Origin of the sequence: Geminocystis herdmanii PCC 6308 (assembly GCF_000332235.1) — a bacterium.
Lineage (GTDB): Bacteria > Cyanobacteriota > Cyanobacteriia > Cyanobacteriales > Cyanobacteriaceae > Geminocystis > Geminocystis herdmanii.
Genome location: NZ_CM001775.1, coordinates 3,025,519 through 3,083,189, shown reverse-complemented (window position 1 = coordinate 3,083,189; position 57,671 = coordinate 3,025,519). Strand labels below are relative to the sequence as shown.

Annotated in this window: 61 protein-coding genes and 2 pseudogenes (2 of these 63 only partly in view); 34 read left to right on the top strand and 29 right to left on the bottom strand. The window is 33.4% G+C overall.

The genetic code is table 11. The annotated features are described in order from the left end of the window. From ltrA to SYN6308_RS15485, 4 genes and pseudogenes are all read left to right on the top strand, one after another. Nucleotides 1-1,725 carry the 3' portion of a group II intron reverse transcriptase/maturase gene (gene ltrA / locus SYN6308_RS15500; protein WP_017295365.1) on the top strand. Its footprint begins 81 nt before the window's first position, so the window shows 1,725 of its 1,806 coding nt (coding positions 82-1,806); its start codon lies beyond the left edge, outside the window; its stop codon occupies nt 1,723-1,725. Nucleotides 1,726-1,740: 15 nt separating this feature from the next. Next, a complete protein-coding gene (locus tag SYN6308_RS24975) occupies nt 1,741-1,881 on the top strand; it encodes a hypothetical protein (protein WP_017295364.1) in 141 nt (46 codons plus the stop codon). Between the two features lie 153 nt (nt 1,882-2,034). After that, a pseudogene (locus tag SYN6308_RS15490) lies at nt 2,035-2,871 on the top strand (methyltransferase domain-containing protein); the annotation flags it as partial. Between the two features lie 604 nt (nt 2,872-3,475). Then, on the top strand, nt 3,476-5,251 hold the full coding sequence (locus SYN6308_RS15485) for an iron uptake porin (RefSeq protein WP_017295362.1): 1,776 nt from the start codon (nt 3,476-3,478) through the stop codon (nt 5,249-5,251). Nucleotides 5,252-5,399: 148 nt separating this feature from the next. Here the strand turns inward: SYN6308_RS15485 and SYN6308_RS15480 are convergent, their stop codons facing one another. From SYN6308_RS15480 to SYN6308_RS22700, 6 genes are all read right to left on the bottom strand, one after another. Continuing rightward, nucleotides 5,400-6,806, bottom strand: coding sequence for an efflux RND transporter periplasmic adaptor subunit (locus SYN6308_RS15480; protein WP_017295361.1), 1,407 nt, complete (start codon nt 6,804-6,806; stop codon nt 5,400-5,402). Nucleotides 6,807-7,104: 298 nt separating this feature from the next. Next, a complete protein-coding gene (locus SYN6308_RS15475; RefSeq protein ID WP_017295360.1) occupies nt 7,105-7,695 on the bottom strand; it encodes a GUN4 domain-containing protein in 591 nt (196 codons plus the stop codon). 52 nt (nt 7,696-7,747) lie between these two features. Beyond that, a complete protein-coding gene (gene leuD, locus SYN6308_RS15470) occupies nt 7,748-8,335 on the bottom strand; it encodes a 3-isopropylmalate dehydratase small subunit (RefSeq protein WP_017295359.1) in 588 nt (195 codons plus the stop codon). 133 nt (nt 8,336-8,468) lie between these two features. Next, on the bottom strand, nt 8,469-8,591 hold the full coding sequence (locus SYN6308_RS25830; RefSeq protein WP_017295357.1) for a hypothetical protein: 123 nt from the start codon (nt 8,589-8,591) through the stop codon (nt 8,469-8,471). After that, nucleotides 8,588-9,655 (bottom strand): anthranilate phosphoribosyltransferase family protein, encoded by a 1,068-nt coding sequence (locus tag SYN6308_RS15455; RefSeq protein ID WP_017295356.1) that lies wholly within the window; start codon nt 9,653-9,655, stop codon nt 8,588-8,590. The genes SYN6308_RS25830 and SYN6308_RS15455 overlap by 4 nt, the downstream gene beginning before the upstream one ends. Before the next feature lie 409 nt (nt 9,656-10,064). After that, nucleotides 10,065-11,417, bottom strand: coding sequence for a cobyrinate a,c-diamide synthase (locus SYN6308_RS22700; protein ID WP_017295354.1), 1,353 nt, complete (start codon nt 11,415-11,417; stop codon nt 10,065-10,067). Between the two features lie 205 nt (nt 11,418-11,622). Here SYN6308_RS22700 and SYN6308_RS15440 point away from each other — a divergent pair, with 205 nt between their 5' ends. The 4 genes from SYN6308_RS15440 to SYN6308_RS15425 all read left to right on the top strand — a co-directional run bounded on the left by SYN6308_RS15440 (nt 11,623) and on the right by SYN6308_RS15425 (nt 16,366). Beyond that, nucleotides 11,623-12,060 carry a Fur family transcriptional regulator gene (locus tag SYN6308_RS15440; protein WP_017295353.1) on the top strand — a complete coding sequence of 146 codons (438 nt, stop codon included), beginning with the start codon at nt 11,623-11,625 and terminating at the stop codon, nt 12,058-12,060. 45 nt (nt 12,061-12,105) lie between these two features. Next, nucleotides 12,106-13,788 carry a DUF3685 domain-containing protein gene (locus SYN6308_RS15435; protein WP_017295352.1) on the top strand — a complete coding sequence of 561 codons (1,683 nt, stop codon included), beginning with the start codon at nt 12,106-12,108 and terminating at the stop codon, nt 13,786-13,788. A 111-nt stretch (nt 13,789-13,899) separates the two neighbouring features. Further along, nucleotides 13,900-15,054, top strand: coding sequence for a molybdate transporter family protein (locus SYN6308_RS15430; RefSeq protein WP_017295351.1), 1,155 nt, complete (start codon nt 13,900-13,902; stop codon nt 15,052-15,054). 79 nt (nt 15,055-15,133) lie between these two features. Continuing rightward, entirely contained in the window at nt 15,134-16,366 is a 1,233-nt protein-coding gene (locus tag SYN6308_RS15425; protein ID WP_017295350.1) for an NAD(P)/FAD-dependent oxidoreductase, read from the top strand. Between the two features lie 408 nt (nt 16,367-16,774). Here SYN6308_RS15425 and SYN6308_RS15420 read toward each other — a convergent pair whose 3' ends face one another. The 3 genes from SYN6308_RS15420 to SYN6308_RS15410 all read right to left on the bottom strand — a co-directional run bounded on the left by SYN6308_RS15420 (nt 16,775) and on the right by SYN6308_RS15410 (nt 19,615). Then, nucleotides 16,775-17,809, bottom strand: coding sequence for a ribonucleotide-diphosphate reductase subunit beta (locus SYN6308_RS15420; protein ID WP_017295349.1), 1,035 nt, complete (start codon nt 17,807-17,809; stop codon nt 16,775-16,777). A 389-nt stretch (nt 17,810-18,198) separates the two neighbouring features. Continuing rightward, nucleotides 18,199-18,621 (bottom strand): plastocyanin/azurin family copper-binding protein, encoded by a 423-nt coding sequence (locus SYN6308_RS15415; RefSeq protein ID WP_017295348.1) that lies wholly within the window; start codon nt 18,619-18,621, stop codon nt 18,199-18,201. A 121-nt stretch (nt 18,622-18,742) separates the two neighbouring features. Then, a complete protein-coding gene (locus tag SYN6308_RS15410; RefSeq protein ID WP_017295347.1) occupies nt 18,743-19,615 on the bottom strand; it encodes an S-methyl-5'-thioadenosine phosphorylase in 873 nt (290 codons plus the stop codon). Between the two features lie 241 nt (nt 19,616-19,856). Between SYN6308_RS15410 and arsB the strand changes: the two genes are divergently transcribed. Then, nucleotides 19,857-20,993 (top strand): ACR3 family arsenite efflux transporter, encoded by a 1,137-nt coding sequence (gene arsB, locus SYN6308_RS15405; protein ID WP_017295346.1) that lies wholly within the window; start codon nt 19,857-19,859, stop codon nt 20,991-20,993. Between the two features lie 85 nt (nt 20,994-21,078). On the opposite strand, the gene SYN6308_RS15400 is transcribed toward arsB, so the two are convergent. Further along, complete coding sequence (locus SYN6308_RS15400; protein WP_017295345.1) at nt 21,079-21,963, bottom strand: DUF2887 domain-containing protein; 885 nt, start codon at nt 21,961-21,963, stop codon at nt 21,079-21,081. Between the two features lie 172 nt (nt 21,964-22,135). After that, entirely contained in the window at nt 22,136-23,329 is a 1,194-nt protein-coding gene (gene lhgO, locus SYN6308_RS15395; RefSeq protein WP_017295344.1) for an L-2-hydroxyglutarate oxidase, read from the bottom strand. 172 nt (nt 23,330-23,501) lie between these two features. On the opposite strand from lhgO, the gene SYN6308_RS22695 reads away from it, so the two are divergent. Continuing rightward, entirely contained in the window at nt 23,502-23,690 is a 189-nt protein-coding gene (locus SYN6308_RS22695; RefSeq protein WP_017295343.1) for a hypothetical protein, read from the top strand. Here the strand turns inward: SYN6308_RS22695 and SYN6308_RS15385 are convergent. The 4 genes from SYN6308_RS15385 to SYN6308_RS15370 form a co-directional block, all read right to left on the bottom strand. After that, on the bottom strand, nt 23,678-26,173 hold the full coding sequence (locus tag SYN6308_RS15385; RefSeq protein WP_017295342.1) for an endonuclease MutS2: 2,496 nt from the start codon (nt 26,171-26,173) through the stop codon (nt 23,678-23,680). The genes SYN6308_RS22695 and SYN6308_RS15385 overlap by 13 nt on opposite strands. A gap of 133 nt (nt 26,174-26,306) precedes the next feature. Then, nucleotides 26,307-26,663, bottom strand: coding sequence for a DUF1815 family protein (locus SYN6308_RS15380; protein WP_017295341.1), 357 nt, complete (start codon nt 26,661-26,663; stop codon nt 26,307-26,309). A gap of 334 nt (nt 26,664-26,997) precedes the next feature. Beyond that, on the bottom strand, nt 26,998-28,149 hold the full coding sequence (gene bioF / locus SYN6308_RS22690) for an 8-amino-7-oxononanoate synthase (RefSeq protein WP_017295340.1): 1,152 nt from the start codon (nt 28,147-28,149) through the stop codon (nt 26,998-27,000). 48 nt (nt 28,150-28,197) lie between these two features. Next, nucleotides 28,198-28,641 carry a Fur family transcriptional regulator gene (locus tag SYN6308_RS15370; RefSeq protein ID WP_017295339.1) on the bottom strand — a complete coding sequence of 148 codons (444 nt, stop codon included), beginning with the start codon at nt 28,639-28,641 and terminating at the stop codon, nt 28,198-28,200. Nucleotides 28,642-28,801: 160 nt separating this feature from the next. On the opposite strand from SYN6308_RS15370, the gene SYN6308_RS15365 reads away from it, so the two are divergent. From SYN6308_RS15365 to SYN6308_RS15355, 3 genes are all read left to right on the top strand, one after another. After that, nucleotides 28,802-29,371 carry a peroxiredoxin gene (locus SYN6308_RS15365; RefSeq protein WP_017295338.1) on the top strand — a complete coding sequence of 190 codons (570 nt, stop codon included), beginning with the start codon at nt 28,802-28,804 and terminating at the stop codon, nt 29,369-29,371. Between the two features lie 177 nt (nt 29,372-29,548). Beyond that, nucleotides 29,549-30,280, top strand: coding sequence for a hypothetical protein (locus tag SYN6308_RS15360; protein ID WP_017295337.1), 732 nt, complete (start codon nt 29,549-29,551; stop codon nt 30,278-30,280). Between the two features lie 25 nt (nt 30,281-30,305). Next, nucleotides 30,306-30,686, top strand: a complete 381-nt coding sequence (locus tag SYN6308_RS15355; RefSeq protein ID WP_017295336.1) for a DUF4346 domain-containing protein — start codon at nt 30,306-30,308, stop codon at nt 30,684-30,686. 95 nt (nt 30,687-30,781) lie between these two features. Here the strand turns inward: SYN6308_RS15355 and SYN6308_RS15350 are convergent, their stop codons facing one another. Next, nucleotides 30,782-31,675, bottom strand: a complete 894-nt coding sequence (locus SYN6308_RS15350) for a hypothetical protein (RefSeq protein ID WP_017295335.1) — start codon at nt 31,673-31,675, stop codon at nt 30,782-30,784. A gap of 29 nt (nt 31,676-31,704) precedes the next feature. Then, entirely contained in the window at nt 31,705-32,304 is a 600-nt protein-coding gene (locus SYN6308_RS15345) for a DUF1517 domain-containing protein (RefSeq protein WP_026102109.1), read from the bottom strand. 348 nt (nt 32,305-32,652) lie between these two features. On the opposite strand from SYN6308_RS15345, the gene SYN6308_RS24970 reads away from it, so the two are divergent. Then, nucleotides 32,653-32,799: a hypothetical protein gene (locus tag SYN6308_RS24970; protein WP_017295333.1), complete on the top strand. Its 147-nt coding sequence runs from the start codon at nt 32,653-32,655 to the stop codon at nt 32,797-32,799. 264 nt (nt 32,800-33,063) lie between these two features. On the opposite strand, the pseudogene SYN6308_RS23990 reads toward SYN6308_RS24970, so the two are convergent. Then, nucleotides 33,064-33,186 (bottom strand): annotated as a pseudogene (locus tag SYN6308_RS23990) (transposase); the annotation flags it as partial. Nucleotides 33,187-33,291: 105 nt separating this feature from the next. On the opposite strand from SYN6308_RS23990, the gene SYN6308_RS15335 reads away from it, so the two are divergent. From SYN6308_RS15335 to SYN6308_RS15290, 9 genes are all read left to right on the top strand, one after another. Beyond that, the gene (locus SYN6308_RS15335) at nt 33,292-33,558 is read left to right on the top strand and encodes a type II toxin-antitoxin system Phd/YefM family antitoxin (protein ID WP_017295332.1); all 267 of its coding nucleotides are present in this window, start codon (nt 33,292-33,294) and stop codon (nt 33,556-33,558) included. Nucleotides 33,559-33,594: 36 nt separating this feature from the next. Continuing rightward, a complete protein-coding gene (locus tag SYN6308_RS22685; RefSeq protein WP_017295331.1) occupies nt 33,595-33,819 on the top strand; it encodes a Txe/YoeB family addiction module toxin in 225 nt (74 codons plus the stop codon). 160 nt (nt 33,820-33,979) lie between these two features. Beyond that, nucleotides 33,980-34,129: a hypothetical protein gene (locus SYN6308_RS24965; RefSeq protein ID WP_017295330.1), complete on the top strand. Its 150-nt coding sequence runs from the start codon at nt 33,980-33,982 to the stop codon at nt 34,127-34,129. A 208-nt stretch (nt 34,130-34,337) separates the two neighbouring features. Then, on the top strand, nt 34,338-35,024 hold the full coding sequence (locus SYN6308_RS15320) for a VWA domain-containing protein (RefSeq protein WP_017295329.1): 687 nt from the start codon (nt 34,338-34,340) through the stop codon (nt 35,022-35,024). Between the two features lie 30 nt (nt 35,025-35,054). Then, the gene (locus SYN6308_RS22680) at nt 35,055-36,239 is read left to right on the top strand and encodes a protein phosphatase 2C domain-containing protein (protein WP_017295328.1); all 1,185 of its coding nucleotides are present in this window, start codon (nt 35,055-35,057) and stop codon (nt 36,237-36,239) included. 11 nt (nt 36,240-36,250) lie between these two features. Further along, on the top strand, nt 36,251-37,972 hold the full coding sequence (locus SYN6308_RS23985) for a protein kinase domain-containing protein (protein WP_017295327.1): 1,722 nt from the start codon (nt 36,251-36,253) through the stop codon (nt 37,970-37,972). 152 nt (nt 37,973-38,124) lie between these two features. Further along, nucleotides 38,125-39,270: a restriction endonuclease gene (locus SYN6308_RS22665; protein WP_306301639.1), complete on the top strand. Its 1,146-nt coding sequence runs from the start codon at nt 38,125-38,127 to the stop codon at nt 39,268-39,270. Next, a complete protein-coding gene (locus SYN6308_RS15295) occupies nt 39,270-40,778 on the top strand; it encodes an LlaJI family restriction endonuclease (protein WP_017295326.1) in 1,509 nt (502 codons plus the stop codon). Before SYN6308_RS22665 ends, SYN6308_RS15295 begins: the two co-directional genes overlap by 1 nt. After that, the gene (locus tag SYN6308_RS15290; protein ID WP_017295325.1) at nt 40,775-41,254 is read left to right on the top strand and encodes a hypothetical protein; all 480 of its coding nucleotides are present in this window, start codon (nt 40,775-40,777) and stop codon (nt 41,252-41,254) included. Before SYN6308_RS15295 ends, SYN6308_RS15290 begins: the two co-directional genes overlap by 4 nt. On the opposite strand, the gene SYN6308_RS15285 is transcribed toward SYN6308_RS15290, so the two are convergent. Next, nucleotides 41,251-41,493 (bottom strand): hypothetical protein, encoded by a 243-nt coding sequence (locus SYN6308_RS15285; RefSeq protein WP_017295324.1) that lies wholly within the window; start codon nt 41,491-41,493, stop codon nt 41,251-41,253. The genes SYN6308_RS15290 and SYN6308_RS15285 overlap by 4 nt on opposite strands. A 199-nt stretch (nt 41,494-41,692) precedes the next feature. Beyond that, nucleotides 41,693-41,995, bottom strand: coding sequence for a putative toxin-antitoxin system toxin component, PIN family (locus SYN6308_RS15280; protein WP_017295323.1), 303 nt, complete (start codon nt 41,993-41,995; stop codon nt 41,693-41,695). A 355-nt stretch (nt 41,996-42,350) separates the two neighbouring features. Between SYN6308_RS15280 and SYN6308_RS15270 the strand changes: the two genes are divergently transcribed. The 5 genes from SYN6308_RS15270 to SYN6308_RS15250 all read left to right on the top strand — a co-directional run bounded on the left by SYN6308_RS15270 (nt 42,351) and on the right by SYN6308_RS15250 (nt 47,952). Next, nucleotides 42,351-42,980: a hypothetical protein gene (locus SYN6308_RS15270; RefSeq protein ID WP_017295320.1), complete on the top strand. Its 630-nt coding sequence runs from the start codon at nt 42,351-42,353 to the stop codon at nt 42,978-42,980. A 52-nt stretch (nt 42,981-43,032) separates the two neighbouring features. Next, entirely contained in the window at nt 43,033-43,542 is a 510-nt protein-coding gene (locus SYN6308_RS15265) for a hypothetical protein (protein ID WP_017295319.1), read from the top strand. 377 nt (nt 43,543-43,919) lie between these two features. Then, nucleotides 43,920-45,029 carry a reverse transcriptase domain-containing protein gene (locus SYN6308_RS15260; RefSeq protein WP_017295318.1) on the top strand — a complete coding sequence of 370 codons (1,110 nt, stop codon included), beginning with the start codon at nt 43,920-43,922 and terminating at the stop codon, nt 45,027-45,029. Between the two features lie 41 nt (nt 45,030-45,070). Beyond that, nucleotides 45,071-45,850 (top strand): hypothetical protein, encoded by a 780-nt coding sequence (locus tag SYN6308_RS15255; RefSeq protein ID WP_017295317.1) that lies wholly within the window; start codon nt 45,071-45,073, stop codon nt 45,848-45,850. 29 nt (nt 45,851-45,879) lie between these two features. Continuing rightward, on the top strand, nt 45,880-47,952 hold the full coding sequence (locus SYN6308_RS15250; RefSeq protein ID WP_017295316.1) for an AAA family ATPase: 2,073 nt from the start codon (nt 45,880-45,882) through the stop codon (nt 47,950-47,952). A gap of 46 nt (nt 47,953-47,998) precedes the next feature. Here SYN6308_RS15250 and SYN6308_RS15245 read toward each other — a convergent pair whose 3' ends face one another. The 3 genes from SYN6308_RS15245 to SYN6308_RS15235 all read right to left on the bottom strand — a co-directional run bounded on the left by SYN6308_RS15245 (nt 47,999) and on the right by SYN6308_RS15235 (nt 48,831). Beyond that, the gene (locus SYN6308_RS15245) at nt 47,999-48,220 is read right to left on the bottom strand and encodes a type II toxin-antitoxin system HicB family antitoxin (RefSeq protein WP_017295315.1); all 222 of its coding nucleotides are present in this window, start codon (nt 48,218-48,220) and stop codon (nt 47,999-48,001) included. 3 nt (nt 48,221-48,223) lie between these two features. Beyond that, nucleotides 48,224-48,478, bottom strand: coding sequence for a type II toxin-antitoxin system HicA family toxin (locus tag SYN6308_RS15240; protein WP_017295314.1), 255 nt, complete (start codon nt 48,476-48,478; stop codon nt 48,224-48,226). 95 nt (nt 48,479-48,573) lie between these two features. Beyond that, on the bottom strand, nt 48,574-48,831 hold the full coding sequence (locus SYN6308_RS15235; RefSeq protein WP_017295313.1) for a DUF2281 domain-containing protein: 258 nt from the start codon (nt 48,829-48,831) through the stop codon (nt 48,574-48,576). A gap of 293 nt (nt 48,832-49,124) precedes the next feature. Here SYN6308_RS15235 and SYN6308_RS15225 point away from each other — a divergent pair, with 293 nt between their 5' ends. Next, complete coding sequence (locus tag SYN6308_RS15225) at nt 49,125-49,748, top strand: TVP38/TMEM64 family protein (protein ID WP_017295311.1); 624 nt, start codon at nt 49,125-49,127, stop codon at nt 49,746-49,748. 242 nt (nt 49,749-49,990) lie between these two features. Then, entirely contained in the window at nt 49,991-50,728 is a 738-nt protein-coding gene (gene aqpZ, locus SYN6308_RS15220) for an aquaporin Z (RefSeq protein WP_017295310.1), read from the top strand. Nucleotides 50,729-50,836: 108 nt separating this feature from the next. Here aqpZ and SYN6308_RS15215 read toward each other — a convergent pair whose 3' ends face one another. Further along, nucleotides 50,837-51,511, bottom strand: coding sequence for a hypothetical protein (locus SYN6308_RS15215; protein ID WP_017295309.1), 675 nt, complete (start codon nt 51,509-51,511; stop codon nt 50,837-50,839). 150 nt (nt 51,512-51,661) lie between these two features. Then, the gene (locus SYN6308_RS15210) at nt 51,662-52,084 is read right to left on the bottom strand and encodes a hypothetical protein (protein WP_017295308.1); all 423 of its coding nucleotides are present in this window, start codon (nt 52,082-52,084) and stop codon (nt 51,662-51,664) included. A 164-nt stretch (nt 52,085-52,248) separates the two neighbouring features. Here SYN6308_RS15210 and aspS point away from each other — a divergent pair, with 164 nt between their 5' ends. Next, nucleotides 52,249-54,033, top strand: a complete 1,785-nt coding sequence (gene aspS, locus SYN6308_RS15205; RefSeq protein WP_017295307.1) for an aspartate--tRNA ligase — start codon at nt 52,249-52,251, stop codon at nt 54,031-54,033. A gap of 80 nt (nt 54,034-54,113) precedes the next feature. Here the strand turns inward: aspS and SYN6308_RS15200 are convergent, their stop codons facing one another. Then, nucleotides 54,114-54,461, bottom strand: coding sequence for a YkgJ family cysteine cluster protein (locus SYN6308_RS15200; RefSeq protein WP_017295306.1), 348 nt, complete (start codon nt 54,459-54,461; stop codon nt 54,114-54,116). Between the two features lie 337 nt (nt 54,462-54,798). On the opposite strand from SYN6308_RS15200, the gene psb30 reads away from it, so the two are divergent. Beyond that, on the top strand, nt 54,799-54,930 hold the full coding sequence (psb30, locus tag SYN6308_RS15195; RefSeq protein WP_017295305.1) for a photosystem II reaction center protein Ycf12/Psb30: 132 nt from the start codon (nt 54,799-54,801) through the stop codon (nt 54,928-54,930). A gap of 87 nt (nt 54,931-55,017) precedes the next feature. Here the strand turns inward: psb30 and SYN6308_RS15190 are convergent, their stop codons facing one another. The 3 genes from SYN6308_RS15190 to psaM form a co-directional block, all read right to left on the bottom strand. Beyond that, nucleotides 55,018-55,635: a GUN4 domain-containing protein gene (locus SYN6308_RS15190; RefSeq protein ID WP_017295304.1), complete on the bottom strand. Its 618-nt coding sequence runs from the start codon at nt 55,633-55,635 to the stop codon at nt 55,018-55,020. 40 nt (nt 55,636-55,675) lie between these two features. Then, entirely contained in the window at nt 55,676-56,179 is a 504-nt protein-coding gene (locus tag SYN6308_RS22655) for a shikimate kinase (protein ID WP_144051451.1), read from the bottom strand. A 168-nt stretch (nt 56,180-56,347) separates the two neighbouring features. Further along, nucleotides 56,348-56,443: a photosystem I reaction center subunit XII gene (psaM, locus tag SYN6308_RS15180; RefSeq protein WP_015219798.1), complete on the bottom strand. Its 96-nt coding sequence runs from the start codon at nt 56,441-56,443 to the stop codon at nt 56,348-56,350. Between the two features lie 303 nt (nt 56,444-56,746). Between psaM and SYN6308_RS15175 the strand changes: the two genes are divergently transcribed. Then, nucleotides 56,747-57,265, top strand: coding sequence for a ComEA family DNA-binding protein (locus SYN6308_RS15175; RefSeq protein ID WP_017295302.1), 519 nt, complete (start codon nt 56,747-56,749; stop codon nt 57,263-57,265). Nucleotides 57,266-57,479: 214 nt separating this feature from the next. Continuing rightward, nucleotides 57,480-57,671, top strand: the 5' portion of a protein-coding gene (gene argB / locus SYN6308_RS15170; protein WP_017295301.1) for an acetylglutamate kinase. The gene runs 696 nt beyond the window's last position; 192 of the gene's 888 nt are visible here — the first part of the coding sequence; its start codon is at nt 57,480-57,482; its stop codon lies beyond the right edge, outside the window.

The window sequence follows — 57,671 nt, the reverse complement described above, 5'->3', positions numbered from 1 at the left end:
GTATTTAGACTACAAAAGAGAATCTATAGAGCGAGTCAAAATGGTAATGTCAAATTGGTTCACAGCTTACAAAGATTACTCATAAAATCCTATTACGGAAAACTTCTCGCAACCAGAAAGGTAACTCAGGATAATCAAGGCAAGAAAACAGCAGGAGTGGACGGAGTTAAATCTTTGACCCCAAAGCAACGCCTAGAGATTACAGGTCAATTAAAACTAAGAGGTAAATGCAAACCCACAAGAAGGGTAAACATACCCAAACCTAATGGAGAAACAAGACCACTGGGAATCCCTTGTATGGAAGATAGAATAAAACAATGTATGGTCAAATTAGCACTAGAACCCCAATGGGAAGCAAAATTTGAACCGAACAGTTATGGATTTCGACCAGCTAGGTCATGCCACGATGCAATTGGACAAATATTCAACGCAATTTACCAAGTGCCGAAATATGTACTGGATGCTGATATTTCTAAATGCTTCGACAAAATAGACCACGATAAATTACTTGCAAAACTCGAAACATACCCACAATTAAGACGTGAAATCAAATCATGGCTAGAGAGTGGGTACATGGACGGTAAACAATTATACCCAACCAACGAAGGCACACCACAAGGAGGAGTGGTATCACCGTTATTAGCAAATATAGCCCTTCATGGAATGGAATTAGAACTTAAAAAGTTTGCAGGTACATGGAAAGGCACGAAAAGAGACAACAAGGATTCTCTCACAATAGTTAGATATGCGGACGACTTTGTCATCCTTCACAAAGATATTGAAAGAATCATCCAATGCAAGGGAATTATCGAAAACTGGTTGAAAGATTTAGGACTCGAACTAAAACCAAGTAAAACCCGTATCTCTCATACACTCAATCGGTATGAAGGAAACACTGGCTTTGACTTCCTAGGATTTAATATCCGTCAATATGAAGTTGGACGAACACACACGGGAAATAACTCTAAGGGTGTGCCACTTGGATATAAAACCATGATAAAACCATCGAAGGATAAAATCAAATCTCATATCAAAAAGATTGGGAAGACTATAGATAAACACAAAGCAAGTCCACAAATAGCCTTAATTAGAGAACTCAATCCTATCATCAGGGGTTGGGCGAACTATTATAGTTCAGTGTGCAGTAAAGAGATTTACTCTAAATGTGACTCCATGGTGTATCAACAACTTAAGAGATGGGCAGAAAGAAGACACCCAAACAAATCCAAAACATGGGTTGCCAAAAAATATTGGCACACATGGGAATTAAGAACATGGGTGTTTTCTACCAGAGATGAAGAGGGAATGAGACTCCTAAACCATAGCGAAACGGAAATTAAAAGACACATCAAAGTCAAGGGAGAAAAATCGCCTTTTGACGGAGACTGGATTTATTGGACAACCCGTATAGGAAAACACCCCGAAGTATCAACAAGAATGGCAACATTACTCAAGAGACAGAAAGGGAAGTGTAATCACTGTGGACTCAACTTTAAAAATGAGGATTTGCTAGAAATCGACCACATTATCCCAAAATCGAAAGGTGGGAAGGATATGTACAACAATCTACAAATACTTCATAGACATTGCCACGATGATAAGACTGCTAGAGATGGTAGTTTGAATCGTACCCATGACAAGGGGTTTATCGGAGAGGAGCGGAATGAAGCGAAAGTTTCACGTTCCGTTCTGAAGACGAGTCAGAATCGTGAGGTTCTGGCTTAGTTTAACTCAATTAGTGTGGCTATCATTAAATCGGGAGTAGCGGAAGTGAGAGGATTGACAACGGCAGGTATTAACTCTCGCTGGGGAGAAGCAAGACGCTCAAAATCTGATAAAGCCTGTTGGGTAGGAGATGATTTTACTATCTGTGCCTATTAACTTACAATTAATTTGTAGGTTGGGTTAGCGAAAGCGTAACCCAACAAAAATTGTATCTAAATTTATTTATAACTGATTTAATGAACCTAATATTAGACATTAACACTATAGAATAAAATTAAAATTGCCATCGTATTCAAGAGTTAAATTATCATGAGTTATGACATTGAAAAATCGGTTTTAGAAAGATATGAAATGGGTGCAAAACAACATCAACCTAGTTTATGCTGTCCTACGGAATATGATAGTAAGTTTTTAGAGATTATTCCCGATGAAATTATTGCTAAAGATTATGGGTGTGGTGATCCAACTCGTTATGTTAATGAGGGTGAAATTGTTATTGATTTAGGCTCTGGTGCAGGAAAAAATTGTTATATTATTGCTCAAAAAGTTGGTGAAAGTGGGCAAGTAATCGGCATAGATTTTAACGATGAAATGCTCAATTTAGCTCGTAAATATCAACAGGAAATTAATGATCAATTAGGTTATGGTAATACTAAATTTATTAAGGGTAAAATTCAAGATTTAAAGTTACCCTTAGATAAGTTAGAGTCATGGTTAAGAGAGAATCCTATTCATAATTTAACAGATTTAAGAGCTTTTGAAACGGAGTGCGATCGACTCAGAAAAGAAGCAACTTTAATTAAGGATAGTTCGATCGATGTGGTAGTGTCAAATTGTGTATTAAATTTAGTCAAACCAGAGGATAAAAAACAACTGTTTGATGAAATTTATCGAGTGTTAAAAAATGAGGGAAAAGCGGTTATTTCTGATATAGTGTGCGATCGAGATTTACCCTTAGAAATGATTAATGATCCAGAATTATGGAGTGGTTGTATATCAGGTGCATTTAGAGAAGATTTATTTGTGAAAATGTTTGAAAATGCAGGGTTTCAAGAAGTAGAAATAATCGATCGTCAAGAGACACCTTGGCAAGTAATTAATGACATCGAATTTCGATCGTTAACCGTTAAAGCCTACAAACAAAAACCAGAAAATAATAACTCCTGCTGTCCACCTAAATCCTGTTGTTAATAGTTTTAGATAGTTAAAATATCTTTTTTTTCTCAACAGTTGTCATTCCCAATTTTATAAGCTAGGATGTTTTTAGTAAATTAATTAAAAGCCGTTCAGGAAGAACAGGAGGTGATGCCCATGACAGATAGTAGTAGTAAGAGAGTGGGTTTTCTGGAGAAGCAAACTCGGCTGTGGGCTGAAGCTGTCTAATCAGGAAAAATGATTAAGCTGGGTTAAAAACAGTTTAAAAATATGACTGATTATTCCTTTCAGCAGTCAGAAGTTTGAAAGAACTATAAAACCCACATTTTCATTAAATCAAATACCCTTTTTCCGAATGATGGAGAGAGGGTATTTGTCTAAATTTTGATATTGTTCGGACATTGATTTTAAGTCAATATGCCAAAGTGCCTATGATAAGGCATCGTTAAAGAAAAGTTAAGAGTTCTTAACAAAGTTTTTAGATTTATTAGTGATTAATTTATATTTTCGTGCTAATATAAAACTATGAAACTGTTAAAGCGTTATTTTCTAACAAAAACCCGTAGCAGTAAATTATGTGTGAGGAACTAAAACTATGAAAAAGAATTTTTGGAAATCAGTTAAAGTAACCCCTTTATTAGTGGGTGCTAGTTTGTTAGCTACTACTCAAGTACAAGCCAACGAAATTGCTCAAGGTAGTACAGAAGTCGATGTGCAAATCATCAATCAATTAGATAGCTACAGTGCCGAAGGCGGTACTTCTTCTAAAGATCAAGTTACCAGCGTTTCTCAACTCAGAGACGTATCTCCTACCGATTGGGCTTTTGAAGCTCTCCGTAGCTTAGTAGAACGTTATGGTTGTATTGTTGGTTATCCCGATCGTACCTTCAGAGGAAATCGTGCTTTAAGTCGTTACGAATTTGCCGCTGGTTTAAACGCTTGTATGCAACAAATGGAGCGTTTGATTGCCGCCAGTGAATCAGTAATGAAAGAAGACATCGAAAAACTAAAACGCTTAATGGCGGAATTTGAATCTGAACTAGCCGCTTTGGGTGCAAGAGTTGACAACTTAGAAGGCAGAGTGGCTTTCTTAGAAGATCACCAATTCTCCACCACTACCAAGTTGAAAGGGGAAGTCATCATGGCTTTAACTCAAAACTTTGAAGATGGAAACCAAGCTATTTTAGCTGATCGTGTTCGTTTAGCCTTAAATACCAGTTTCACTGGAGAAGATACCTTAATTACTCGTTTATCCGCAGGTAACGCTGGTGCATTTAATGTGAATGGAAGCAATAAATTCCGTACTGGTGGCTTACCTGTTCAAAACAGAAATTTTTCTGGACCTAGTGCAGTGTTAAATCAAACCTTTAATCTCTACCCAGGTGCAGATAATGATGTACAAGTGGACTGGTTAGCTTACTATGCTCCCATTAAATTAGGAGAAAATGCCGAAGTTAAAACCTATTTAGCGGCTTGGGGCGGTATCCACAGTGACTATGCTCCAACTCTCAATCCTTTCTTTGAAGACTACGACGGTGGTAATGGTGCTTTAAGTCCTTTCGCTTCTGAAAGTCCTATCTATCGTATCGGTGGTGGTTCTGGGGTTGCCTTCAGCTATCGCTTAGGGTTCTTAGAAGGTTTATTAGGTCCTAGTACTGCAACTATTGGTTATTTAGCAGGTGGTTCTCCTAACTCTCCTGCTCAAGGTGAAGGGGTGTTCAACGGTGACTACTCAGTGTTGGGTCAAGTTAACTTCAACATGAGTGATACCTTTGCTTTAGGCTTCACCTATGTTAGTGGTTTCCACAAAGCCGATAGTCCAGTATTCGGTGGTGGTGCTGGAAGTGGTTTTGGTATCGTAGGTACTCAATTAGCTAACCAAAGCAATAGTCAATTAGATAATTTCTTGGGTAGTCGTTTTGGTGCGGGTACTACTGTTGATCAAAAGGATAAAATTAGTAATTCTTACGGTTCTCAAGTTGCATGGCGTTTAAGTGATGCTGTAAGTTTAAGTGCTTTCTTCAACTATACTAGCCTAACCAGAATTGGTCGTGGCAGTGATGATATTTGGAGTTATGGTGGTGGTGTTGCTTTCCCTGACTTATTCAAAGAAGGTAGCGTTTTAGGTATCTTTGCTGGTGTTCAGCCTTATAATGCTAACTCTACTTACTTTGTCACTGATCCTAATGGTAACTCTCGTCGAGTTCGTATTAGTACTGATAGTGTTCCCCTTCATGTGGAAGCATTCTACAAGTATCAGTTAACTGACAATATTTCTGTTACTCCCGGTGTTATCTGGGTGACAAATACCAATCAAGGAAGTAATCAAGATGGTATCATCGGTACTTTAAGAACTACGTTCACTTTCTAATTTAAATTAACTAGCTTTATCTAGTGCTTGAATCTCTACTTGTTAACTCAGGTAGAGATTTTTTGATGAGGATAGGTATTATGTCTAAATCGTTGATTTTAATAGTCTTCTGAGCAATGACTAAATTCCATGGATGATTTAACGTTGATTAATTTTTACTGGAGGTTAATTCGGCTTCCGTAATGGGGGTATTATTTCTTAAGTCTAAAATACGAGAAGTGACTATTCGATCGCCCGGATTAACTCCTGAAAGTACTTGATACTCTTGCCCTTGAATACCGCCGATGGTGATGGGAATTTGTTTGGCGGTGAGGGCATCGGAATCTCCTTTTTGTGCCACAAAGACAAATTTTTGTCCCCCTAAGCTACTAACTACATTGGTGGGAATTAAAATACCGGGCTTGGTATCCCAAATTAAACGAGCGCGAACATATTTTTCATCTTTGAAACTACCATCATTTTCAAAGCTGATTTTCACGGTGATAGATTGATTATTTTGTTCTGTCAAAGGAGAAATAAAGCTGATACTACCTGAGACAACGGGAGTATTTTTGTCTCCTAAAATTTGCACGGGGAGACCAATTTTTAAGCGGGGTAGATTCTCAATGGGTACGTTAACGTTAAGAAGAAATTTATCGTTATTGGTAATAGTTGTTAAAGTTTCTCCTTGACTGAGATAGTCTCCCACTTTTTTCTTGTTAAAATCTCCCACAATACCTGTAACGGGGGCTGTTATGCGGTTAAAAATCAAGTTTTGTTCAATACTACCTTTGTTTCCTCTGGATTGATCAATATCTGCCCTTGCTCGATCGACATTAGATTTTGCTCCTTGTATTCTTTCTTGGGATACTTTTAAGTTACTTAGGGCGGAGTTAAGGGATTCTTTGGTGGTTTGAACTTGCGATCGAGCGGCTTGAGAGGCTTCTTCTCTGGCGGTTACAGTGGCTTTGGCACTGTTTAAATCTCTGGTTTTGTCGTCTAAATCTTGGGTAGGTAATACCCCAGAATTGACTAAGAATTTAGAGCGATCGAAGTTGACTTTTGCTAATTCTAAATCAGCAGTGGCTCTTTGTAAATCCGCTAGAGTGGACTTTAAGTTAGCTTCGGCACGACTAACATCCGCCCTTAATCCTGCGACTTGGGAAGAAGTGGCATCTTTTTCTCCTTCTCTTTGTTTTAATTCCGATTGAGCTTGATTGTAGGCGGCGATTTGACTTTGGACATTGGCGGAAGCGGCAAATACGTCTTCTTCTTGTTGGGTAGGCTCTAATTCGGCAATTAATTGCCCTTGGGTAACTAATTCGCCCTCCTGTACGAGAATACTTTGAATTCTACCGTTAATTTCTGGGGCTAGATTAACTCTTGTCACGGCTTCTAATGTGCCGACATATTCGCTACTATTAATGAGTTGTCCGCTTTCTAGGGTGGTTAAACTGACAGGAATGGGTTGGGGTGTGGGAGCTTCAGTTTTTTCTTGACTACATCCCGATATGGTGAGGGCAAAAATGGACATGGTAGCAAGAATATTTTGGGGAATAGATGATTTTTTTTTCATAGGAGTAAAAATATTATAGTTCGATCGAATTTTAAATTGTTCAAAATGCTTATTAATGTGATTCTAGCTTACACATAAAAAAATGTTGAATAGTTAATCAATTTCAGTAAAGGTAAGATCAAGTTTAAGGAAGGCAATTTTTAATTGAGTCACCATATTCTTGCCCCTGTTTTTGACTTGGCTTTAATTATAAGTGTTTTTTGAGAAAGATAAGAGATAAGAGATTGAGGATGGGGAAAATATTTTTTATTCTCAATTCTCAATTCTCAATTCTCAATTCTCAATTCTCAATTCTCAATTATCTTTGATAGGTAACTAAATTACATTCAACCATTCTTCCCGCCAATGTAGAATAAAGCAATCTACCTCCTGTAATGGAATATTCAGGGCGAGGGTTAGGAAAGTGTCCGATAGGTGCATTAATCGAATAGTTAAGATTCTCGATGAAGATAATCCAATCTCCGTCTTTTCTCCAGCCGATGCGATCGCCAAAACGATTAAAAGCATCATCACTCACCAGTCTTGCTGGGCGATTGCCTGTATCCACATAAATAGGGAATTGGACACTAAAACCGAATCTACCATTAGAGTTTTCTTTCCAGAGAGTATCAATGGTTTTTAAATCGCTACAGGAGAGATTTTGTAAGTCAGAAGGAGGAATCCAACCTACAGAAGTTCTACCGGTGGCTTGTAAGATAATACGTCTAGTTTCATCATTGGCTCTACGCCAATTTTGTTCATTCAAAAATCTGGTAAGGTTGGTAAAATCGATCGAACTTTCGGAAGATACTTGAGTTTTCGTGGTTGTTTGTGCCTGAGTAGGATTAAGGGCAATATTATTAAAAGAAAAAGTGAGAATAAGGGCAACAAATAGAGATTGAAGTTTCATATTTAGAGAATAATGAGGAATGAGAAATTATAGGAATGAGAAATTATTAATGTTACCAAGTAAGATAGGGTAATTTTGTCGATGTTGCTTTGATTTGCTCAATATTTTTAGTCAATAAACCACAAGTATCCCATTTTCCTGTGGTTAACATACTTTTTGCACCGCTATCCATTTTGACAACACTACTATAATGTCCGCATTGAATTTTTAAATTTTCTAAGTCTAATGTCATGGAAATATCGGGATTTTCCTGTAATAAGTTTTGGATACTTTTAATATTTCCTGATGAAGTGGTAACACAAGGAATACCCATAGTTAAGCAATTTCCGAAAAATATTTCCGCAAAACTTTCTCCTATAATGGCTTCTATTCCCCATTTAGCAATGGCTTGGGGTGCGTGTTCCCTACTTGAGCCACATCCGAAATTAGCATTAACTACTAAAATTTTTGCTTTTTGATATGGGGGTAAATCGAAGGGATGTTTTCCTTGTAAGGCGATACGATCGTCTGCGAACACTTGTTCTCCTAGTCCATCAAAGGTGACACAACGCAAAAAACGGGCGGGAATAATTCGATCGGTGTCAATGTCGTTACCGACTAAGGGAATACCAGTACCTGAAATAATAGTTCTTTGACTCATAATCTATAATATATAGTGAATAAATCAAATTATAGAGGAATTAGGAATTAGGAATTAGGAATTAGGGTGTTAATTTTCAATTCTTCATTCTCCATTCTCCATTCTTCATTCTCCATTCTCCATTCTCCATTCTTCATTCTCCATTCTCCATTCTCCATTCTTCATTCTCCATTCTCCATTCTCCATTCTTCATTCTCCATTCTCCATTCTCCATTCTCCATTCTTCATTCTCCATTCTCCATTCTCCATTCTTCATTCTTCATTCTCAATTCTCCATTTTCCATTCTCCATTCTCTCTAGTTGTGTTTGTAATTTTCCTTCTTTAATCAAACTCTCGACAAGAGTTAAACCTTGTTCGATCGAGCTTGTAACACCACAACGCCAGAGATAAAAACCACCGTTTAAAATAGTACTCATAGTTAAGGGCGTATTTTCACCAGCGATCGTTCTTTTTAATTGGTTAAAATATTCTTGATGATCTGACAATGAAGGATCTTTACCTTTTAAATCATAGTGCAAAGGATTAACTTTTAGATACTCAAATCCTTCCTCAGATTTTGGAGAATCAATGACAATAATATTAGTTTGATCTAATTTTAAATCGGGGCTACCCTCTAAACCTTTGATGAGGGTAAATTTTGTTATTCCTCGTAACAACAAAGCCTCCCGAATCATTTTTTCTGTGGGGGGATGCACATAACCGGCAATGAGGTGACTATGCCCTTCGTAGGGTTGCCAAATTAATTCTAAAGTAGCAATGGGGGGGCGTTTACCGATTTCCTCTCGATATTGTACTAATTTATGGGCTAGGGGAAAATGTTGGGGTAAATAAAGAAAACCGAAATGGGTATCATTCAATAATTTCTCTACTTGAGACAAGGATAATTGAGTTAAATCTATACCTAATTCTCTCCAAATTTCTGCTAGGGTTAAGCCGTATTTGGTGGGCATTTTTGTACCCCCGTGCATTAACACGGGAAGCTCGATCGAGCTTAAAATAAGAGCAGTAAGAGGGGAAATAGGTGCAAATCTTGTTCTACCATCGTAGGGAATACCGAAAATTGTGAGAGGATAGGAAGAATTATTGATATTCGATAAAGTTACCCCTAACTTAGTATAACTATCCAACATTCCTGCCAATTCTTCTCCCGTGGGGCGCTTAATGCGATGGGCGATTAAAAAAGCACCGATTTGCGCTGGAGTTGCCTCCCCATTTAACATCATTTCTAAAGCTAAACTGGCTTGTAAACGAGTTAAGTTTTTGTGAGTATGCGCTCCACTACCAATTTTTTTTAATAATTCTCTAAATTCACTACTCATGTTTAATTAACTTATGATTAATAATGCCTGTTGTCCAAAATATTCGATCGAAATAATATGCAAAAATAAAGTTTTGTCAATCCAAAATTAAGAATTTTTAGATGATTTTATCATCATATTTGAAAATTATACTCAAGCTCAATATTTTAATGATCAAATTGAGGACATAATTTTTTCTTTTGAATTTGTTTTGTTAAATTAGTCACATCCTCATAAAAAATAGACTATATAAATTAAACCGTTGAATGAGTCAAAATTATCATCTAGCAATCAAATTTATTTTATTGTTAATAGCCAATGTTAATTTAAGACAATCTATTTGTACAAAAAAATATCAAAGTTTTAATAATAGCTTTATTATTTTCAATAACTGTATTAAATTAGAATTTATTTACATTTTATCAGCTGTTTAAATTATTTGTTTTTTTAAAATATTGACAATTAAAGAAATATAATTAGCAAAATGTAAATGTAAATAAGAAGCATAAACATTTTTCATTTTCCATCCTTGATAGGAGATTATTTGTTGTGTATAATAATCTTTTATTTCGAGTATAGGAGATATAGGAATAGAAGAATTTTTTGCTCGATGAAATTCATGACCTTTGAGAGTAAAATTATCTATTAAAATGTTATAATTCGTCAAAATATTGGCTTCTCGATAGCCTAATGTTAATTTTTTATCCATAGTAGCAGTATTAGGCAAAACCCCGATCATTTCCCATGATTTACCATTAAAATCAATTATTTTTTCGGATAAATACATCATACCTCCGCATTCTGCATAGGTAAAAATTCCTTTATTTATCGCTTGTTTTAAAGAATTTTTCATGGAATAATTTTGAGCTAATTCATCGGCAAAAACTTCTGGAAATCCCCCTCCTAGGTATATTCCATGAATATCATCGGGAATCTTCTCATCATTAAGAGGACTAAAAAAGACTAATTCTATTCCTAAATTTTCTAAAATATCAAGGTTATCTTGATAATAAAAATTAAAGGCTTTATCATAGGCGATCGCAACTCTTAATTTAAGATTATTATGAGAGATAAAATAAGAGGCATTATAATTATTTACTAAATCTGTGTTTTCAAGATATGGTGTTAATAATTCCCAATTAAAATTATGTTGAGCAAGAGTTGCTAATTGTTGAAAAATCTCTTGATGATTAGTAATTTCTCCAGTGGGAATTAAGCCTAAATGACGGGAAGGCAATTCAATATTTTGCGATCGAAACCACACTCCAAAAACGGGAATTTGACATAATTTAACCCCTTCTTTTAACAAAGATAAATGCTTTTCACTACCGACTTTATTTAAGATAACACCGACAATTTTTACATCTTTATCGAGGTTAACATATCCAGAAATAATAGCAGAAATAGAGGTACTTAATTTACTGCAATCCACAATTAAAATAACAGGAATTTGCAATAATTTAGCAATATGAGCAGTACTACCATAAGCGAAATAATCTGTATTTGGCACACCATCATATAACCCCATTACCCCTTCAATAATGTTAATTTGTGCTTGGTGATGATAAAAGCTCGATCGAACGTAGTCTTCAGAGGTTAAAATGGGATCAAGATTACGACAGGGTAAACCTGTAATAGCTGTATGAAACATAGGATCAATATAATCTGGTCCTACTTTAAAAGATTGTACTGATTTCCCTTGAGATTTCAAATAGGATAACAAAGCTAAAGTAATGGTAGTTTTGCCAACTCCGCTTCTTTCCCCCGCAATAATTAATGACATTTTTCAGATAGTGCATAAGTTTTTATTTGATCAAATGCGATCGAAGTCTGTTAGACATCGACTATATTTTCGGTAAATAGTTTTAGGCATTAAAATTTAATTTTTGGTGAAGCCTATTCTTAATTTCTTTTTTGGCATTACTTAAGTTAAAGTGGTAATGAGTTTATTTTATTTTCCAAGATTTTACAAGGAGTTGAACAGAAAAATGGAACAATCAGGAGCAAGGAAAAGGAAAATTCGCTCCTTAAAAAATGCCCTCAATCGCTGTCAGGAATTAGGGATGCGACTTTCTCGACAAAGAAGATTTATTCTTGAGTTATTATGGTCACAACAAGAACATTTATCAGCTAAAGAGATTTACGATCGATTAAGTCAACAGGGTAAAGATATTGGTCATACCTCAGTATATCAGAATTTAGAAGCGCTGTCTAGTCATGGTATTATTGAATGTGTCGATCGACATGAAGGAAGATTATATGGTAATTTTTGCGAAGATCATAGTCATGTTAATATCTTAGACACCAATCAAATTATGGATATTAAAGTAGAATTACCAGCGGAATTAATTGAAAAAATAGAAGCAAAAACAGGGGTAAAAGTTGATCATTATCGTATTGATTTTTACGGATATAAAAATCGTTAGAATGTATAAATAATCAGGATTTAAAATAGTAATTTTTTTTGGAAAATGTCTGTAAATAATGCGACTAAAGATGAAATAAGTATAGTTTTATTAGATAATGATCCCATTTTTACTTTGGGATTAAAAGAGGTATTAAAAACACCAGAATATCAAGATATAAACATAATTGCCACAGGTAAAATATCTGAATTGATTACTCTTTTATCGAGCTATCAACCTCGTCTATGGTTAATCTCTTTAGATATTAATAAATATCCTGATAAAGTGAAAGAATTTTTAAACTATCTTCCCCAATTAAATCGACAATCTCCTGATCTCTCGATCGTGCTATTATTATCATCAGGATTTATGCCAGATGTGAGTAATATTTCTATTATCAAAGGATTTTGTTATAAAGATGCAGACATTGAAGAATTAATTAAAACTCTCCGAATGTGCGTAGAAGGAGAAAACTATTTTAATTTTACTAATGCTAATATTAAATCCCAAAAAATTAATAATTGGTTTGCTAAACAGTGTAAAATTGGCTTAAAAGAAATTCAACAAGAAATCAAAAAAATCGAAGACTATCTGCAGGGGAGAAAACTATCAATTAGTGATACTTTATATTGGCAAGGAAGAAAAAGAGAATTAAAATTAACCAAGTGGTTAATTAGTCAAATGATGCCTAATAGTTACGAATATTTTGTTAATTACTCTCTCAATGATAATTCTTCTCAGCCATCACCATCTGTTACTAATGAAAATAATAATCTTATCTCTGGAGGATATTCTAAGGGGGAGATAGTTTTAAGTGATACCCCAAAAAATACCTATGATTTAACCTTAGCAAAAATTAAGGCTTCAGTAAAAAACTCTACAGGTAATTTACTAGAAATTGACATTCTCCAAGAATCAAAAAAACAGGAATTATTGATCATTATTTTAGAAGAATGGGTTAATCAACTAAATGAGTTAGCAAATATTAATATCGCCTTTGAAGAATTGCCTGACAAAATTAACATTTTTATCAAAGATATTTGGCAAAATTCAGCGATTAAATTTTTAAGTAGATATTATCAACCAATTAATAATAATGCCTATGATTTAGTGGATTTAATCTTAAAGGAATCAACTACTATTCAACAAAAAACATTGATTAAGATACCTTTTGTTTTAGATATAATTGATTATCAAATAAATAAAAAATCTTTAATTATTGATAGTCAAATTTATGATTATAATAGTGAATCTGGAAAACAATTAGAAGAAATTATTTGGCAAAATATTATTATCAATATAGCCAATTCTGTGATGGCATTTACTCTTAATCGTTTTTATGATGATGTGAGTATTAAACAGACTTTATTTAATATTGAGTTAAAATCCTCAAGAAAAGTGGCAATGTTTAGAAATAATTTAGTCTGGAAATATCGTCAACAACACTATTGGGAAATTCCACAAAATATTTTTGAGGATAAGTTTATCATGTTAAAGTTAAGCTATCAAGGGATCGATCGTTGTGTCATTACTCATCCCCGTCATGAAGAATTAAATAGCATTAAAGGTTTGCCTTGGTTTGTCACAATTTTAATTGAATTAAGAGATAGTCTTTCTAAGGGGATAAAATCTTTAGAAAATACCATAGGAAAGGCATTAATTTATGTACTTACAGAAATAATTGGTAAGGGAATTGGTTTAATAGGCAAAGGAATTTTACAAGGTATTGGTAAGAGAATTAAAAATTAAAAAAAAGGTTTTAGGTATTAGGCAGTTAGGTGTTAGGTTTTATTCTTTATTTCTGATTAATTTATCATCTCTACTGTAGAAAAACCCCTAAATCATTACTTATTTTTTTAGATGAAAGAAACATATAATATCAAATTTAATAAAAAGGAATTAGCTGGAAGTTTTGGTGATATTGGCACAGATTTACCGTTAATTGTCGGCATGATTTCGGCGGTTAATCTTCATAGTGGCAGTGTTTTTATTATGTTTGGAATTATGCAAATTTTTTCGGGCTTAATTTATGGTTTACCGATGCCTTTACAACCCCTTAAAGCCATGGCGGTTTTAGTTATTAGTGAAAAAATATCCCCGAATATTCTTTTTGGAGGCGGTCTTTCGATCGCACTCATCATGATATTATTAACCGTGACGGGGAGTCTTCATTGGCTAGGAAAATTGATTCCGTTATGTGTAGTTAGGGGTATTCAATGCGGTTTGGGCTTATCTCTTGCTTCCCTTGCATTAAAAAATTACATCACGGCGGATGGAATACAAGGATATATTTTAGCTTTAGTGGCACTAGGGATAATGGTGATAATACCCAAGAATAGTCTTATTCCTGCGGGGTTACTGGTGATTGGTATGGGGATAATATATAGTTTCTTTTTTGATTTACAAATAGTGGAGATTATTGATAACATCGGTTTTAGTCTTCCTCAACCTCATCAACCGACTATCTCTGATATAGCAACAGGGTTTGTCATTCTGGCTTTACCTCAATTACCTCTTTCCTTATCTAACTCCGTTATTGCGACTCATCAAACGGTGAAAGACCTTTTTCCCAATTCTGAGGTATCCTTAAAAAAGATCGGTTTTACTTATACGATCGCAAATATGATTATGCCGTTTTTTAGTGGGATTCCCGTTTGTCATGGATGCGGAGGATTAGCAGGTCATTATAGCTTAGGAGGGCGCACTGGTGGCTCAGTAATTATTTATGGATTAATGTACTTAATTATTGGTTTATTTTTCAGTGCAGTATTTACCCAAGTCGTTGCAGTTTTTCCCTTACCAATTTTAGGCATAGTTTTACTATTTGAAGCTCTCACTTTATTACTTTTCATGGCGGATCAAAGTGCCTCGCAACAAAATTTAATGATTGCTTTTTTAGTTGCTGTAATTGCCTTTTCTGTGCCTCAAGGATACTTAGTTGGTTTAGTTATCGGTACATTAATCTACTATGGCAAAAAAAGTTTGAATGAAGAAGCGGTGATAAAGAAATATTAACAAAATCTCTCAAGTAAATAATAATCATCTTAAACTAATTATAATTATTAAAAAGTGTTAAGTTAAATTCGATCGAAATATGAGTAATAATCAATCATTTCAAGTATTAATTATTGGCGGAGGTGCGGCAGGAATTACGGTGGCTGCCCAACTGAAAGAGCAAAATTCTAAGCTGAAAATGGCTATAATTGAACCATCGGAAAACCATTATTATCAACCAGCATGGACATTAGTAGGGGGTGGAGAGTATCTTTTAGAAGATACCGTCAAACATCAACAAAATTTGATTCCCTACGGAGTAACATGGATTAAGGATTATGCCGATGAAATTGATGCTGATAATAACCAAGTCACCACAAAAACGGGTACGGTTTATAACTATGAATATTTAGTGGTTTGCCCCGGTATTACCATCGATTGGGATAAAATCAAGGGTTTAAGGGAGTCTTTAGGTAAAGATGGTGTCACCACTAACTATACAAAAGAAACTGCTCCTTATACATGGGAACTAATCCAAAATTTCAAAGGTGGTACTGCTTTATTTACCTTTCCGGCTGGGGCGATAAAATGTCCGGGCGCACCTCAAAAGATTATGTATTTAGCGGAAGAAGCCTTCACTCGTCAGGGAGTTAGGGAAAAAACCAAAGTAGTTTATGGTAACGCTACGGGTAAAATGTTCGGTGTACCTGCCTATTGTACTCCTTTAGAGAAAATTGTCGATCGAAAAAATATCGATGTCAAATATAATCATAACCTCATCGAGATTAAAGGAGACACCAAAGAAGCCGTATTTACTTCGGGTGATGGCAATACTGTAACTATCAAATATGATATGTTGCACGTTTCTCCACCCATGACTACCTATGATTTTATCAAACAAAGTTCGATCGCCAACGAACAAGGTTGGGTGGATGTAGATCAATATACTTGTCAGCACAAAAAATATAGTAACGTCTTTGGCTTAGGGGATTCTTCTAGTTTACCCACCTCCAAAACCGCCGCCGCCATTCGCAAAGAAGCGCCAGTAGTAGTAGCCAACATTTTAGCTTTGATGAATAAAAAGACACCCCAAGATAAGTATAACGGTTATGCTTGTTGCCCTTTAATCACGGGTTATGGAAAAACCATCATGGCAGAATTTGACTATGATAAAAAACCCTTACCCAGTTTTCCTCTCGATCCTACCATAGAAAGAGAAAGTATGTGGTTTGTGAAAAAATATATCTTACCTTGGTTATACTGGAATAGAATGTTGAAAGGTAAAGCATTTGAGCCTGATAGTTGGAGATTTTTGCTACCCAAAAACAATTAAATGTAGGGTGGGCATTGCCCACCACCCCACTAGAAATAATAGACATCTCCAAAAAAGATGTTTAATTTGTTCGTAGTGAGGGTTTTAACCCTTCTTTTCTTAATTTATGGAGAAGTTTAATGTTAATCAATAACCCACTGTGAAATAAGCTAAGGCGCATTTAACTTACCGTTTTTATTAAGTCTTAAAAATGACTTCATCGCTTACCTGTTGCCTACCTCCATCAGTAAACTTAAATGCAAACTAGCTTACATGAATCTGTTAGCAATCAATTTGTTATAGAAAAATTGACAAAATCAACAATTTGTGCATGGACAATGATTTCACTTTCTTAAAATTTAAAACTTCGATCGCATTTCATGGAATAAGGGTTAAAACCCTTACTACAAACTTATATCTCATTTATTATTAAATTTCTTCCCAGCCTGACACCCCTGAAGACATCATATAACTGGTGACACTGGCTTCAAAAAAGTTGGCTTTGGTGTTACCTTCTTTTTTGGTGTCAGAAAATTTTTCGAGGTGAGTATAAGGACTTTTGCTATACTGAGGGTCAGTGTAAAGAGGATCAAGTCCGATGGCTCTTAAACGAATATTAGCCAAATATTTCGTATAACGTTCTGTGCTAGATTTTGTAATACCTAAAATGTTGTCCCCTACAATGTGGTTAGTCCATTTACACTCATGTTCTACTGCAGTATCGAACATTTCATAAATTTGATCTAAAGAATAGCTAAAAGTCTCCATGGCTTCGGGGATAAGTTTTTGATACAGTCTGACATGACTTAATTCATCCCGATTAATCATTTTAAAGATGTCTGCTGAGCCCGGCATCAACATTCTAGCAGCTAAATTATAGAAATAAATAAACCCATTATAGAAGTATAAACCTTCTAATAAATAGTCACTTAAAAGGGCAATAAAATAATTTTCTTTAGTGGGATTATCGATATATTTTTGATAGAATCCTGCGATAAATTCACACCTAGCGGATAACACTTTATCGGTGCGCCAAAAATCATAAACTTGATCTCTTTTATCACTAGGAATAATTGTCTCAATCATATACTGATAGGCGTGGTTGTGCATTCCTTCTTGAGAAATTTGCTCTGCCATACAAAGACTAATTTCTGGGGCAGTAATGGCACTTTTTAGGTGAGGAATATTGCAAGTTTGTACGGAGTCTAAAAAGGTTAAATAAGATAAAATTCCCTCGAAGGCACGGCGCTCATCGTTGGTTAAATTCCAATAATCTGTTACGTCTTGGGTGATGTCTAGTTTCTGAGGAATCCAAAAATTTTCGCGCATTTGTTGGTATAATCCGATCGCCCATGAATAACGAACATCGTTGAGTTGCATTAAGTTTGTTGTATTACCAAACCATATTGTTCTGTTCTCAATTCGATCGTCTCCCGCAGGGTTGAAAATGGGAGTTAGGGGCATTTTTTGATGGATGTCGTTTAATATTGCTACCATGATATTTATTATATAATTGATGATTTCATGACAAGTGAACAAGTTTTGATCACCAAAGGTGGAGCTTTGCGATCGATAAGATAAATAAAATATATTTGTTCATTATCATTAAGAAATATTAACACATTTTCAGCTTTTTTAAAAAGTAATTAGTTGATACTTTTTTACTATTAAAAAAAATCTAATAGACATCCACCATAATTTTGGTAGATACATAAATTTTTAAGTCTCTACGATAGTTTGAGTTATCGAAAATTTAATTTTTTCCAGAAGTCTAATAAATGAGTATTTTAAACCTAAAATCTAAAACCTAAAACCTAACACCTATCCTCATCAAAAGACTTTTTCAGCAACGCCTAATTAATCGTAATTGTGCCTTTCATTCCTGCTTCTTTGTGTCCTTTAATGGAGCAATAAAGTTCGTAAACTCCTTGTTTTTCAGGGATAAAAACCCATTCAGCTAAACCTTCGGGCTTTAATTCTAATTCATGAATTGCCCCTTTAATTTCCACTTTTCCAGCTTGTACTTTTTGAGTCCAACTTGCGTCGGCAAAATCTTTTGCTGTAAAATAATGTTTTTCTGGACTAGGATTATCTAAAACTAATTTATATTTTTTCCCTGCGGAAAATTTTAATTCATTGGGGCTAAATATTAGTTGCCCTTGCTCATTTCCTAAGCTAACATTGATAATTTCAAAGTCTGTATTTGCTTTGACAGGAGAAACAAAATTACAGAAAAAAATAACAGTTAAAGACAGAATAATTAATAATTTTTTCATAATTTTTTTTATTAGAATTTTGGATAATCAAGATTTAGGAGATTGCTTCAGATTGCTTCTTACCTCGCAACGCAAAGCGCCCCCTCAGCATAATTAGACAAAATATTTATAAATCAAGATTTTAAAGATATTTTTTCAGAATGGCGTTAAGTTTCTCTTTCGTCTCAGGGGAAACTTTATCTAAGGGAGTGAGAATCGCTGTTTGTAAGGCGGAATGCGCATCACTGACAAAAGGATTTTCGGCAATGAGTTTAACGGTTTCTCTAATCACTTTTTGGGCATTAATAGCGTTTTGATGCAGATTATGGATAACGGTTTCCACTGTAACATGATCATGCTCAGGATTCCAACAATCGTAATCGGTTACTAAGGCAAGAGTAGCGTAGGCAATTTCGGCTTCTCTGGCAAGTTTAGCTTCCGTTAAGTTTGTCATACCAATAATGCTTCCTCCCCAACTGCGATATAAATTTGATTCGGCAATGGTGGAAAATGCGGGTCCTTCCATACAAATATAAGTACCGCCTTGGTGTAAGCTAACATCAGGAAGGTTTAAATTTTTCATGGCTTGGGCGATGGTATTCCCTAATTTACCACAAACAGGATGACCAAAGGCGACATGAGCAACGATGCCTTCTCCGAAAAAGGTGGCTTGACGGTTTTTAGTTCGATCGATAAACTGATCAGGTATAACAAAATCTAAGGGTTTAATTTCTTTTTGTAATGAGCCGACTGCTGAAGCGGAGAGGATATACTTAACTCCTAGCTGTTTTAAGGCGTAAATATTGGCTTGAAAAGGTAATTCTGCGGGTAAAAGATGGTGATTTCTGCCATGACGGGGTAAAAAAACAACTCTGGTATTATCTAAAGTTCCTGTAATGAGACGATCGGACGGTAAACCGAAGGGAGTGCCGATGGTTAATTCTTCAATGTCTTGTAAGGCTTCCATTTTATATAACCCACTACCGCCAATAATCCCGATTGTAATTGCTTCCATCTTTTTTTTAATACTGATACTTAAAGTTTTGACTCCTTCCTATTTTAAATTTTTCTGAGACTTTTCGATCGTACTTATCTAGTTACTTTATAATTACATTGATTAATCCCTTAAAAAATAGCTATATCAAATCAAGTTTTATTGTTTTAAAGAAATAAGATAGAATGATCTATATAGCTTATATAGCTATTAATTGCTAAAAAATCTTTTATGTAAAAACAATTTTTATTGATTAGTATATATGGATAGTCAAATAAATTCCTCAACGGTAAAAGCAGGAAGTAGCTTGAGTTTCTTCGAGAAATATTTAACGGTATGGGTTATCGTTTGTATTGTGTTAGGGATCGGTTTCGGTCGTATATTCCCCTCGATCGCGCAAACCCTTGATGCCATGAGTATATATAATGTTTCTATACCGATCGCTATTTGTTTATTTTTCATGATGTATCCTATCATGGTAAAAATTGACTTTTCTCAGGCGGTAAAAGCGATACAAACTCCTAAGCCTGTGATGTTAACCCTCGTGGTGAATTGGTTAATTAAACCTTTTACCATGGTGATTTTTGCTCAATTTTTTCTCGGTTGGCTATTTGCGCCCTTACTCACTGAAACAGAAATGATTAGGGGTGAAGTCGTCACCCTTGCCCAATCTTACATCGCAGGTTGTATTTTATTGGGCATAGCTCCTTGTACTGCAATGGTGTTGATGTGGGGTTATCTTTCCTATGGTAATCAAGCTCATACTTTAGTCATGGTAGCAGTTAATTCTTTGGCAATGTTGTTTTTATACGCACCTTTAGGTAAGTGGTTATTATCCGCAAATAATTTAATTGTACCTTGGGAAACGATCGTACTTTCTGTGTTAATTTATGTGGGATTACCTTTAATTTGTGCTGTCTTTAGTCGTTATTGGATTTTTAGATATAAAGGGAGAAAATGGTTTGAAACTCAGTTTTTACAATACCTTTCCCCTATTGCTATTTCAGCTTTATTATTAACATTAATTCTTTTATTTGCCTTTAAAGGAGAACTAATTATTAACAATCCTTTGCATATTTTATTAATCGCAATTCCCTTATTTATTCAAACTAACTTTATCTTTTTTATCACCTATTTTATCGCTTTAAAAATGAATTTATCCTATGAAGATTCTGCCCCTGCTGGGTTAATTGGTGCTAGTAATCATTTTGAAGTTGCGATCGCAACGGCGGTGATGTTATTCGGTTTAAATTCTGGGGCGGCATTAGCTACAGTAGTGGGAGTTTTGATCGAAGTACCAGTTATGTTAATGTTAGTGGAGATATGTAAAAAAACTGCACCTTGGTTTAAAAGAGAGCCTGATAAAGCTACTTTACTTGATCCTCGATTAATTCATTGATGAAGAATTAGAAATTAAAGTGCCTTCTAAATTTTAGGTATGTAACTCAAACAAGATTATAAAGAAACTAATTTCTCGTCTAATCTTAATTTTCAGAGTGATTACTTAACCAGTTTTCTAAGTCGGAGATACCGTTAAAATCTAGTAATGCTTCTCCAAGAGATTCTAACTGAGGAATGGAGAGCGATCGAACTTTTGTTTGTAACTCATTACTCAGATTACCACAACGCCGAGTTAACAGACGAATAGCCATATTGGCTTCTCCTTTTGTCATACCAAGAGTTTCTCCTTCCGTACGTCCAAGTTGTATTCCTTCCGTACGTCCAATTTCTAATACTTGTTGATAAAAACGAGTCTGGGTGATGTCAGCTTCTCTTAAGTTAATCATTTTTTGTATCTGTTGTATGGTTAGTTTTGGAAATTTATTTACCAGTATAGCCTCTACTAAATCTAATTTGACGTTAAATTCCTCTTTGTTTTTGACACTTGCTAAGATTTGATTTGCTTGGGATACTACTTGATTTTCTGGAGTAACAATTAATTTTAATAAGGCTAAATTAACGCTTAAATTTTCTTCTGTTAATAAGTCTGATAAAAATAGTCTTTGTACTTTACCATTCAGTAAATCTTGATAAGGTATTTCACAGCCTAAATCTTGATGTCTATCGTTTAAAATCAATAATCCTCGCCAATTTCTTTTCACTTTATACTGATGAATATAGATGAATATTCCTCCAAAATAACGACTATAAAATTCGCTATCTTTCTGCATTTGTGCTTCTAGAAATACTAGGGGAAATTTTTCATTTTCTACTAGAGGAGTTAATAATCCATCCAGACGAAACTCTTTTTCTTTGACCACTGGGGCACTATAATCAAACTCACAATCTTCGGGAATTTCGGGGATTAATTCGGAAATTAGACTGGGTTGATTCAAAAAAATACGGTAAAATAACTTATCTGTCTTCATCTAATGACAATTATTTTTCTTGATACTATCACAGTTTGATCGAGCACTAAGCCTTTTTTCTTTGTCAAACTCAGATTTAGCTTAATAATTATAGGAAAATTTCACGCAAAGACGCAAAGATATAAGGACGCAAAGTTTTATGATAAGTGATTATCCTCACTTTTTCTAATTTCTAACTTCCCTTTCCTATCTCATTACAAATGGCTTTCCCAATTTCGAGGGAAGCAGTTGCCGCCGGGGAGGGGGCATTACACACATGAAGCGCGTTTTTCGTGGGCAAAAGGAAAAAGTCTTCTACTAATTTACCATCATTTCTCAGCGCTTGCGCTCTGACTCCTGCAGGAGAAGCAATAATATCATCCTCTTGCACTTCGGGGATAAGAGCTTGTAAACTACGAACAAAGGCTTTTTTACTGATCGATCGAACTATCTCCTCTATACCTTCAGCATAGTATTTACTGACCAATTTCCACAACCCCTGATAAGTAGCAATTTCCCAAAATTCTTTTAAATCAAAATCTGTTTTTTTGTAGCCCTCTCGTTTTAAACTTAACACAGCATTAGGACCAGCGTGAATGTTACCATCAATTAATCTAGTAAAATGTACTCCCAAAAATGGAAAATCTGGGTTAGGTACAGGGTAGATTAAATGTTTCACCAAATAGCGTTTTTCGGGCTTTAATTCGTAATATTCGCCTCTGAAGGGGATAATTTTCATTTCGGGATTTATGCCTCCTAATTTGGCGATTCGATCGCTATATAAACCAGCACAATTAATCAAAAATTTGGTATTAATTTCCCCTTGATTTGTGATTAAAATTTGCTCTTTTTCAGAGGATTTAATCTCAACTACTTTAGTATTAAATTTTATCTCTCCCCCTTTCTCCCTAAAGATTTCAGCGTATTTTTGAGCTACTTGCTTATAATCAACGATTCCAGCTGTAGGCACTCGAATCGCAGACAAACAAGTTAAATAAGGCTCAATTTCCTTCGCTTGGGCTAAAGATACTTTTTCTACAGCAATACCATTAGCTAATCCCCGTTGATATAAATTTTCTAACAACGGCAATTCTTTTTCTTGACAGGCAACAATCAACTTACCGCACACATCATGATTAATATTATGGTGTTGACAAAATTTCACCATTTCAGCGTTACCTTTTCTCGTTAAAATCGCTTTATAACTACCCGGTTTATAGTAAATTCCTGAGTGTATCACCCCACTATTATGCCCCGTTTGATGGGATGCGCAGTGACTTTCTTTTTCGACTAAAATAATTTTTTTCTCAGGGTATTTTTCTTGTAGAGCGATCGATGTACTTAAACCCACAATACCACCGCCTACAATAGCGTAATCATAAATCATAGTAAATAATTGAGAATTGAGAATTGAGAATTGAGAATTAAGAATGAGGAATAATTAATGGATAATTTATCATGTTTTTATCACTAATCGATCGAAAGTATCAAGCATAAAACTAATCTCAATATATTAAGTAAAAACTTAGTACCATAATAAATAAATTACCGGAGGAAAAATGAGTCAGATAATTGAAGTTAACATAGCAGATGTGTTGATGAGACTTGAAACAAAAATTGATCATCTTTCAGAGGATGTTAACGAATTAAAAGTTAGTGTCGCTAAACTAGACGAGAAAATTATTGGATTAGATAAACGATTAAGTAATTTAGAGTTTATTTTCCGTCCGTTTCACTACTTTAAATAAACTACGGTAACTCCAGCACCGCCATCATTTTGTTTTGCTAGTTCAAAATTACTGACTTGAGGATGACTTTTCAAAAATTCATGGACACCCGATCGAAGACTTCCTGTTCCCTTTCCGTGTACAATCCATAATGAGCCTATATCCGTGGCATTGGCAATGGCTTTTTCTAACAAAGGTTCGGCTAAATGTACCCTTTTTCCTCGAATATCAACGGTATTTTGAGAAGTTCGCACATTCACGGGCTTAGACTCTGTTTTAGGCTGATTTACTGTTTTAGACTGTTGTTTATTAACCGTTACTTTAGTTTTCTCAGGAGTAGAGGTGACTTTCTCAAAGCGTTTGCCGTCTAAAGATTCAATATCCGTGAAGGGAATTACCATCTTCATGATACCGAAACGAGCGCTTAATTGTTCTGTGTCATCATCCACTGTTAACACTTCTGCCGTTTGCCCAATACTCAAAATACGCACTCTTTCACCAACCTTGGGCTTATAGCTAGATTTTACTTTCAAAGGGGTTAAAAATCGATCGCCGATCTTGTTCAACACTTCTGTCGCTTGGTGGGCAGATTGTGCCGTAGGTTCATTTTTTTTCTGCAATCCCTTGATAACTTGGGCAATTTGACTTTTAGCGTCTAATAAGAGCTTTTGGACTTCTTGCTCTTGCTGTAGCTTCAAATCTCTCTCTCTAGCTTGTAAAGAGGAGGCTTTTGCTTCTACCTGTTGATAAAATAACTCGGTTTTCGCTAGTAACTCTTGAGCTTGTTTATGTTTATTTTCCTGCTCTCTGCGTTGATTTTCAAGGGCGGAAATTAAATCATTGACGTCATGGGAAAATCCTCCTACCAACTCCTGCGCCTCCGTCACAATATCTACGGGTAATCCTAATCTTTGCGCAATGGTAATGGCGTTCGATCGACCCGGAATACCCCATAATAATCTATAGGTAGGCTGTAAACTCACCTCATCAAATTCTACTGAAGCATTTTCAAAACGGGAGTCGTTATATTTTAAACTCTTTAACTCCCCATAGTGGGTAGTAGCGATGGTTAATAAATTATGTTCTGCTAAGTATTTTAAGATAGCGATCGCAATAGCTGTACCCTCACTAGGGTCTGTACCTGCTCCCACTTCGTCTAGTAACACAAGGGAATTTGATCCCCCCGACTGCGTCTCCCCCATTACAAGGGAATTTGATCCCCCCGACTGCGTCTCCCCCCTTACTAAGGGGGGTTGGGGGGGATCATTTAAAGCCTCGACAATACGAATAATACGGCGAATATGCCCAGAAAAAGTCGATAAACTTTGTTCTAAGGATTGTTCATCGCCAATATCCGCTAAAATACTCTTAAACCAAGGAATTTGAGCAGGATACTTGGCAGGAATAAATAACCCTACTTTTGCCATTAAGGCAATGATACCAATGGTTTTCAGGGTGACGGTTTTTCCTCCTGTGTTTGGTCCTGTAATTGCTACTACTCTAGTTTCAGGGTTGACTAAAACATCAACAGGGATAACTTCTTTTCCTTCCTCATGTTTTTGTTGCCATATCAATAGGGGATGTCGTAACTGTCTTAAACTAATGCTTTCCCCGTCTTGAAAATCCACAAATTCGGGAGGATGCCCATTTAACCAAATACTATAACGAGACTTAGCCGTAGCTAAATCTAATGCGGTGGCGATCGCCAATAATTGCTCTAAATCCTGCCAAACTTCCCCTACTTTCTCCGTTAACTGTCTTAATATCCTTTCTTCTTCTCTTTTCTCTTGATTTCGGCTCGTTTGTAGCTTATTCCCCAAGTCCACGATCGATCTCGGCTCTAAATACAAGGTTGAGCCACTGGTACTGGTATCATGGACTATACCTTGAATTTGTCCGCTATGACTAGCTTTAATAGGTAGCACAAACCGATCGCCCCTTTGAGTGACGACGGGTTCTTGTAATGCGTTATTATTTCTTTGGATAATACCTTGTAAAGTCTGTTGAATATTACTTCTTAAACCTTTAATTTTTTGTCGAATTTCACCTAGTAAAGGACTCGCTCTTTCTGTGATCTCGGCTCGATCGTCTATACAATAGTGAATTTCTTGCTCTAATTCGGGGAAAGTTCTTAAATCGTTAACTAATTCTTGTAAAGTTGGTGCATTTTCTTGATCCTCAATTACTCGCCGTAATTTACGGACTCCTGATAAAGTTGTGGCTAAATTTAACAACTCCTCACCACTTAAAATACCGCCTATTTTTGCCCTTTCAAGGCTATCCCCTATATCATGAATACCATTAAATGACCAATTGGCATTAATATCCATTTCCAGTTGACAAACTTCCTTTGTTTGTTCTAATAGATATTCAGTTTCGGTTACAGTATTCGGTATAGCTAAATTTTGCGATGCCAACGCACCTAATTTAGTTGCGGAAAAAGTGGAGAGATGTTGACATAACCTCTGCCATTCTAGTAAGCGGAAAGTTTCTTGTTCGATCAAAGCTATTACAATTGACAATGGATAATTGACAATGGACAATCAATTTATGATAGAAAAAAAGCTATCTTAATTCTTCTTCACATCATAGAAAAATGTCTAAAAAATGTCTTTAATTATCAATGATAGCTCAAAATTAGTGAACTAACAGACTTTGATCATAATTAGGAGCTTTGCTGTCAACGGATTTAATTTGATATTTGACTAAGTTAGCCAATTCTTCTAACTGACTGATGGCTTCTGCACCTTCTAACTTCATCAACTCTCGATCGTCTTGCATTTCTGTCCAAGTAATGCCATAATCTGACACTAAAAAACGAATCAAGTGATTGTCGCCTAAACTCACCATAAAAGAGGCGCTATTTAGTTGAGTACCGCAGGTGTAACAAGAGGCAATATAACCTCTTTTCTCTAATACTATAGCTAAGGCTTGAAGATTCATCACCAAATCCTTAACAAATTCTCGATACTCTTGTGCTAATCGAATAAACATTTATGCCTCCTTACTGTGATAACACCATTTTTAATCTTCAATAATCTTAATATTTTTTTAAGATTTCTTTTTTAGATTATATGGTATATTTTCAAAAAAAATGCAAAATCAGTCTAGATCTATCCTAATTTGCTCTTATATCAGCATATCTCATCTTTGAAAATAGTGAACAATTCATTAATTTAGACTGACGATCGTTTAAGAAAGTTCCCTATTTATAGTTCACTCAGGTAAAATAGATTGTGGACTTTGAAATTAATAAAATTTTCTCAGTACGATGTTGCCTCTTGCCTTTCTTCATGTAAATATACAATTAATTTGCCTACTTACTTAACTATGCCATCGCAATCGAATTTTTAAGAGTTGTAAAATGTATTGGTTGATGGGTTGCCATGACAGAAAAACGAAGGCGACTGGTGGACACTGTAGGCGGTCTGATGGCGGGGACAAAAAAGCCATTCTCCCGTAGTTTTAAGCTCATTTTTAGGGCTGATTCTGCATTTTTTGACTTTAAACACAAAATCGCTGATTCTGTGGGGAAAAAGCTCAAATTTAAAGAAATGAATACTTGTTTTAAGAAAGTCATATTTTCCCATAAGTTCGATCGTCTTTCTGAGTCATGTTTAATAATTTCAATACCTTTTAATGCCGCCGCCGTATCTGCAGGAGATAAGGCTGTGGTATAAATCCATGTAGGGCAACGATTCCGCAAAAAATCGATTAAAACCGCACTACCTGCCACATAACCGCCTAAACTGCCGATAGCTTTGCTTAACGTGCCAATTTGAATAATATTATCGTTTTTTACCCCAAAATGTTCTAAACATCCCGCCCCAGTTTTACCCATAACTCCTGTAGCGTGGGCTTCATCTATTAGTAACCAACAATCATATTTATTAGCAATTTGCCTCAATTCAGGTAAAGGGCATAAGTCACCATCCATACTAAAAACGCTGTCAGTAATAATTAAACAATGACGATAATGCTCACGATTTTGCTCTAATTTGTGAATTAAATCTAAACAATTATTATGGTTATATTCTATTACTTGACTTTGACTTAATTTTGCTCCATTTTTTAAACTAGAGTGATTATATTCATCTCCTAAAATTAAATCTTTTTTGCTCATTAGTGCTGAAATTGTGCCTATATTAGCAGTATATCCTGAACTAAATATGAGGGCTTTTTCTGTGTTTTTCCACAGGGCGATCGAACTCTCTAAATCTTCATGTAATAAACGATGTCCACTCAATAACCTTGAGCCAGTACTTCCTGTCCCATACTTGTAAATAGCTTCGATGGAAGCCTCCATTAAACGAGCATCTGAAGCTAAAGCCAGATAATCATTACTCGCAAAATTAACTAACTTTTCCCCTTCCAATTCAATTACCGCCCCTGATAACCCCGTAATGGTTTTTTCTTGACGATACCAATTCGCTCTTTTTATGGTGTTTAAAGATTTTGAGAGATATTCAGACAGAGACATAATTAGGGTTGGATAAAAAAGTTTTCTGATGAAGATAGGTGTTAGGTTTTAGGTATTAGGTTTTAGGTGGCTCGTATTACAAGATATTCGATCGCACCTACCTTCCACAATCACTTCATATTTTGCCACTTTTAAGCCCGATCGAACTCCATTTAAAGTAAGATTAGAAAAAGCATCCCAAGGAATATCCTCAATTTTGCCACAACATTGACAACGAAAATGATGATGGGGTGAAATATTCGCATCATAACGACAAACCCCCTCCTCCAATAAAACCTGTCGCACTAATCCTACCTCTTGCAAAGTTTGTAAAGAAAGATATATCGTGGCTTGAGATAAAGTCGGCACATCTTGATTTAAGTCAGACAAAATTTGTTCCGCTGTAGGGTGATCTGTCCTATTAAGTAAATTGGTATAGACAGCAAATCGCTGAGGGGTAACTCTTAAACCCTTTGATTTTAAAGTTTGAATAATACTATTTTTATCGTACATTTTTAAAAGTTTTAATCGAATACTCTTTAATCTAGCATAACAAAATAAAACAATTCTTGTTATTGACAAATTCTTAAATAAGAGTTATTCTTAAATGTAAGGCAAAACTTGCCCTTAAAAATCAAGTAACTATAAGTAAAATTACTTTTGGAGTATAAAAATGGCTGTAATCGAAAAAGTACCAAGCGTTGTATTTAAAACCCGTGTGCGTGACGAATCCATCCAACCCAATCCTTACCGTTGGGAAGACAAAACCACCGAGGAAATTTTTGGCGGTAAAAAAGTAGTTGTATTCTCCTTACCCGGTGCATTTACCCCTACTTGCTCTTCTAATCACCTTCCCCGTTACGAAGAATTATACGAAGAATTTAAAGCCCTCGGTGTGGATGAAATCATCTGTGTCTCTGTAAATGATGCTTTTGTTATGTTCAAATGGGGTAAAGAAATTGGTGCTCAAAACGTCTTTTTATTACCCGATGGTAACGGTGAATTTACTCGTAAAATGGGTATGTTAGTTGACAAAGCTAACTTAGGATTTGGTCCTCGCTCTTGGCGCTATTCTATGGTAGTTAATGATATGTCGATCGAAAAAATCTTTGTTGAGCCCGGATTCTCTGACAATTGCCCTACTGATCCTTTTGAAGTATCTGATGCTGATACCATATTAGCTTACCTCAAAGGCGAAACCCCTGCGGGAGTTTCTGCACCTCGTAAAGAGTTTATTGGTTAATAAATAATATTCTCCGAAAATAAAAACATTAAACGAGTTTTTAGCCCCTTTTTAGGGGTTTTTTTACACAAAAAATTAGAGGTAAAATATCTACTATTTTCTCATAGTTGAATAGCATTTTTTATTACATTAACTTTAAATTTATCTTTAACAATCTTTACAACTCTTAAATATTACATGAAATTATTATATTTATCTAAAGATAAAGTGTTAGGAAGTTTTGTGACTGCTTTAATTGCTGATAATTTAAGCTCTAATCTTCACCAAGAAAAAATAATTTTTAGTGAAAATAATCATTTTATAAATCTACTAAATAATATTTATAACCTAAATTCTATTTTACAATATAACAGCTCGATCGAGCTTTTTCCATTGATGATTTATAGTTATGAAAATAGAGAAACTTTAGAGATTATTAACCAACTTAAAAAAGAACAAAAAGCTATCGAAATTTTAATTATTATAGTTAATCTTATCCTTGTCGATCGAATCAATTTTGATGAACCTATACAGCAAATAATTGAACATTTAGAAACTAAAGATATATCTATTATTAATAACCTTAATCAGCTCGATCGAATTCTAAAAAATCAAGAAACTTTGACGATCGTTAATGAAATATTTAACACCGAATTTGACATAGAATTACAAGAAATTTATCAAGCCTTATACATCTTTTTTAGTAATCCCTATCACCTAGAAAATTCCTTACAAAGAAGTCAATATTTTGTCAAAAAAACTCAAGAAACCATAATTTTATCAGGGTATTTATTAGGCTTATATCACGGTTATTCTAAGTTACCTTATCAATGGCATAATATCCTTAACCTTAACCCAGAAAACACTGAAATCGAGATATTAACAGAAAAATTAGTTGCACAATGGCAAGGAAAAATGGAAAATAAATAAAGGTAATTAATTGAAAAAATCAACTATGACAGCTACATTATCATTAACCGATATAGATAACGAACTATCCAAAAGAGATATACAGTTAGACCCCCACGGATACTTTATTATATATTTAAACAGAGAAGATAGATTAATTTGTGCCGATCACTACACCAACGCCATTAATGATAAAGGTTTAGCCGTTGATCCTGATACGGGAGAAGTAATCGCCTGTAAAGGTAGTAAACCCAGAATGGCAACTCAAACTTTCACGGGTAGAACCGCTAAAGAAATCTGTGTTAATCTTTTAGAAAAAAGTACACCTATTCCTCTGAGTATGTTCGATCATGCTGGTTATTTAGGTAGAGAATTTATGCGTGCGGAATATGCATTAAAAACTGGAGAAGATTATATTCAAGATTAAGACTTTGGATTAATCCAGTCGGTTAGGTTAAAGGAAGTAGTCGGGGGAAGAAACTCCCCAACATTCTTCCATAACAAATATCTTTTTCTGTCAAGTTAACGGCGACGACGGCTACCAAAACCGCTACTTCTTCTGGCAGGAGCGCTACGGCGTACTCCGCTAGATTTATTACTGCCAAAACTATTGTTACTTGGCTGTCTAACTTTATTCGATGTGCCGTTGGTTTTTAAATTACTAGAGCCTATTCCAGAGCCTGTTCCTTTGCTACTATTGGTATTAACTCGATTAATGGTATTACCTGAACTATTTTTAAGAGTTCCAGTAGTACGCACTGATTGACGATTTTTTTCCACAGAAGGCACTGCATTGTTATTGGTACGATAACTTTGTACTGCTTGATCATAACTGTTACCATAACCACCAAATCCTGTTAAATTTCCGCCCGATCGATATACAGGTGGTACATAATATTGAGGTCTAAAAAGCATACTACCTAATGCTTGTCCTGCTAACGCCCCAGCAAAAGGACTCCAGAAGCTCGATTGTTGTCGCACGACAACGGTTTCTTGTCTGCCCGTTTGAGGATTGGTGACGGTTTCAGTTTCATTATGAACATACTCAATACGGAAATCTTCTGTAAGGTGCATCACTGCTTCGTTACCGTTAATTTCCACAAAGGTTTGTTGTCCATTTTTGATTTCTTCATCGGTTAACCTTGCCATTTGTAGATTAGTGGTGCGAAATACGGGACTACTTCCAGCGGGGGTATTTAACAACATTAAGGTATATTCCCCGTCAACATCATTAAATGTTGCTTGTTGTATGGGATATTGTCCACTAGCAATGTTGTTTTTGGGAATACTACTATTATTAGTGAAAGTAGTGGGATTAGTGGGATTAGTGGTATTTACGCTATTAGATGAACCACAAGCAACAGTACCAAAACTGAGGAGTATGGTTAAAAAAATAGCAACAATTGACTTAAACATTATGGATTTTATTTGTTAATTTGTAATTTTTATAACGGAATTAGCTCGGGAAAATTGATTAATATTTGATCTGATGTGAGTTGTTCTCCTAGCCTAGCTGGGGAAAAATGAAGGGCGATCGCACGATATTTATCTTTGTAATTAAGATTAATAAGAGCTTTCAGTCCATCAGTTAAGGCTGATCTATCAGCTAAATCAGTTTCAATTTCCGGAACTTCACCTTCAAAGGCTACTGTGATCATAACAATTATATTATCCGTTACGGGGAGAGATAGGGGTGTGTTTTCCTCTACTTCTGCTAAATCTGGCTGACTTAGATACCGTTGTGCTGAATCTGTAAATAAATCTGTAACGAAATCTCCCGCATCTCCTTCATTCCAAAACACATCTCCTTCGTTGGAGGCACTTTGCCAATAGGTCTGATATTGCAAGATTCCTTCACAGGTATTAACTAAAGATTCTCCCATCACTGTCATATCACCGTCTGCATCTACTGCCATTCTAGCATTTTGGTTTAATATCCCTAATAGGGGTGCAACTTCTTTACCTTGTAAATGAATAAAAATTCTTGAAACTACATATCTAGTTTTACCAACAAACTGATTAAAACGATCGCCTATACTCATAATAATTGACAATAAACAGTGAATTATCCTACCTAATAGATAATTATACTTGGCGAAGGTATAATTTGAGTTTGATGAAGGTCGGTAAGACTTAAAAACTTATTAAATCAAGCTAATATCTCTGTTGAATATTTTATAAATAATCCCAACAATTACTTTAAATGTTCGATCGCAAAGTGTCTCGGCTCGATCGAGCTATGCCCAGAGGCTTAACTCCTCAAATTTTGGCAGTATAATTCTTGTTTTTCTTATTCGCATCAAATCATAGATAATCTCGTAAATATCGAGATATGATTGAAACAAATTTAATTTAAAGTTACAATATTAATATATTTAAAATTGATAAAGACAATGCCTATTGGAAGAATTAAATGGTTTGGTGGATTAAATACAAAGACAAATAAACCAAATAATTATGGTTTTATTCAACCAACAAACAGTAATTTAGAAGAAAATATTTTCGTTAATCGTACTGATATTATCCAAGAGTTACAGTAGGTAATAGAAGGAAGAAACGGTGAGGGCGTTTATGTTGAATTTGAAATTAGAGAAGATAGACAAGGAAGAAAAAGAGCCGTTAATCTAAAATTGCATGAATTATTAGGTGTTGTTGAATGGTTTAAAGAAGGGAGAGGATACGCACAGTGTGAAAATCGCCCAGATGTTAGAATTTCAAGTAATGATTTAATAGAGAATCAGCAAGATAATATTAACTCTGAGGATATTTTATTATGGCTCTTCTACAGTAGTTATGATAGATTGTTAAATTACTGACCAATTTAATAAGATTCTTCGCTGAAAATTCTCAAAATTTGTCATGCCATAAGCTCTTCTCTTAATCAATTTAATTTTTTGATTAATTTCTTCTACTATACCTTGACTTGTCCTTTTTTGTTTTGAATATTTGTAAGATTAAATAAATTATAAAAAATATAAATACAATATGCTAGAGTGAAAATAGTCTATAAAATTTATAATAATTATATATCGATGACAGTAACGAAAACTAAAAGTATTATTGTTCAAGAAAAAAACTCTACTCTTTCTAATTTAATTGAGGAAGTCAATCAGTCTAAGGAGGCGACAATTATTACTGTTGATAATAATAAACAGGCTGTTTTAATATCTTTAGAAGAATGGAAATCTATTCAAGAAACTTTATATTTAATCTCGATTCCCACTGTTAAAGATGACTTAATTGAAGGGAAAAATACTCCGTGGGAAGAATGTTTACCTATAGATAAATTAGACTGGTAATGTGGAATATATCTTTAACAAAAAGAGCGTTAAAAGATGCTAAAAAAAATTAATAATTCTGGCTTAAAAAATAAAGTAGAAAAACTGATAGGCATATTGAAAGTTAATCCATATAAAAATCCACCTTCTTACGAAAAATTAACAGGAGATTTAGAAGGAATGTACTCAAGAAGAATCAATCTTCAACATCGTTTAGTTTATGAGGTAGATAATGAGAAAAAAAGAGTAAAAATATTAATGATGTGGACTCATTATGAATAATTGTTAATATTATCTTTTATTATAAGTTCGATCGAGCCTCCCTAAATAACGGCTAAAGTCGTAACGACAGACTAACCTAATCTCATCTTTTTAGCTTTTATTTAGTAATATTTTTATATTTTTGCTACCATGAATCTTAGTCTGTCAACATCAAAAGTTTATGTACACCACAGAAGTAATTAAAATTTCCGTTACTCCTCAAGTAGCGAAAGCCTATCAATCCGCTACCGAAAAAGAAAAACAACGTCTAAGTTCGATCGAATCTCCCTATTTTGATGGCAAAGATAAGATTGATTTTGAGCTAAAATAATGAACGAAAACACTTGAGCGAACTATATCCAGAGGCTTAACTCCTGAGATTTTAGCAGATATTCTTAATGACTAACTTATCGAAATATGTACTAAAGATCAATGTTCTAATAGTATTTTTCTCATTCGCACTTAAATACTTAATTTTTACTCCAATTATCGGTATGCTATTAAGTAATGGACTTTACAATTAAGTAGAAGGAAATTTTATGACATCAACTTTAGGTCTTTCAGGAGTTAAATACGCAGTAGATTTAGTTATGTGTATTGATGCAACAGGTTCTATGGGACATTTAATAGAAGAAGTGAAATCAACTGCGATGACTTTTTACGAAAAGTTAGAAGACAAAATGAAAGAAAAACAAAAGACAATCGATCAGTTAAGAGCAAAAGTTATTGTTTTTCGTGATTATTACTGCGATCCAGAAGAAATGACAATGATATCTTCTGAATTTTTTAATTTGAGAACTGAAGCACCTGAATTTGCTCAATTCGTCTCTTTAATTGGTGCTGGTGGTGGAGGAGATGAGCCAGAAAACGGTTTAGAAGCATTGGCATTAGCGATTAATTCCGATTGGGAAAAAACACTAGATTTTCAAAAACAACGTCATATTGTGCTTGTTTGGACAGACGCTAGTTGTCATCCATTAGAAAAAAGCCCAAAACCGAGTTTTTATCCTGATGATATGCCCAACACTTTAGATGAATTAGCAGATATGTGGGATGATATGTCTAATAACTCTAAAAGATTACTACTTTTTACCCCAGATAGCTATCCTTGGATACAGATTGCTAGTAGTTGGGATAATACGATTCAGTTACCTTCGGAAGCAGGTCAAGGTATGGAAGAATATGAAATGGCAGAAATACTTGATGCCATTGCTAATAGTATTTAAAGTGTTCGCTAATAATCACCAAAATTAATTATGTATGAGCAAAAAAAAGAAAATAAAACTGATAATATCCCCTTAATTGTCCATTTAGAAATTGCTGATAACAAGGGAGAAGATACACATTTCTTTATTGATCAGGAAATTATTAGTTTAGGGGTATTAGATGGTTTAGGTGGAAAATCAGCAGGTTTTGATGGTAAAACAGGTGGACAAATTGCTTCTAATTTAGCCTGTGAGATAGCCAGAGAAAAATTAGCAGAATTAAATTCTGAATTAACACAAGAAAAAGCAATTTTTATCCAACAAAATATCTGTCAAATATTGGAGGAAAATGCTAGAGAAAAAATAAAATCAAGGATAAAAGGATCTTTAAGTCACAAGTTATGCACAACAATAGCGATCGCTAATTTCCCTAGAACAACTTTAAACCAAGATATTTTTTGTATAAATTTATCTTGGATAGGAGATTCTCGAATTTATTTCCTTAGTCCTAACATTGGATTGCAACAACTTACAAAAGATGATCTTACAGAAGAACAAGACGCATTTGATTTAATTTATAAAGATTCGCCTATGTCAAAATATTTAACAGCGAATACTCAACCAGATTGGACAATTAACTTTAAACAACAAACTTTTAAAGAAAAGGGAATGTTAATTATTTGTACAGATGGTTGTTTTCAATATTTGAATACTCCTTGGGATTTTGAAAAATTAATACTTGATACATTAACAGATTGTGAATCTCTACAAGATTGGGAAACACTTTTAACAAAAAAATATGATGAGCAAAAACAAGATGATATTTCGTTGATAATATACCCTTTAGGATACCAATGGCAAGATTTTAACAAAATAAAATCTGAATATATCCACCGTAGAGATTTTTTAATAGCTAACTTTTATAAAGATAACTCACAAAATAATAATGAGTTAATCCAATTCTGGAAAGAATATAAAAAAAATTATGAAGAATATTTAACTGAAAAAAAACAAGAAAAAATATTTCAAAATATTCAAGAAGTAAACAATGTTGATAGTAAAAATAATGTTATTAAGTGTCCTAAATGTGGTGAAATTGAGGACTTTAGTAAAGAGGAAATAAAACAATCAAGGAAGATCACTAGAAAAGGTAAAACAAAATCTGGAGAACAAAAATATAAATGTAAAGGATGTGGTAAAAATTTTCAATATTCAACAAGTGCAAAATTAGATTGAGGAGCGAATAAATGTCTTATAAAACAGGTGATATTATTGCTAACAAATATAGAATTACCCGTGATTTTAGTAGTGCTGGAGGAGGTACTTGTCAATGGGGTTTTGTCGTTAATGAAGAAAACGATGATGAAACCGAATATTTTATTAAAGAATTTTTAAAACCTGTTTTCCCTACGGATTTAGCATCGGGTAGTGAAGGCAGAAAACAAAAAAGAAGAGAAGAATGCTATCGTTTTGAAGAAAGACATAAAGCTATCCAAGATGCACTTTCAGTAGTTGGTACTAGCGGTTTAGTAGTAAAAACTGAAGACTTTTTTAGATATGGTGATGAATATGGGGAACACTATTTCAAAATATGTCAAAAAGTTGACACAAGTTCTTTATCATCACAAATTCATACTTTAGATATACAAAGTAAACTGTTAGTTATGACTACAGCTTCTTTTGCTCTTAAAATATTACATTTAAGAGATATTATTCACTTTGATTTAAAACCTGATAACATTTTAATACAGAAACACAATGACGCACATATAGCGAAAATTATTGATTTTGATAGTAGTGTACTTAGGGATGATATTATTGACCCTTCTTTTTTAATGGGAGATCAAATATATTATTCTCCTGAAGTAGCAAAATATATAATCAGTAATGGAGAAACCGAAGTTCCAAATGAAAAATCAGATATATTTTCTCTAGGACTGATTTTTTGTCAATATTGGACAGGACAATTACCTTTATTTCCCCATCAATATAATTATGTTTATGAGGCAATTTTGGACAAGAAAAAAATATCTATTCCTAATCAGCAGAAAGACATAAAACAAGAGTCAAGATTAAAAATAAGTGCAAGTCTGCGCTCTCAAGAAGATAAGGAAATACATGAACTAATTAAAAATATGTTGCATGATGTGCCTGAACATCGTCCTTACGCCCAAGAAGTTCATCAAACACTACTGGATATTAAGTCTCGCTATTCTCCAAATAAAGGAAGACCAACAATTAGAACAAAATTCCGCAGATCCTCAGTAGGAGTCAATTTTTGGTATAAATGCCAAAACTGTGACCACGAAGGGGAGTTTTTATCTCTGGAAGAATCAACTTTATGTAATAGCTGTGGAAGTGATGAGTTTATTATTAAGGAAGATCAAGTTTGGAATTGGTTAAAAACTATTAAACAAAGAAACCAAACTATTATGGTCAATGTATGTGGTTATAATAGGGGCGGTATTCTAGTGGAAATACAAAATGAGCGGGGATTTATTCCTGGATCACACTTGTTGAAGAATCAAAAACAAAATTTGGAAGATTTATTGTATAAGAAGTTAATCGCTAATATAATTGAGCTAGGAGAATGTGGAGATATTATTCTTTCTCACCGTCAGGCAGTCGCTAATTTTAAAAAATTAGAAGAATTTAGTAAACTCCAGAAAGGTCAGTTAGTAACAGGGAAAGTGGCTGGAATTAAACCTTATGGTGTTTTCATTGATATTGGAAAACAAACAACTGGATTACTTCATATAACAAACGTTAGTAACGATTATATAAAAGATTTAAACCTAATATTTAAACAAGGATTAGAAGTCAAGGCAGTTATTGATGATATAAATGAAGATAAAGCCCAAATTGCTCTATCTACTAAAATTCTTGAAAATTATGATGGTGAAATACTATCAAATTTGGAAAAAGTTATGAACGAAGCTGAATTACGTTTAAAAGCGTTGGAGCATTAATTTTTCTTTATTTTAGTATTTTATAGTATTATTTTTTGTTATTTATCAAAAGTCAAAAATGAACAAAAGCCCAATTCAAAAAATTCTCTTTGGAAGTCCAGGCACTGGCAAAAGTTACAAAATATACTTGGCGAGGGCATAATTTGAGTTTGGTGAAGGTAGGCAAAAGGCAAGTAGGCAAGAGGCAACTATACATTTTGCAACATCAGATTATAACCTTGATGAGTATAGATAATCTGATTATTCCTAAAGAATTAAATATTCAAAAAAGCGAAACCCCAGAAAATATAATCAAAACAGTATTTCATCCTGAATATACTTATGGTGATTTTATGGGTAAACTTGTTCCCCTTACACGAGGTGATAAGGTTGAATATAGATATTATGAAGGTCATTTCCTAAAAGCATTGTCAAGAGCTTATAAAAATTTTTTGGAAGCTCATAATAAACACGGGGAAAAGCTCTCAGATATAAAAAATGTTGTATTGGTAATAGATGAGATAAATAGAGGTAATTCTTCTGCCATATTTGGCACTGTATTTCAACTTTTAGATAGAGATAAAGATGGTTGGTCTAGCTATGAACTTAATATTACCGAAATTGAGTTTTTAACGTTATTAGAATTAATTGGGGTTAAATTATCCTATGACAATAAAGGTAATTTAGAAGGGTATCATTTGCCACCCTATACTTCAGAAGCCGTCAAAAACCTTGAGAGTCTGCAAAAAAAAATCAACTTTCTTCAATTTAATCTTGTTGAAAGAATTATCAAAATCCCTCCTAACTTGTCAATACTAGCAACCATGAATACTTCAGACAACTCTATTTATTTTATGGATAGTGCCTTTAAAAGAAGATGGGATTGGGAATTTATTGATTGGAATGATGACTGTCAAATGCCAAAACCTAAATATGGAAGTGCTAATGACGATGAATATGGCTATTTAACAGAACTAGAATGGAAAGAATTAGTTAAAGGAATAAATCAATTTATTAAGGATCATCATCAATCTATCAGAGGCATCGAAGATAAGCAAATAGGGTATTTTTTTATAAAAGAACGCCCTATTTCTTCAGAGTTAATAAGAAATAAATTAATGTTTTTTTTATGGGATAGTGTCTTTAATAGGGACAAAAAACCTTTAATACGTTTATTAGATATTGATTCTGAAGATTTAATAACTTTTGGTGACTTTACTAGACAACATAATAATTTCCTCAAAAAAATACAGCTTAAGTATGAGTTAAATATTAAGCAAGATTCCAGAATACGTCATAGTATTTTAACAAGTAAATAATGTTTAATTTTTCTAATTTGATTATCAACAAAAATAATCAAGATAACTTTGTAGGTATTCGCAGATATACATTAACAGGACAATTTGAATTTTGTCTTCCTCTCGGATTTGATGATTTTCCTGAAGATAATTTTGAATGTATTAAAAATTTATTTTTTTCTCTTTATCGAACTTTTCGTAAATTTGAAAAAGACAATATTAATAACGAAAAGTTTAAATTAAATCAATCAGAATATCAAAAGAATCAAGATGAAACCATTTTAGGAAAAAATGGAGTTACTCTTATTAATGAGCAAGAAGAATCTTGTATTATTTACAGTAAAATAAGAATGATTGAACAAGTCTTAAATGCTTATGACCCACTTGCTATTCAGTCAATATTACAAAAAGAAAGACGAACAGACAAAGTTAACTATAGCTGTATTGACAAATATTTGCATAGGGCAATTTATTTAGATGATGATGTAATTTTTATTGATAAAATGGATTTACCCAGTCCTACTTTACATTACCAAAGTACTGATATTGTTACCTTTTTTTGTTATATTCTTAGTGAAATTATAAAAGAATTACAAGAAGATGTATCAGAAAATATAAAAAATAATCTTAAAGATATTCATTTTTTAGGTGAACAATTTAAAAATAATTATCTAACAGATAATCAATCTATTTTTAGTGAAGAAACATCTGCGGAAACCATTAAAATTCTCAAAACAATATTAGAAATTATTGATGAAAATACTTATTATAAAGATAATGATTATTGGGAAATATATGAAGCAATAGAACTATTTTTATATGGTGATATAGATCCTCAAAGTGAAGATGGAGAATATTGGGGAGTAAAAGGATTTTCTTTTGTGTGGGAAGATATGTGTAATACATATTTTTTTAAAAAGAGTTTTCAAGATATTGTTTATGCTGATGCTGATATATGTCTAAAAAACTATCGGAATGAAGTCAGAAAAGATTTAGATGTGAATCGAGTAGGAAACTATTGTCTTTCTAACAAAGATGAAAATAATCTTATTTGGATTTATACAGTTAAATCTTCAAATAACAAAGATACATGGCAGGATTTATTATGTATAGAATATGATTTGAGTTTAAAAATTTTAGACAATACAAATAATTTAAACACTATAAAACAAGGAAAATTATTAAGACGTTTTCTGCGACCTGATTTAGTTTTGAAAAATTTAGATCGGATCAAAATTTATGATTATAAATATGTAGATATAGAATTTTATGAAAATAATTGTCATAAAAACTTATGTAATACAGCCAAAAAGTATAGAATTGATTTAATCAAACAAATGACTTACGAATTAGCTTTACAATCAATTCCTAAAATGATTGTCGAAGATAACGCTTTTCTTATTCCATATTATATAACAAATAATAATTTATTATTTGAGGTGGGGGAAATTAAAATAACAGAAGGAATAAAAATATATCATACTAACTTTAGTATAATTCAAAAATCTTACATTGAAGAAAATTTATGAAAAATAGTATCAATTTTTGTGGTTATATTGTAGAATCTTCAGATTTTTATAGCCAATATATGCCTTTGATTTCATTTGACTCTGAAAAAAATCGAGAGACTGTGAATAACTATATAAGCAATGAAGCTGATAAATTTTTTAAGAAATTAGATATTAACATTATAGTTAGTCAAAGTTTTATAACTACATCTAAATCCATTACAGACTTGGAATTTCAAACAATAGATATTACTTATTTTTATGAACAGTTATTTTTAGGCTTATGGGAGCGAGATAACGAGAAAAGATTAAAAAAAATAGTAAAATGGGGAGTCACTTTTGACAAAAAATGTACTCCTATCAATAGTGATACTAATTTGCGTCCTTTTGGAACTATTGATATTAATAAAACTCCTGTTTTTTATTACCTTTATTTCACTATGCAAGAAATACTAGATGCTGTTCGATATAGTGATTCAATAGTTAAATTTTATTAGTTTTTAGTTCTTCCCAAAGAAATTTGAATGTCAGCTAAATTATAAAATGTTTTGGCTTTATCTTTAATTAAATTTATAATTGCTATTCCATCAATAAATTCACAATGTTCTCTTTCAAAGTAAATGTTTTTATTGTCATCAATAAAGCAATCTGAAATCGAAGCACTATCTTTGGTTATCACTTTCCAATATAAGTTTGTAATGAATTTTCCTTGAGAATCATTTATCTGAGCAAACATAAGTTTTTAATTCTGAAAATATTAAATTATGTAACCAAATTATAGCATTCAAAATGTTAACCTAAAAATTAAATTAATCTTTTAACAAGAACACTACAATCAACACAACATCGTTATATTCTTTCTGATTCATCAATTCTTAACAGTGAAACCATTATTGAAAATACTCGTACTTCTGTTCGCTTGATCGAATTTTTTATTAGTTGATTTCTGCAATAAATTGTAAAAATTGTCTTGGTGTTAAAACAGGAATACCTTGAAACGGATGCAATTCTAACAAGTCTTTATCCCCCGTTATAATATGCGTTGCATTTCCATTAACTGCTAACTCTAAAAATTTATTATCGTTGGAATCTCGACAAATCTCTATTTTTTCATTAATTTCTATAATTTCTGCTTCTACAGATAAACCAGCTAGAAAATCCTCACGAATATCTCTGGAAAGATAACGATCGAATTTTTGACGACTCAATACATCAATTAGTTCTGATAAAATTTTCATTGAGAATTGATTCTAAAATTTCTGGAGTCATTCCATTGGAGATCGCTTGTTGACTTGCTTCTTCCATAATGTCTAGCAGTGGTTTTTGATTAATAGCCTTTTTTTAGCATTACATTGAGAAACATACCAATTTTCTGCCGTTTTTCAGGTTTGATTTCTCGGTAAGCCTTGGCAATTTCAGGATCAACTTCAATGGTAATTGTTTCCATCGTTTCTTAAGAGTTAACTAGAGAATATCTTTAATTATAATAGTAAAAATCCTTAAACACTTAATTCGTCATTAGCATCAAAGATCAACTAAACTCTTAATCTTTGAATTAAAGTAGTAGAGTCGCAAAATAAATTGGGTAACAAAATGAGCCAAAAAAGCTATTTAGAACAATATCCGCCTATCACCCTACGAAATTATTACCGTGAGAAAATTTTGCACAATCAAGCCCACTGGTTTTTAGCCACAGAAACAGCCGTGACTTTCCCTCCTTTACATCAAAAAGGCTGGTGTCGTTACTATGCTATTCCTGATTTTGTCTCTAGCTATTTTCGTTTATTAGCTCAAGGCTCAGAAATTGTCGAGCAAATTTTGGAAATTAGTCAGCGAGACTACCTCGTTTCTCCTCAAGATAATCGCCCTGTTTTACTGTCTTTGATGGAATCTGACATTCATCGAGTTATTGCGCCCATCGCTATTACTGCATGGTTAACAGTAGATGAATTTCGTTGGGAAAAATATATTCCTCAGATACCTCGTGATTTAAACTACGGTTTAGTAACTCAATATCCCGAAGCTATTTGTGCTTATGGCGCGTTTATGGCTAATTTTAATCGCCCTCAATTCCTTCATCTCCTATCCACCGCTAGTATTGATAAGTGTGGGTTATTAGCTCAAAAAGAAGCTAATCGTCAAATACAAGAATTGAAAATAAAAAGATTCTTAGGTAATCACAAGGTTCGATCGAGCCTAACCACTTTTCGATCGAACTTTTAAGGTAAAAATTTTATTTTCCATCTCACAAAATTAATATCTACAAAAATAAAGAATGATTAATCATCTCAAAGATTTGGCACGTTGGCTATATCCTAAACCCACTGTTAATTATTTATCAGATCATAGAATAGTTTTGATTTCATTTCCCGAATGGAAAGATGAAGAAAATGATATTTTTCATCCCAAGACGGATTTAAGTTGTATTATGCTCAAGTGTGAAGATTCAAAAGAGGGATACTATGTTAGAGAACCTTTGTTCACCATCATAGATGAATTTCAGGACTATATTATGATTGGTTGTTGGTATATTAACACCACCAGAAAAAAATCGTGGCAAGACTATTTATCCTTAGTTGAATTTACCGCAAGTCGCATTCATCCCGATTTAGAGGAGGCAAAAAAAACCTTAGATATGGTTAAACCATATGCTACAGAAAAAGAAGAAAAAATATATTTAGATTGGCAACAGTTTTATAAATTATTCACAAGTTGGCAATGGATAGCATTACAGGATTTAAGAGTAATTGACATTATCGATGGAAAAATTATTTATTTAGATTAGACTTCTGGTAAAAATTATGATTTTTGCACCGTATTTCGGGCTTCTAGCCCGATTTATCCCCGATGTCTATTAATTTTCTAAAGAAATTAAGATTTCCTCATTAGCATCAAATCACTGATTTTCTTGAGAAAGTAAGATAAACTAATTAATAGTTAAAACTAAATAAATCACTTGTAGGGTAAGATATTGATTTCCATTGTAGATACTGCGATGGTGTATTTCAAAGTTAGCTTTACGAGAATGTTATTGAAACGTTTTTTGTTTCAACGATATTTTACATATATAAACGTATATATGGATAAGGTAGAATACAACCTGCAAGTGATTTTTAGTTTTCTTTTCAATCACAAGTTTTTATTGTTAATTCAAGAGTAATAATGACGATAAATCTTCCTCAATGGCAACTTATTTTTCCTCATCTGCACAACCAAAATCCGTTATTACTCCAAGATTCTCCCGAAGAATTAAGCAAAAAATTTTATGAATTAAAAACCCCTTTAGATGTTGCTAAACTCTTAAATATTCCTCATAAAAGGTTAGTTTATCATCTTTATTTAGTTGACTCCCAAAAACGTTATAAAACCTTTACTATTCCGAAAAAATCAGGGGGTGAAAGACAAATATCAACCCCCATTACAGCATTAAAAATTATTCAACAAAAACTTAATCAGGTTTTACAGGCAGTTTATCAAGTTAAGCCTTCCGTGCATGGTTTTGTGCAAGATAAAAACATTGTTACTAATGCAAAAGCCCATGTCAAAAAACGCTATGTTTTAAATTTAGACTTAGAAAACTTTTTCCCTTCCGTCAATTTTGGACGTGTTAGGGGTATGTTTATGGCGATTCCCTATCATTTACCTCCCGATGTGGCTACAGTGTTAGCGCAAATTTGTTGTCATAATAATCAATTACCCCAAGGTGCGCCGACTTCTCCCATGGTTACTAATATGATTTGTGCCAAGATGGATAGTCAATTACAGCGTTTAGCAAAGGATTGTAAGGCAACTTATACTCGTTATGCTGATGATATAACTTTCTCTACTACTCTCAAGGATTTTCCTCCTCATTTAGCGTATATCGTTGACTATGGCAATAACGAAAAAGTGATGTTAGGAGAATCATTGTTGAATATCATTAGAGAAAATGGGTTTAGTGTGAATGAGAAGAAAACCCGTTTACAAACTAAGGGTAATCATCAAGAGGTAACGGGATTAACCACTAATCAATTTCCCAATGTGGATAGACGCTATGTGCGTCAAATAAGGGCGATGCTTCATGCTTGGGCTAAATTTGGTTTAGAATCGGCACAAAAGGAGTTTGAAGAAAAATATCATCATAGTGCCAGATTTTCAGGGAAAGAAATCCCTCGTTTTCAAGACGTATTAAAGGGTAAAATAGAGTTTATCGGTATGGTTAAGGGTAAGGATGACAGTATTTATCAAAAATATATTAGTCAATATTATCAACTATTAAAAATTTATTTTTAAACAGGATATAACATTTTATTTAATCTTTATATTTATAAGTAATGGATGAAAATGTAGAACTCATATTAGAAGCATTAAAAGAGCTAAAAAAACAGTTAAAAATTTCTAATAATTGTAAATATAATAGCCTTGAATTTGTAAAAGCAAAAACTATTAAAGAAATAGAGAATTTATTAAGAATATTCTATTCAGAAGAATCATCTTTAAATTTTGAGGATTATCATATAAACTATGATTTATATTTCAATGATCATCAACTATTTAAAACACAATTAGAAGCAGATAATTTAAGAATGATAATTGCCAGATATAAAAATGATTTTATGGATTTTTGCAAATTTGCGTGGTTACAAATCGAACCAATTATTAATTTTTTAATAGGTACTAATTATCAATATAATAATAATTTATTTGAAAATGCGAGTAATATAGTTCAACAAAATATAAAGAGTGATTATGCGAAAGAAAATTTTATTAATAAAATAAATCAAGGAGATATTCAGAAAATATGGGGACTACAAAAACTGGAACTATGTTTAGTTATTATATCTAATAATTCAAGTAAAATTTATCAAAATATAAAAAATGAAGAAAGAAAAAAATATTTATTATTATCTAGTCTTTATGAATTAAGAAATATTGCTAGTCATAGAGAAAAAGGAATGATAATTGTAGATAGGATTAAAGAAATAAAATATTATTTGTTCAAAAATAAGGCTTCAGAATTGTACTTAAAACAAGATTATCAATTAATTAAAAAAGCTATTCATTGGTTTATTTGTCGTTGTAATCAATGGATTCCTAAACAGGCTAGAAAATAATTATCAATACAATTTTTTAAGATATTTCTATGATTTCACACATTTTAATCGGTTGCCCAAGTAGCGGAAAATCAACTCTAGCTAATCATATTATTCAACAAGATTCTAATTATCAAATTGTCTCCACAGATAACATTAGAAAACAACTTTTTGGTGATGAAAAAATACAAGGAGATTGGCAGTTAATTGAAACAGAAATATTTAAACAAATTGACAGTTATATTCAAGCAGGAAAACCGATTATTTATGATGCCACTAACGCTAAAAGATGGTGGCGAATTAGTCTTTTGGAAAAGTTAGCTAAATATAACGATATTAACTGGATTGGTTGGTATTTAAAAACTCCTTTAAATCTTTGTTTAGAATGGAATCAAAAGCGCGATCGAACAGTGCCAGATGATGTTATAACTAATTTATATCAATCGTTAAGAAATTTTCCGCCTCTTCCTGCGGAGGGTTTTTTGGCGGTTTATGAGATACCTTTTCGAGATGGTAAATTAGAAGTTAATCAATTTAATAATCAACTGTCAAAATTGCATCGAGTACAAGTTAATCGCACTAATCGCACTGCTCATAGTAAAGTAAAATTTCATCCTTATTCAAGGTTACTAGATTTCGATCGACTTTTCCACCTCATCAGCTTAATAATTAAATATCCTAATCTCGGTAATTTATCACAATCTAACCCCGAATTAATTAGAGAAATTTTTGGAGAAGATATTAAATTTGATAGTGAGATAGAAGAAATTTCTGCCATTATTACCCGAAAAATTAGTCCTATTTATGCCTCACCAGAAGCCCTCAAAAAAGATTTACTTTGGTTAGAAAAAATGGGTATTATTAATCAACAAAATTATTTACCATTACCAGAGATTGAAATAGTAAATATTGAAGATTTAGTAACTCATCCTTACTCTGATATTGAACCATTTAGCCGACTCATAAAAACCATTCATTTTATTATCCATAATCCCCTAAGATGGGAGAAAAAAGAAGGATGTTTGCACAGTTTAATCAAAGCCATGCAAAATGAAGAAGTGATCAATATTAATTGCAGTGATAGCATTCGCAAAGATATAGAAAAAATCTTAAAACCCTTTAATATTTTACCAGATTTTACCATGAAAAAAGGTTATTTTATCGGCACTGGAATTTTATCTCACACGGATTTAATTCAAGTTTTTCGCTTATTAGAAGCCCAAGCTAATAGTTTATCTGATCCTGTGGCTTTATTGGTGTATGAAACCTTTAAAAGTCGTCTAGGAGATGCTAGAATTGCTCATCCTGAAAGTTATCCCATCAGGGCAATTTATAATAAAAATATTGTAGATTTAAATAGTCTTCCTAATACTTCTTTAGTCCGCAAAATTGATGTCTTAGAAAGTTCGATCGCATCGGGAAAATTGTTAGAATTAAATCGCTTTTTTGGTAGTGCAGAATTTTATCAAAATGACTCAGAAAATAATGAAATAGATAATAATAATTACTTTTTAGCCTATCCATTACAAATAGTTTTTCATAATATTGGATGGTATTTAGGCTATGAATGTATTGAAGGAAAAGATAAAAATTTATTCAAATTTGAGCGTTTAGATAGATTATTTTTAGGTAAAAATATTAATCAATCCAGAAGTATAAAAGAACAAGAAAAAGCCTTAAATAAATTACAACAACTATATCAAGCTAGTGGCGGAATTTTTCTGGGAAATAATGCTAAATTGCAAAGACAATATCTCGCTCACGAAGTGGCACTGCTCGATCGAAAACATAAAAAAGACGCTGAAATAATCATAGAATTATGGTTTAATGACTATACTTTTAAGTTTATTAGTGAAGGTACAAATCGATTCCCTTTGAAACAAATGAAAATGTCCCCTCGTCTTCATAAAAATAATGATAAAACACCACCTTTTACCCTCAAAAATACAGAAGATAAAAACTTTCCTAATCGTTTTCAAGTAAAATTACCTTTATGGTCATTAGAAGACATTGATTTATTACGGTGGATTGTCGGTTTTGGGGGGCAAGTTAAGGTAATTAATCCCCCCGAATTAGTAAATAAAGTTAAGCAAATAGGAGAGGCTATTTCTCTTTTATATTAAAGAAGCTATTTCTATTTTATAGAGAAGTTTAAATATCGACATTTAACTATCCAGCAATTTGATAAATAATTGGTGTATATTTAGGTAAAGGAATGGGTTTATTTTTTTCTTTAGCAACTTCTAACCATGCTTTTTTAGCAATTAAAACTTCTTGTAATGCTTCTTCTGGAGTGTCTCCGTAAGCAGAACAGAATTTTAAATCAGGAATATCAGCAATATAGCCTTGATCTTCTTCACTATAGAATATATTAATATGATAGTCTTGCATATTTTATTCCCCTTTATCTAAAGTTAAATTATATTTTTCAATCAATGCTAAAAATTGTTTGACTTGATAGGGAGAAACCTCTCCTTTTTTATTTTGAATATTAATAATTTCAGGTATATCATCTCGATTATAAATATGATGACTACCATTAATTCTTGCTAACTCAAAACCGAAGCCTTTTAATAATATTTCAAATTCACTAAATTTAACATTTTTACTTCCTTCTAGTATTTTAGCTAATAACTTTTTCTTATTCATGTCTTTTTTAAAGTGATTTAATTATCAGTGTTATATCCTGAATAATATTATTGTCATTTCACTTAATATTATGTCAATTAGGCTAAAATTTGACATTAGCATATATTATAATTTTCAGATTCTTTGTCCTTTTCTAAATATTCCCATAATTGACTAATGGGAATAGTTTGCCCTATCATCGTTTCATGCCAAGAGACAGGACAATCATTAACGACATTACTACTATTTAATTGAGTAATATTACTTTGGTTATATTTTTCCTGAAGATACTCTGCATAATATAATAATTTCTCTTGTAAAGATAGAGGCATTTTTTCCAAAGTTTTTAATATTTGTGTTTGAATATTTATCATAAGTTTTAATTTGTTAGCAACTTTTTTTTAATTTAATATATTGTAAAAATAAAGTATCCAATTATGGTTTATTTTGAATTGAGATTATCTTGATTTTATATTATCCTAATTCTAAATTATTGGTGAGAATTTTAACTACCCAAGGGAAGTTAAATTGATTCTGTGATTAGTAGATATTTTCTCAGAATAATTATTTTGCACATTTCCCACCATCTTTATTAACGATCGATCTTATAATATTTTTATGATCAACAGCCTTTTTATTATTAACGATCGATTCATCATTATCAATCATGGAAATTTTTGAATATATCAACAACTTTTTCAACAACTTCACCGAATCGATCGAACTTTGGGGAATCTGGGGAGTCGTGGGGTTTATAATTATTTATATCATCGCCACGATCTTTTTGATACCCGGTTCAGCCTTAACATTAGGGGCAGGGTTAATCTTTGGAATATTAAAAGGCTCTATCTTAGTATCGATCGCATCGGTAACAGGTGCAACCCTCTCTTTTCTAATCGGACGTTATTTTTTACGAAGCTGGGTAGAAAAACAAATAGAAACCCAACCTAAGTTTACCTCGATCGATCGGGCAGTAGCAAAAGAAGGCTGGAAAATTGTCGGCTTAACAAGATTATCTCCCCTATTTCCCTTCGTATTTTTAAATTATGCCTTTGGAGTGACAAAAGTATCCTTAAAAGATTATTTCTTTGCCTCATGGATAGGGATGTTACCCGGTACAATCATGTATGTTTATATCGGTTCAATACCGAAAACCGCCCTAGAAGCCACCACAGGAAACACCGATACATTGCGCTTAATCTTAAATATTATCGGTTTTATTGCTACCGTTGCAGTAACAATTTATATCACAAGAATAGCAAAAAAAGCTCTCGATGATCAACAAAACTAAAAACTAGAGAGAATTGATAATTGAGAATTGATAAAAAAAACCTAAGACGCATTAAACTTGCATTTTGAAGAATTAACAAAAATGACTGGTATTTCGTTACCTTTTGTCTATCCTCATTAGACGAATAAAATGCAAACTAGCTTATATTTTAATCTTGATAAAACTTATTATTCTGTTTTTTTGCTAAGTTTTATAATTTTACTGAACTTTACAATAACTTTATAAAATTTACAGCAAAGATAATGAAAAAATACGTAGCTGAATTAATCGGTACTTTCTGGTTAGTATTAGGTGGTTGTGGTAGTGCCGTTTTAGCCGCTAATTTTGGCGGTGAGGGTAATCCTTTTGGTATTGCTTTTGTGGGAGTTTCTCTTGCCTTCGGTTTAACTGTATTGACAATGGCTTATTCTGTAGGTCATATTTCGGGAGGACATTTTAACCCGGCTGTTTCCTTTGGTTTATGGGCAGGAAAACGTTTTCCTAGTTCAGAATTACTACCTTATATTATTGCTCAAGTCATAGGGGCGATTTTAGCAGGTTTAATTATTTTAATCATTGCCAGTGGTGCAGAAGGTTTCGCATTAAGTGGCAGTAATCCTTTAGCCACCAATGGTTATGGAAACCACTCCCCCGGTGGTTATTCTCTGTTATCTGCTTTAATTATAGAAATAGTAATGACATTTATTTTTCTTATTATCATTTTAGGCTCAACGGATAGAAGAGCACCAGCAGGATTTGCACCGATTCCCATTGGTTTAGGATTAACATTAATTCACTTAATCAGCATTCCTGTTACAAACACTTCTGTAAATCCTGCCAGAAGTACTGGAGTTGCCCTAGTTACAGGTAATATAGAAATTATAGGACAATTGTGGTTGTTTTGGTTTGCCCCCATTTTAGGTGCTATTTTAGCAGGTTATCTTTACTATAGCTATTTTGCTGATGCTCCATCAGTGCCAGATGAGGAAATGGGAAGTTAATTTTTAGCAATAAAAAAAGTTCGTAGTGATGACTTTAGTCATTATCCATAAGCCTTTTAAGGCTTACTACGAACTTCAATGATAAAAAAACATAAAAAATATTTATACTCAGGTTGTATAAAAGGAATGATTAATCATAGTTGCGGTGGGATATTCCCTTGATTCTCTAGGTAATAACATATCCCATTGCCCTTCTGCAAATATCAAAAGGTTACTCATCATAATTAATCCTGTCATGGCAAATTGCCAACTTCCAAACCAAGGCAGAAAAAAGATACTGACACTATGAATAATAGTAGCAATAACAAAGGCTCTCGATCGAACTCCCCAAGCGGTTAAACCATAGCCGATGGCGCTTAATAGTAACCAAAACTGAGATAAATGAGAAAGAATGATACCCCAATGATAGACGATCGAGCAGTCAGTAACAATAACTCCCATAACCATTAAGGCAACCCACCCATAGAGTAACCAAGAAAGTTTCTCCATGGATGTCCAAGTATGGGTTAAAGTGATCATGAGAATAACCGCTATAAGGGTAATAATAGACCAAAAAATTGCTTGATCTGTCCAGTTAATGGGTAAAAACTGCGCACTGAGAAAAATAATTCCTGCTACAACACCCCAACAAATCATAACTTGATCTATACAAGTATAAATACCAGATAAATTAAGAAACTGAAGGGGAGTGACTTTAACACATCCCAGAGATACTAACTGTTGTGGATTAAAAGATAATTGCTTTTTTTGTAAAATTGGTTGGTGAGGCTTAAAAAAACTCATTAATAATAAAATGAAATTTATAATATATAATTTTAATCTTTTTAACAAAAGTTAATACTATTTTACAACAAATTATATTAAATAGGGTCTGCTGAAAAAGTCTTTTGATGAAAATACGAAGTAGTATTTTGTAGGGTGGGCATTGCCCAATTAAATATCTAAGAATAAATTAGGAGATATTTGAAAATAATTACCTAAGATTTGAGCCTGAATTTTGCTAATGTTTTCCCTTCCTATTCTAATATCATTAACTATTTTTTCTGAACCCATTATTTTAAGTAATTCTTCTGTTGATAACCTTTTTGACTCTATCAAATGTTCTAAAATTTCTAGGGAAGAAACATTTGCCCATTCAGAAATTTCATAGTTTTTTTTTCCATAGTCTTCAATTAATTTTACTAACAATTTCAATAATACTGATTCCTCTAAAGTTTTATTTTGTTTTTTAGCAATCAGTTTTTCAGCTACGGTTAAATATTCTTGATATTCTTCTTCATTATCTATGATTTTAGGAATGATTTTAATATCTGTTAATAGTTGTAAATAATTATTTTTATTTAAAGTAAGGATCATTTTTCCAAATTTTTTTTATTTCCTATATCCTATCTCCTAACTCCTACCAGCATCAGAAAACTTTTTCATCAACACCGAAAGGAGATTGTTATAATAGAAAGTTTGTATGACTTGGTTGAGTCGAAAAACTGTATATTGATATTGGTATAAAAAATAACTTATTTATGAGAAGTAACTATTGTGGCGACTTACGCCTTGAACATTTAGATAAAATTGTAACTCTTTTTGGTTGGGTCGATCGACGTAGAGATCATGGAGGGGTAATCTTTATCGATTTGCGCGATCGATCTGGTATAGTGCAAATAGTCAGTGATCCGAACCGTACCCCTGAATCTTACCACAATGCGGAAAGTTTGCGCAGTGAATATGTGGTAAAAATTACGGGGAAAGTATCAAAGCGCCCTCCCGAATCCCTTAACCCCAAAATTCCTACAGGGGAAATCGAGATTTATGCTACAGAAATTAGTTTACTTAATGCCGTAGGTAAACAGTTACCCTTTCAAGTTTCTACGGTGGAAGACGAAAACGTTAGGGAAGATTTACGTCTCAAATATCGCTACTTAGATTTAAGACGGGAACGCATGAGTAGTAATTTACAGCTACGTCATCAGGTTGTTAAAGCAATGCGCCGTTTCCTTGAAGATGAACAAAACTTCATGGAAATTGAAACACCAGTACTAACTCGATCGACTCCAGAGGGTGCTAGAGATTACCTCGTACCGTCAAGGGTAAATGAAGGGCAATGGTATGCTTTACCTCAGTCTCCCCAGTTATTTAAACAGTTGTTGATGGTGTCAGGGTTCGATCGATACTACCAAATTGCAAGATGTTTCAGAGATGAAGACTTACGCGCCGATAGACAACCAGAATTTACTCAGCTTGATATGGAAATGAGTTTCATGTCCGAGCATGAGATAATTGAGCTTAACGAGGGTTTAATCTGTCATATCCTCAAAAATGTCAAAAATATTGATTTACCCCGTCCTTTCCCCCGTATAACCTACGCTGAAGCCATGAATAAGTACGGGAGCGATCGACCTGATACCCGTTTTGGTTTAGAATTGGTGGATGTGTCAGAGATTATGCAAAATTCGGGTTTTAAAGTCTTTGCGGATGCCGTGAAAAAAGGCGGAATTGTCAAGGTTTTACCCATTCCCGAAGGTAACGACAAAATTTCTAACGTCAGAATTAAGCCGGGGGGAGACTTATTCACCGAAGCCACCATTGCCGGAGCGAAGGGTATTGCCTATATTAGAGTCAGGGAAAATGGCGAAATCGACACCATTGGCGCGATTAAAGATAACCTCACCGATGAGCAAAAACAGATATTATTAGAGAAAACTGGGGCAAAACCCGGGCATTTACTCCTCTTTGGTGCAGGGGAGACAAATATTGTTAACAAATCCCTCGATCGACTAAGATTAGTCATAGGTGAACAACTAGGGTTAATCGATGCAGATAAAATTAACCTCGTTTGGGTGACAGAATTTCCGATGTTTGAATGGAATGAAGATGAAAAGCGCCTCGAAGCCTTGCATCATCCCTTCACTGCACCAAATCCTAACGACTTAGACGACTTGAGTAAAGCGCGCGCCTTAGCCTACGACTTAGTTATGAATGGGGTAGAAATCGGGGGGGGAAGTTTAAGGATTTATCAACGGGAAGTACAAGAAAAAGTATTCTCTACCATTGGCTTATCTGATGAAGAAGCAAAAAACAAATTCGGCTTTTTATTAGAAGCCTTTGAATATGGCACTCCTCCTCACGGCGGTATTGCCTACGGGCTCGATCGACTGGTAATGTTATTAGCAAAAGAAGACTCTATCAGGGATGTTATTGCTTTCCCCAAAACCCAACAAGCCAGTTGTTTGTTAACCGATGCACCCGCCGACGTTGATAGTAAACAATTAAAAGAGTTACATATTGCCTCTACCTATAAAGCAAAATAAAGTTCAATTTATTGAGCTTGAATGTAATAACCGTGTAATTTATTGCACGGTGGGTTATTGATTAACAAAGAATTTCTAACCTAAGCAACTTGTTGACGATAGTTAACGATTTCTTCACTTTCTTCGCCGTAAACTCCTTCAATTTGTTGATGACAGCAATCAATGGCAAATTCTTCAAACTCTTCTACTGGAATATCGTACATTTCCTCAAAAACCTCTGGTTTGACTCGACAAAAACGAGGTCGATCGAGATATATCTGACATTTTCTGGTTTCTTGATCATAATTAAGACACCAACCATCTTCTCCCACCATACTCATATATAGCTCTAACTCTGATTCTGTGAGATATTCCGCTAAATCTGGTCGATCGATCGGGTCTAAATTACAACAAGCCCCACAATTCTCAATACAAAGCCACTGAGTCATAAACAAAAGATTTGTAACAAAACTTAATAAATTTTCGTTAATTTTAAGGATAACGAAGGCAACCTTTCCTAGTATTATATATCTTGTTAGCTTTATGATTAAAGATTTAAAACAAATAGATTTTGTTCTATGAAACTGTGGAAGGCGGTTTCCTGCTCGGGTTGGCAAAAGCCATAAAGGTAGCAATACCAGAAATGCTGAGTAAGACTCGACAATACTTAGATTTCATCTGGAGTGTTGTAAAGCAACGGCAAACGAGACGAGAAGCCTACACTAACCAACCATGGTAGTGCTAGGCACTTCACGATCATCTGTTTAAAATAAATTAGGAGTCAATATGGATTTTATTACCAATCTTTTTAGCGGTTTAGATTTACAAGTTATTTTACAATTAACTTCTGTCGGTTTCATTTTAGTTGCAGGACCTGTAATTGTTTTTATTCTTTACGCATTGCGTGGAGATTTATAACTATTTCGGGATTGTCTTTAATGAAGAAGGTTTAAACATTACCTGTGATGTTTGTGGGCATTGCCCACCCTACTTCATCTTTAAGGTTTAATTATGTAAATCACAGGAAATTAAACGAGAAAAGAAAAATGTCACCATTTTTAAACCGTAGGGCGATTTCCACCAGTGGGCAGGAAAGCATCCATTGGGGGAAGATAAGCTAAAATCCCAATTATCGTAATCTTCAAATTTAGGTTGTTGATTCTCGTCTAACCATCCCACCTTATCCGCAAATTGACCTAATATTTTAGTATCTTGTGTTCTAATGGTGTCAATACTTCCTCCCACTTCATAATAGGTTTTGAGTTGTACACTAAAACCAAATTTTTCTTGACTATATTTTTGCCAAAGTTGATCAATTACACGCAATGAGTTACAAGGATATTGAGCTACATTATCGGGGGTTAAGGTTTCTCTTTGTTGTCCTGTGACTTCCAACATTATATGAGTCGTTTCTTCGTCTGCCGATCGAAAATCCCCTTTTTCTAATAGTTGTTGTAGTTTCCCATATCTAACTACATCAGGTAATAAGATCATTTGTGCTTGAAGTTGATTGACAAGATTAGTTAATGTTGTCACCTTATCTTCTAGTTGTGTAATTCTGGTTTCTGTATTATCTAATTTATCTACATTCTCTATGGTATTTGGTTGATTGCTATCTGTCATAAAACTATCAAGATTTTTAGGTTAATTTTACTATTTTATTTTAATTATGATAGTTCCGAATCATTTTTAATAGATTATTGTCCCAATTGTGATTATATTCTATTTTTTTACCTGAGAACGATCGAAATAATTGTTGATGGTAACTGAAAGAAAACTCATCTTGTCGATCGAAATAATCTTTAATCCATTGTTCTAGGAATTGCAAATTAGCATTTTGAGCCTCTAAACTTTTGTATTTATGACTTTCCCAAGCTCTATTTTTAGCATTATTTAAACAAGTATCAACATCAGGATTGAGAAAAATTAACAGATTAATAAAAGGTAAAATTTCTGTGATTAAATCCCCATAACAACCCTCAATAATCCAGTTATTATGTAAGTGAATAAAGTTTTTAATGTCTTTAACACTAGCAGATAAGCTACGACGAAGGGGGGTTTCTTGGGCTTCCCATGCTAAAGTATCAAGGTCAAGGTGAGATATACTTGGCGAGGGCATAATTTGAGTTTGGTGAAGGTAGGCAAAAGGCAAGTAGGCAAGAGGCAACTATACATTTTGCAACATCAGATTATAACCTTGATGAGTATAAGTTAAATTCTTGGGCTAATTGTAACGCTAAACTAGATTTACCCGAACTAGAATTACCAATAATAACAATGTTTAAACTCATGTATTCTCAGATTTGTAGGGTGGGCAATACCCACCCCATGTTATTTACTTATAAAGTTCAGTAGCTAAACGAAAAGCTAAAATACCGGGGATAAGAGCAATTACTAAAGCTACAAAAACTTGGGTTTCAGAAATAGACATGATTTAAAAGACTCCTCTAATAGCGATAAATTGGTAGAATTGAGTTCAAATTACTATTAATGTGCCTTAAGATGGTAACTTTTGCATGATTTCGTAATAATTTGCAACAGAAACAACCCTCAGTTTAAACTAAATTTTGTGGTTGAAGATCAGGTATTAGGTATTAGGTATTAGGTATTAGGTTAAAAATTGACGAAAAACTTGTTTTAATTGATTTTAAAATAAACTCACAAAAATTAACTTAAATCACTTTAAATCTAACCAGATCGAATATTCTTCCATCGAACTCAGATAAACAAGATCATGAATTTATCCCATCGATCGATTATAAAAAAAATACAAAGTAATCCTTATTACCGTTTTCAATCGGAAACAGAGATAAAAATTGCTGGTGAATTAGGTATCAAAATTGATGCGAATAGAGCAAGTGTCGATGATTGGTTAAGACTCCCCGGCATATCGATTATTCAAGCTCGAAATTTAGTGGAAATAACTAATTCAGGCATACATTTTTTGTGTTTAGAAGATTTAGCTTCGGCTTTAGGAATGTCAGTATTGAAAATTCAGTGTTGGGAATCAATACTTTATTTTGCCTATTATGCCAAAGATAGTTTTTATGCTCCTGCAAAAATTAATCCGAATAATGCTAGTTTAGAACAATTAAAAAGTATTCCTAATTTAGATGAAGAAATAGCTAAAAAAATTATGATCGATCGAGCTAGTAATGGCAAATATAAACATATTGCAGACTTACAAAAAAGACTAAATTTAGACACAGATTTAGCTTATCATTTCATGTCTTATTTTCAGTTTAGTAATTAATTGTAATCATAAAATACTATAAATACTTCTAAAAACCTCTATTTTTCAGTATTTCTCCTATCTCCTGTCTCCTAACTCTTATCTCCTATGTTCATCAGAAAACTATGAGGCAATCCCTAATGATGAATTGTACAAAAAAGCTATCTGTGAACAATTTTAATGTCACCTTATTTAGTAATATGATTGTTTGAAAAATTAAAATAATAGATCAATTATGGAAAAAGACCTTAAAGGAAGTGAGTATTTTCTCGAAACGGAAGCCACTAGAGTTAGAGTTTTAAGTGAAGCGTTACCTTATATACAAAAGTTTGCAGGACGCACGATCGTAGTTAAATATGGTGGTGCGGCTATGAAAGACAGTACTTTAAAGGAGTATGTGATTAGAGATATTGTCTTTTTGGCTTCT

Coding starts and splice junctions, on each gene's coding strand:
- SYN6308_RS15485 (WP_017295362.1), top strand. CDS start 3,476: ATGAAAAAGAATTTTTGGAAATCAGTTAAAGTAACCCCTTTATTAGTG.
- SYN6308_RS15480 (WP_017295361.1), bottom strand. CDS start 6,806: ATGAAAAAAAAATCATCTATTCCCCAAAATATTCTTGCTACCATGTCC.
- SYN6308_RS15475 (WP_017295360.1), bottom strand. CDS start 7,695: ATGAAACTTCAATCTCTATTTGTTGCCCTTATTCTCACTTTTTCTTTT.
- leuD (WP_017295359.1), bottom strand. CDS start 8,335: ATGAGTCAAAGAACTATTATTTCAGGTACTGGTATTCCCTTAGTCGGT.
- SYN6308_RS25830 (WP_017295357.1), bottom strand. CDS start 8,591: ATGAAGAATGGAGAATGGAGAATGGAGAATGAAGAATGGAGAATGGAG.
- SYN6308_RS15455 (WP_017295356.1), bottom strand. CDS start 9,655: ATGAGTAGTGAATTTAGAGAATTATTAAAAAAAATTGGTAGTGGAGCG.
- SYN6308_RS22700 (WP_017295354.1), bottom strand. CDS start 11,417: ATGTCATTAATTATTGCGGGGGAAAGAAGCGGAGTTGGCAAAACTACC.
- SYN6308_RS15440 (WP_017295353.1), top strand. CDS start 11,623: ATGGAACAATCAGGAGCAAGGAAAAGGAAAATTCGCTCCTTAAAAAAT.
- SYN6308_RS15435 (WP_017295352.1), top strand. CDS start 12,106: ATGTCTGTAAATAATGCGACTAAAGATGAAATAAGTATAGTTTTATTA.
- SYN6308_RS15430 (WP_017295351.1), top strand. CDS start 13,900: ATGAAAGAAACATATAATATCAAATTTAATAAAAAGGAATTAGCTGGA.
- SYN6308_RS15425 (WP_017295350.1), top strand. CDS start 15,134: ATGAGTAATAATCAATCATTTCAAGTATTAATTATTGGCGGAGGTGCG.
- SYN6308_RS15420 (WP_017295349.1), bottom strand. CDS start 17,809: ATGCCCCTAACTCCCATTTTCAACCCTGCGGGAGACGATCGAATTGAG.
- SYN6308_RS15415 (WP_017295348.1), bottom strand. CDS start 18,621: ATGAAAAAATTATTAATTATTCTGTCTTTAACTGTTATTTTTTTCTGT.
- SYN6308_RS15410 (WP_017295347.1), bottom strand. CDS start 19,615: ATGGAAGCAATTACAATCGGGATTATTGGCGGTAGTGGGTTATATAAA.
- arsB (WP_017295346.1), top strand. CDS start 19,857: ATGGATAGTCAAATAAATTCCTCAACGGTAAAAGCAGGAAGTAGCTTG.
- SYN6308_RS15400 (WP_017295345.1), bottom strand. CDS start 21,963: ATGAAGACAGATAAGTTATTTTACCGTATTTTTTTGAATCAACCCAGT.
- lhgO (WP_017295344.1), bottom strand. CDS start 23,329: ATGATTTATGATTACGCTATTGTAGGCGGTGGTATTGTGGGTTTAAGT.
- SYN6308_RS22695 (WP_017295343.1), top strand. CDS start 23,502: ATGAGTCAGATAATTGAAGTTAACATAGCAGATGTGTTGATGAGACTT.
- SYN6308_RS15380 (WP_017295341.1), bottom strand. CDS start 26,663: ATGTTTATTCGATTAGCACAAGAGTATCGAGAATTTGTTAAGGATTTG.
- bioF (WP_017295340.1), bottom strand. CDS start 28,149: ATGTCTCTGTCTGAATATCTCTCAAAATCTTTAAACACCATAAAAAGA.
- SYN6308_RS15370 (WP_017295339.1), bottom strand. CDS start 28,641: ATGTACGATAAAAATAGTATTATTCAAACTTTAAAATCAAAGGGTTTA.
- SYN6308_RS15365 (WP_017295338.1), top strand. CDS start 28,802: ATGGCTGTAATCGAAAAAGTACCAAGCGTTGTATTTAAAACCCGTGTG.
- SYN6308_RS15360 (WP_017295337.1), top strand. CDS start 29,549: ATGAAATTATTATATTTATCTAAAGATAAAGTGTTAGGAAGTTTTGTG.
- SYN6308_RS15355 (WP_017295336.1), top strand. CDS start 30,306: ATGACAGCTACATTATCATTAACCGATATAGATAACGAACTATCCAAA.
- SYN6308_RS15350 (WP_017295335.1), bottom strand. CDS start 31,675: ATGTTTAAGTCAATTGTTGCTATTTTTTTAACCATACTCCTCAGTTTT.
- SYN6308_RS24970 (WP_017295333.1), top strand. CDS start 32,653: ATGCCTATTGGAAGAATTAAATGGTTTGGTGGATTAAATACAAAGACA.
- SYN6308_RS15335 (WP_017295332.1), top strand. CDS start 33,292: ATGACAGTAACGAAAACTAAAAGTATTATTGTTCAAGAAAAAAACTCT.
- SYN6308_RS22685 (WP_017295331.1), top strand. CDS start 33,595: ATGCTAAAAAAAATTAATAATTCTGGCTTAAAAAATAAAGTAGAAAAA.
- SYN6308_RS24965 (WP_017295330.1), top strand. CDS start 33,980: ATGTACACCACAGAAGTAATTAAAATTTCCGTTACTCCTCAAGTAGCG.
- SYN6308_RS15320 (WP_017295329.1), top strand. CDS start 34,338: ATGACATCAACTTTAGGTCTTTCAGGAGTTAAATACGCAGTAGATTTA.
- SYN6308_RS22680 (WP_017295328.1), top strand. CDS start 35,055: ATGTATGAGCAAAAAAAAGAAAATAAAACTGATAATATCCCCTTAATT.
- SYN6308_RS23985 (WP_017295327.1), top strand. CDS start 36,251: ATGTCTTATAAAACAGGTGATATTATTGCTAACAAATATAGAATTACC.
- SYN6308_RS15295 (WP_017295326.1), top strand. CDS start 39,270: ATGTTTAATTTTTCTAATTTGATTATCAACAAAAATAATCAAGATAAC.
- SYN6308_RS15290 (WP_017295325.1), top strand. CDS start 40,775: ATGAAAAATAGTATCAATTTTTGTGGTTATATTGTAGAATCTTCAGAT.
- SYN6308_RS15285 (WP_017295324.1), bottom strand. CDS start 41,493: ATGTTTGCTCAGATAAATGATTCTCAAGGAAAATTCATTACAAACTTA.
- SYN6308_RS15280 (WP_017295323.1), bottom strand. CDS start 41,995: ATGAAAATTTTATCAGAACTAATTGATGTATTGAGTCGTCAAAAATTC.
- SYN6308_RS15270 (WP_017295320.1), top strand. CDS start 42,351: ATGAGCCAAAAAAGCTATTTAGAACAATATCCGCCTATCACCCTACGA.
- SYN6308_RS15265 (WP_017295319.1), top strand. CDS start 43,033: ATGATTAATCATCTCAAAGATTTGGCACGTTGGCTATATCCTAAACCC.
- SYN6308_RS15260 (WP_017295318.1), top strand. CDS start 43,920: ATGACGATAAATCTTCCTCAATGGCAACTTATTTTTCCTCATCTGCAC.
- SYN6308_RS15255 (WP_017295317.1), top strand. CDS start 45,071: ATGGATGAAAATGTAGAACTCATATTAGAAGCATTAAAAGAGCTAAAA.
- SYN6308_RS15250 (WP_017295316.1), top strand. CDS start 45,880: ATGATTTCACACATTTTAATCGGTTGCCCAAGTAGCGGAAAATCAACT.
- SYN6308_RS15245 (WP_017295315.1), bottom strand. CDS start 48,220: ATGCAAGACTATCATATTAATATATTCTATAGTGAAGAAGATCAAGGC.
- SYN6308_RS15240 (WP_017295314.1), bottom strand. CDS start 48,478: ATGAATAAGAAAAAGTTATTAGCTAAAATACTAGAAGGAAGTAAAAAT.
- SYN6308_RS15235 (WP_017295313.1), bottom strand. CDS start 48,831: ATGATAAATATTCAAACACAAATATTAAAAACTTTGGAAAAAATGCCT.
- SYN6308_RS15225 (WP_017295311.1), top strand. CDS start 49,125: ATGGAAATTTTTGAATATATCAACAACTTTTTCAACAACTTCACCGAA.
- aqpZ (WP_017295310.1), top strand. CDS start 49,991: ATGAAAAAATACGTAGCTGAATTAATCGGTACTTTCTGGTTAGTATTA.
- SYN6308_RS15215 (WP_017295309.1), bottom strand. CDS start 51,511: ATGAGTTTTTTTAAGCCTCACCAACCAATTTTACAAAAAAAGCAATTA.
- SYN6308_RS15210 (WP_017295308.1), bottom strand. CDS start 52,084: ATGATCCTTACTTTAAATAAAAATAATTATTTACAACTATTAACAGAT.
- aspS (WP_017295307.1), top strand. CDS start 52,249: ATGAGAAGTAACTATTGTGGCGACTTACGCCTTGAACATTTAGATAAA.
- SYN6308_RS15200 (WP_017295306.1), bottom strand. CDS start 54,461: ATGACTCAGTGGCTTTGTATTGAGAATTGTGGGGCTTGTTGTAATTTA.
- psb30 (WP_017295305.1), top strand. CDS start 54,799: ATGGATTTTATTACCAATCTTTTTAGCGGTTTAGATTTACAAGTTATT.
- SYN6308_RS15190 (WP_017295304.1), bottom strand. CDS start 55,635: ATGACAGATAGCAATCAACCAAATACCATAGAGAATGTAGATAAATTA.
- psaM (WP_015219798.1), bottom strand. CDS start 56,443: ATGTCTATTTCTGAAACCCAAGTTTTTGTAGCTTTAGTAATTGCTCTT.
- SYN6308_RS15175 (WP_017295302.1), top strand. CDS start 56,747: ATGAATTTATCCCATCGATCGATTATAAAAAAAATACAAAGTAATCCT.